Origin of the sequence: Clostridioides sp. ZZV15-6598 (assembly GCF_020657705.1) — a bacterium.
GTDB lineage: Bacteria > Bacillota > Clostridia > Peptostreptococcales > Peptostreptococcaceae > Clostridioides > Clostridioides difficile_F.
On sequence record NZ_JAGWCS010000024.1, the window covers coordinates 1 to 44,276 of the forward strand.

Annotated in this window: 43 protein-coding genes, 1 pseudogene and 1 riboswitch; of the genes and pseudogenes, 3 read left to right on the forward strand and 41 right to left on the reverse strand. The window is 28.7% G+C overall.

Translation table 11 applies throughout. The annotated features are described in order from the left end of the window. The 32 genes from KGF50_RS06870 to KGF50_RS07025 all read right to left on the reverse strand — a co-directional run. The coding region (locus KGF50_RS06870) for a glycosyltransferase family 2 protein (protein ID WP_227847386.1) at positions 1-1,381 on the reverse strand (1,381 nt) is incomplete at its 3' end. Positions 1,382-1,460: 79 nt separating this feature from the next. Continuing rightward, positions 1,461-2,309: a flagellin gene (locus KGF50_RS06875; protein WP_227827782.1), complete on the reverse strand. Its 849-nt coding sequence runs from the start codon at positions 2,307-2,309 to the stop codon at positions 1,461-1,463. Positions 2,310-2,396: 87 nt separating this feature from the next. Continuing rightward, positions 2,397-2,732, reverse strand: coding sequence for a flagellar protein FliT (locus KGF50_RS06880; RefSeq protein WP_227827783.1), 336 nt, complete (start codon positions 2,730-2,732; stop codon positions 2,397-2,399). 14 nt (positions 2,733-2,746) lie between these two features. Then, the gene (gene fliD, locus KGF50_RS06885; RefSeq protein ID WP_227847387.1) at positions 2,747-4,264 is read right to left on the reverse strand and encodes a flagellar filament capping protein FliD; all 1,518 of its coding nucleotides are present in this window, start codon (positions 4,262-4,264) and stop codon (positions 2,747-2,749) included. Between the two features lie 16 nt (positions 4,265-4,280). Next, positions 4,281-4,637 carry a flagellar export chaperone FliS gene (gene fliS / locus KGF50_RS06890; RefSeq protein WP_227847388.1) on the reverse strand — a complete coding sequence of 119 codons (357 nt, stop codon included), beginning with the start codon at positions 4,635-4,637 and terminating at the stop codon, positions 4,281-4,283. 4 nt (positions 4,638-4,641) lie between these two features. After that, on the reverse strand, positions 4,642-5,034 hold the full coding sequence (fliS, locus tag KGF50_RS06895; protein ID WP_227827786.1) for a flagellar export chaperone FliS: 393 nt from the start codon (positions 5,032-5,034) through the stop codon (positions 4,642-4,644). Positions 5,035-5,056: 22 nt separating this feature from the next. Further along, on the reverse strand, positions 5,057-5,269 hold the full coding sequence (gene csrA, locus KGF50_RS06900; RefSeq protein WP_227827787.1) for a carbon storage regulator CsrA: 213 nt from the start codon (positions 5,267-5,269) through the stop codon (positions 5,057-5,059). Continuing rightward, on the reverse strand, positions 5,263-5,655 hold the full coding sequence (locus tag KGF50_RS06905; protein ID WP_227847389.1) for a flagellar assembly protein FliW: 393 nt from the start codon (positions 5,653-5,655) through the stop codon (positions 5,263-5,265). The genes csrA and KGF50_RS06905 overlap by 7 nt, the downstream gene beginning before the upstream one ends. Before the next feature lie 15 nt (positions 5,656-5,670). After that, a complete protein-coding gene (gene flgL / locus KGF50_RS06910) occupies positions 5,671-6,603 on the reverse strand; it encodes a flagellar hook-associated protein FlgL (protein WP_227827789.1) in 933 nt (310 codons plus the stop codon). 18 nt (positions 6,604-6,621) lie between these two features. Beyond that, positions 6,622-7,932, reverse strand: coding sequence for a flagellar hook-associated protein FlgK (flgK, locus tag KGF50_RS06915; RefSeq protein WP_227847390.1), 1,311 nt, complete (start codon positions 7,930-7,932; stop codon positions 6,622-6,624). Between the two features lie 17 nt (positions 7,933-7,949). Continuing rightward, positions 7,950-8,366 (reverse strand): flagellar protein FlgN, encoded by a 417-nt coding sequence (locus KGF50_RS06920; protein ID WP_227827791.1) that lies wholly within the window; start codon positions 8,364-8,366, stop codon positions 7,950-7,952. A gap of 4 nt (positions 8,367-8,370) precedes the next feature. After that, complete coding sequence (gene flgM / locus KGF50_RS06925) at positions 8,371-8,646, reverse strand: flagellar biosynthesis anti-sigma factor FlgM (protein WP_227827792.1); 276 nt, start codon at positions 8,644-8,646, stop codon at positions 8,371-8,373. A 151-nt stretch (positions 8,647-8,797) separates the two neighbouring features. Then, positions 8,798-9,112 carry a FliM/FliN family flagellar motor switch protein gene (locus KGF50_RS06930; protein ID WP_227434646.1) on the reverse strand — a complete coding sequence of 105 codons (315 nt, stop codon included), beginning with the start codon at positions 9,110-9,112 and terminating at the stop codon, positions 8,798-8,800. Positions 9,113-9,135: 23 nt separating this feature from the next. Next, a complete protein-coding gene (locus tag KGF50_RS06935) occupies positions 9,136-9,564 on the reverse strand; it encodes a YaaR family protein (RefSeq protein WP_227827793.1) in 429 nt (142 codons plus the stop codon). An 8-nt stretch (positions 9,565-9,572) separates the two neighbouring features. Next, a complete protein-coding gene (locus tag KGF50_RS06940; protein ID WP_227847391.1) occupies positions 9,573-10,241 on the reverse strand; it encodes a lytic transglycosylase domain-containing protein in 669 nt (222 codons plus the stop codon). A gap of 38 nt (positions 10,242-10,279) precedes the next feature. Next, positions 10,280-11,263 (reverse strand): dTDP-glucose 4,6-dehydratase, encoded by a 984-nt coding sequence (gene rfbB / locus KGF50_RS06945; protein ID WP_227847392.1) that lies wholly within the window; start codon positions 11,261-11,263, stop codon positions 10,280-10,282. A gap of 37 nt (positions 11,264-11,300) precedes the next feature. Next, positions 11,301-11,858: a dTDP-4-dehydrorhamnose 3,5-epimerase gene (rfbC, locus tag KGF50_RS06950; protein ID WP_227847393.1), complete on the reverse strand. Its 558-nt coding sequence runs from the start codon at positions 11,856-11,858 to the stop codon at positions 11,301-11,303. 50 nt (positions 11,859-11,908) lie between these two features. After that, a complete protein-coding gene (gene rfbA, locus KGF50_RS06955) occupies positions 11,909-12,778 on the reverse strand; it encodes a glucose-1-phosphate thymidylyltransferase RfbA (RefSeq protein ID WP_227827797.1) in 870 nt (289 codons plus the stop codon). 110 nt (positions 12,779-12,888) lie between these two features. Next, on the reverse strand, positions 12,889-13,761 hold the full coding sequence (rfbD, locus tag KGF50_RS06960; RefSeq protein ID WP_227847394.1) for a dTDP-4-dehydrorhamnose reductase: 873 nt from the start codon (positions 13,759-13,761) through the stop codon (positions 12,889-12,891). Between the two features lie 204 nt (positions 13,762-13,965). After that, positions 13,966-17,772: a phosphoribosylformylglycinamidine synthase gene (locus tag KGF50_RS06965; protein WP_227847395.1), complete on the reverse strand. Its 3,807-nt coding sequence runs from the start codon at positions 17,770-17,772 to the stop codon at positions 13,966-13,968. Between the two features lie 24 nt (positions 17,773-17,796). Then, positions 17,797-19,047 (reverse strand): phosphoribosylamine--glycine ligase, encoded by a 1,251-nt coding sequence (purD, locus tag KGF50_RS06970; protein ID WP_227847396.1) that lies wholly within the window; start codon positions 19,045-19,047, stop codon positions 17,797-17,799. A gap of 10 nt (positions 19,048-19,057) precedes the next feature. Continuing rightward, positions 19,058-20,590, reverse strand: coding sequence for a bifunctional phosphoribosylaminoimidazolecarboxamide formyltransferase/IMP cyclohydrolase (purH, locus tag KGF50_RS06975; RefSeq protein WP_227847397.1), 1,533 nt, complete (start codon positions 20,588-20,590; stop codon positions 19,058-19,060). Beyond that, complete coding sequence (purN, locus tag KGF50_RS06980; protein ID WP_227847398.1) at positions 20,583-21,176, reverse strand: phosphoribosylglycinamide formyltransferase; 594 nt, start codon at positions 21,174-21,176, stop codon at positions 20,583-20,585. Before purN ends, purH begins: the two co-directional genes overlap by 8 nt. Beyond that, complete coding sequence (gene purM, locus KGF50_RS06985; RefSeq protein WP_227847399.1) at positions 21,170-22,246, reverse strand: phosphoribosylformylglycinamidine cyclo-ligase; 1,077 nt, start codon at positions 22,244-22,246, stop codon at positions 21,170-21,172. Before purM ends, purN begins: the two co-directional genes overlap by 7 nt. Next, a complete protein-coding gene (purF, locus tag KGF50_RS06990; protein WP_227847400.1) occupies positions 22,240-23,607 on the reverse strand; it encodes an amidophosphoribosyltransferase in 1,368 nt (455 codons plus the stop codon). Before purF ends, purM begins: the two co-directional genes overlap by 7 nt. Before the next feature lie 11 nt (positions 23,608-23,618). Continuing rightward, positions 23,619-24,317 carry a phosphoribosylaminoimidazolesuccinocarboxamide synthase gene (gene purC / locus KGF50_RS06995; RefSeq protein ID WP_227452069.1) on the reverse strand — a complete coding sequence of 233 codons (699 nt, stop codon included), beginning with the start codon at positions 24,315-24,317 and terminating at the stop codon, positions 23,619-23,621. 5 nt (positions 24,318-24,322) lie between these two features. Further along, positions 24,323-24,799, reverse strand: a complete 477-nt coding sequence (purE, locus tag KGF50_RS07000) for a 5-(carboxyamino)imidazole ribonucleotide mutase (RefSeq protein ID WP_227847401.1) — start codon at positions 24,797-24,799, stop codon at positions 24,323-24,325. A gap of 470 nt (positions 24,800-25,269) precedes the next feature. Continuing rightward, the gene (locus KGF50_RS07005) at positions 25,270-25,980 is read right to left on the reverse strand and encodes an HAD family hydrolase (RefSeq protein WP_227847402.1); all 711 of its coding nucleotides are present in this window, start codon (positions 25,978-25,980) and stop codon (positions 25,270-25,272) included. 214 nt (positions 25,981-26,194) lie between these two features. Then, positions 26,195-28,438: an EAL domain-containing protein gene (locus tag KGF50_RS07010; RefSeq protein WP_227847403.1), complete on the reverse strand. Its 2,244-nt coding sequence runs from the start codon at positions 28,436-28,438 to the stop codon at positions 26,195-26,197. A gap of 362 nt (positions 28,439-28,800) precedes the next feature. Beyond that, on the reverse strand, positions 28,801-29,382 hold the full coding sequence (locus KGF50_RS07015) for a sugar O-acetyltransferase (protein WP_227847404.1): 582 nt from the start codon (positions 29,380-29,382) through the stop codon (positions 28,801-28,803). 160 nt (positions 29,383-29,542) lie between these two features. Then, a complete protein-coding gene (locus KGF50_RS07020) occupies positions 29,543-29,794 on the reverse strand; it encodes a GNAT family N-acetyltransferase (protein WP_413926802.1) in 252 nt (83 codons plus the stop codon). Then, positions 29,791-30,012 carry a hypothetical protein gene (locus tag KGF50_RS07025; RefSeq protein WP_227847405.1) on the reverse strand — a complete coding sequence of 74 codons (222 nt, stop codon included), beginning with the start codon at positions 30,010-30,012 and terminating at the stop codon, positions 29,791-29,793. The genes KGF50_RS07020 and KGF50_RS07025 overlap by 4 nt, the downstream gene beginning before the upstream one ends. Positions 30,013-30,354: 342 nt before the next feature. Between KGF50_RS07025 and KGF50_RS07030 the strand changes: the two genes are divergently transcribed. Then, on the forward strand, positions 30,355-31,188 hold the full coding sequence (locus KGF50_RS07030; protein WP_227847406.1) for a serine aminopeptidase domain-containing protein: 834 nt from the start codon (positions 30,355-30,357) through the stop codon (positions 31,186-31,188). 162 nt (positions 31,189-31,350) lie between these two features. Here KGF50_RS07030 and KGF50_RS07035 read toward each other — a convergent pair whose 3' ends face one another. After that, positions 31,351-32,247 (reverse strand): hypothetical protein, encoded by an 897-nt coding sequence (locus tag KGF50_RS07035; RefSeq protein WP_227847407.1) that lies wholly within the window; start codon positions 32,245-32,247, stop codon positions 31,351-31,353. Between the two features lie 180 nt (positions 32,248-32,427). On the opposite strand from KGF50_RS07035, the gene KGF50_RS07040 reads away from it, so the two are divergent. Further along, positions 32,428-32,892, forward strand: coding sequence for a MarR family transcriptional regulator (locus KGF50_RS07040; protein WP_227847408.1), 465 nt, complete (start codon positions 32,428-32,430; stop codon positions 32,890-32,892). 198 nt (positions 32,893-33,090) lie between these two features. On the opposite strand, the gene guaA is transcribed toward KGF50_RS07040, so the two are convergent. The 8 genes and pseudogenes from guaA to KGF50_RS07080 all read right to left on the reverse strand — a co-directional run bounded on the left by guaA (position 33,091) and on the right by KGF50_RS07080 (position 43,140). Next, complete coding sequence (gene guaA, locus KGF50_RS07045) at positions 33,091-34,629, reverse strand: glutamine-hydrolyzing GMP synthase (RefSeq protein ID WP_227847409.1); 1,539 nt, start codon at positions 34,627-34,629, stop codon at positions 33,091-33,093. 223 nt (positions 34,630-34,852) lie between these two features. Beyond that, positions 34,853-34,954: riboswitch (purine riboswitch) on the reverse strand. 59 nt (positions 34,955-35,013) lie between these two features. Beyond that, a pseudogene (gene larC, locus KGF50_RS07050) lies at positions 35,014-36,239 on the reverse strand (nickel pincer cofactor biosynthesis protein LarC). Between the two features lie 47 nt (positions 36,240-36,286). Next, entirely contained in the window at positions 36,287-37,027 is a 741-nt protein-coding gene (larB, locus tag KGF50_RS07055; RefSeq protein ID WP_227847410.1) for a nickel pincer cofactor biosynthesis protein LarB, read from the reverse strand. Positions 37,028-37,291: 264 nt separating this feature from the next. Next, a complete protein-coding gene (groL, locus tag KGF50_RS07060; protein WP_227847411.1) occupies positions 37,292-38,920 on the reverse strand; it encodes a chaperonin GroEL in 1,629 nt (542 codons plus the stop codon). A gap of 32 nt (positions 38,921-38,952) precedes the next feature. Then, complete coding sequence (gene groES / locus KGF50_RS07065) at positions 38,953-39,237, reverse strand: co-chaperone GroES (RefSeq protein ID WP_003420907.1); 285 nt, start codon at positions 39,235-39,237, stop codon at positions 38,953-38,955. Positions 39,238-39,429: 192 nt separating this feature from the next. Next, a complete protein-coding gene (gene cls / locus KGF50_RS07070; protein WP_227827817.1) occupies positions 39,430-40,920 on the reverse strand; it encodes a cardiolipin synthase in 1,491 nt (496 codons plus the stop codon). Between the two features lie 19 nt (positions 40,921-40,939). Then, complete coding sequence (locus tag KGF50_RS07075) at positions 40,940-41,815, reverse strand: DNA glycosylase (RefSeq protein ID WP_227434616.1); 876 nt, start codon at positions 41,813-41,815, stop codon at positions 40,940-40,942. A gap of 293 nt (positions 41,816-42,108) precedes the next feature. Beyond that, positions 42,109-43,140 (reverse strand): putative sulfate exporter family transporter, encoded by a 1,032-nt coding sequence (locus KGF50_RS07080; RefSeq protein WP_227847412.1) that lies wholly within the window; start codon positions 43,138-43,140, stop codon positions 42,109-42,111. 190 nt (positions 43,141-43,330) lie between these two features. On the opposite strand from KGF50_RS07080, the gene KGF50_RS07085 reads away from it, so the two are divergent. Beyond that, entirely contained in the window at positions 43,331-44,221 is an 891-nt protein-coding gene (locus KGF50_RS07085) for a LysR family transcriptional regulator (protein ID WP_227847413.1), read from the forward strand. The last annotated feature ends 55 nt before the right edge of the window (positions 44,222-44,276 follow it).

Below are 44,276 nucleotides of genomic sequence, written 5' to 3' on the forward strand. Positions count from 1 at the left end.
CTATATTAATGAGTACTCCATAAATAGGATTTCTTTCATTTTTTAATATTTCTTTGCATTCATCTAATGAAATTTCATTTTTTAATCTTATACGATTTAGCTTTCCATAATTTCCATCTATAGCAGAAAGCATACTATAAAGTTTTAACTTTTTCTCTTTCTTTAAGCTTTTGATTAATTGTTCTAGAGCATAAAAAAAACTATCTCTTTCTACATTAGAATCTGGTAATCTATTATAATACTCCAATATTTCATCCAACTTATTAACTTTTTCTAAAGATGCAAATAAAAATTTGTTTACTTGTCTTTTATATATATACTTATTTATATTATTATACTTTTCTATAACTTTATGGTATTCTTCCATTGCATAATACATAAATATAATTTCGCAAATGATAGTATCTCTATTAGAGATACAATTTCCATCCGCAAATAAAGAGTTTGATTGTGTACTAATGTCATAATTATCTACAAGATAAATATATCTCTCAAATGATATAATACTGTTTTTTATTTTTCCAAGGGATTTTTGTACATTACCTAAATAGTAATATATATCAATATTATTTTTATCTTTTGTTATATATCTAGTACATAATTCTTCAGCCTCTTTATATTTTCCATTCACAATATATCTATTTGCCAAACTTGTATATACATATTCTGGTGCATCTCCATATTTTCTATATAGTTTATAGGCTTTTTCTATATATTCAAGTGACTCCACTTCTTCACCTTCAGATACTAGATTCTTACCCATTTGATAATTTATATATGGATTATCAGGATTTTCCTTTAACTCTGCACACAATAATATTCCATTTCTTTTAGTTTTATTAAGCTTAAACTCTTCATCCTCATAAAAATATCCATAATGATCAAATTCAGCTATGTTTTTATATATTGGTTCTTCATATATTGGTTGTTCATGAATTTTTCCCTCATATTTAAAATTGTCACTTCTAAATAATCTCATTAGTGTCACAGTTGTTGTCAATCTCTCATCAGACTCAAAATTTGCAAATATATTTTTAAGGTTTACTGAAGCAGAATTATATTTTTTATATATTCCAGTTTCAAAAAACATTAATAAATCTTCATGTTTAGTTAATATCTCATCTGCATCTACTATGAGTATCCATTCACCTTTTGAATAAGATATTGATTTATTTCTCATATCTGAAAAATCATCATTCCATTTTTGAAAATAAACATTACTTGTAAATTTTTTTGCTATTTCTACAGTTTTATCCTTAGAACCTGTATCTAGTATTATAAGCTCACTATCTAACCTTTCTATAATAGGTTTCAATGATTTCAGTGATTTCCCTAGAAATTTTTCTTCGTCTTTAACCATCATTACAATACTAAGTAACATAATCTTGTTCCTTTCTGTTATAAATTATTAAAAATAAAGAGTAAAGCAATGCTTTACTCTTTATCCCTTACTTTTTATATTATCCTAATAGTTGTAATACTCCTTGTGGTTGTTGATTTGCCTGAGCTAACATTGATTGTGATGCTTGTACTAATATATTCATCTTAGACAAATTAACCATTTCTGATGCTACATCAGTATCTCTTATTCTAGATTCAGCAGCAGTTACATTTTCTAATGTGTTATTTAAGTTATTTTGAGTTGATTCTAGTCTATTTTGTTGTGCTCCTAATTTAGCTCTTGCTGAGTTTATAGATGCAAGTGCTTTATCTAGATTAGATACCATTGTTTTAGCACTAGCAGTACCCACTGTTCCACTATCATTTAAGCTTGATATTGCACTAGCAGTTATTCCAGCTGTACTCATTACACTTGCAGTATTAATCAGATTAACTGTTATTTGGTTATCACTTGCATCATTTGCTCCAACTTGTAATTTTATTTCTGTAGCCTTACCATCTAACAATGTTTTTCCATTAAATGATGTTGATGTTGATATTCTTTCAACTTCACTATTTAATTGGCTTAATTCATCAGATATTTTTTCTCTTTCTTCTTTAGTATTAGTCTCATTTGAAGCCTGAACTGATAAAGTTCTCATTCTTTGTAGTATATTACCAGTTTCTTCTAACGCACCTTCTGCAGTTTGTACAACTGATATACCATCTTGAACATTTCTTCCAGCTTGATCTAAACCTTTAATCTGAGCTCTCATTTTTTCAGATATAGCAAGACCTGCTGCATCATCTGCTGCTCTTTTTATTCTGACCCCAGAAGATAATTTCTCCATAGATTTACTTTGCCCACTTACATTTCTTCCCATTTGATTATTTGCTATTAAAGCACTTACATTTGTATTAACTCTCATTATTTACCCTCCTTAGTGTTGTTGACATCCTTGTCATTTCTACTATTATTTTATCTAACTATATAATCGGACATATTATGCTTAACTTTATACTTTTTTATTGAAAATATTTATTTTTTCTCTGTTTGAATTAGAATACATCGTATTAACTTGTTTTGTTAGTCTATATTCATACAATTCTTTCTTCACTATTGCTAACTGTTCATTAAGAATTCCTTTAATCTTATTATCGATTTCAATCATTCCTAATTCATTGTATTTCTCTATAAAAGAATCTTTATCAATTTCATTTATACTATTTATAATATGTTGTCTCTCATCCAACTTGATATTTATATCCTTATATTTGTTGTTTGTAATCATACTTAAAATTTGCTCAGATATAATTTTGTATAAATTTATCTTTTCTTCTAATTCATTCATGATACCTCCTACTCTTATTTATTCTGTGAAAAATAGTTCATCTGAGAATTGTATTTGTTTAGTAAAGATTCAAGAGCTGAATATTTGCTATACAACTTAGCCTCCTTAGCATTCATTTTTTCTACAAGCCTATTTATATTTTTTTCTTTATCAGCAATATCTTTAGAATATATATTTTCACTAGCAGATGCAGTTTTTGCTATACCTGATTTCTCAGCCAATTTCGACCCAGAGCTACCAGCATATTCATACACAATACTTTTTAGTTTTTCAAACATACCTTTATCTTCAAAATTTGAAGAAAATCCAGCCAAATCTTTATAAACTTTATCACTATTTTCTACTAGAGCCTTTGAAAATTTTTCTTCATTAAATGATATCTGGCCTTTTTTATTGTAATCTGCGTGTTCACTTATACCCATACTTTTTAAAAGATTAATATTACTTGAAGAGCCAAAAAAAGATTTTTGGATATCTTCGACAAAGGATCTCAATTCACTGTCATTTCTAAGTATCCCTTCTTTTGCCTTCTTTTCCCACTTCTCTATTTCCTCAGTTGTCATATCCTCTTTTTGTTTTTCTGTAAGAGGTGGATAATCTGGAGATTTTTTTGTAGTTACTAAGCTATATACTTTATCCATTAATTTATTATAATCCTCAACAAAATCCTTCATATTCTTTACTGCTTTTTCAGTATCCGTCACAGAAGTAAGTTTTGCATTGCCTTTTCCATTAACTGTATAATCTACATTATCTATAGTAAATACATTTTCAGATTTACTTATATATGTATCTCTACCCTTAGAATCTGTAACTTTAGCTTCTAAATTCTTCCCTACCAATACAAACTCTTTGCTTCCACTTCCATCATCTGTAGAAGCAACACCATTTTCTATTGATATTTGATTGGCTAATGCATCATTTCCTGTTACTTTTAAATCAATCTTTGAATCTAAACCTGTTTGTTTTCTAGAAATAATTAGTTCACCTGTCATTTCGCTATATGATGCTTTTATATCTGTATCTGAACAAAGAGAATTTATTTTACTAACTATAGTACTTGTGGTATCTTGTTCTGTTATTGGTATATTTACATCACCTATAGTCAATGAACTAGCACCACTCGCATTTGGAGGAAACTGTGTAACAATTGGAGAAGTTGTATTTAGTTTTATTGTAACCTTAGCAGGCTCAGCCATTTGACTTACTGCAAATTGATAATTTATCTTATCAGCTCCTGCTGAACCACTAGCTGATATTATACTTTCATCAGAACTCTTTATGCTCAGTGATGAATAAGCTTTATTATTTAGTATACTATTTTCTGATGTTACACTAAGATATTTATCATATAGATTCTTGGAGTCTTGAATAACATCTCTATAAATTTCTTGCTTCCATTTAACTATCTGCTGTGCTTGTTTAGCTTTATCAACAGCTTCCTTATCTTTTATCATACTAGCCTCTATTACACCTTCCATATCAAAACTGCCTGAGAGACCTGTAACTCTAATTGGACTTATATTTGACATAATAACCCTCCTTATATTACTCTCTACTTTTGCTACTTGCCTCATACCATATATCTCTAATTTGCTCTATTATTGGGAAAACTTCATCTATTATTTGTATACCATTATTTAAATCTGCATTTGACAATTTATACTTTATAAAATCATACACTTTGTACATATCTTTTGCCCACTGACCTACATCTTGATTCAAAGTAGCCATAAGTTCTGCAAATATATCTTGTACCCTAATTAGCTCCTTATGGGCACTGTCCATATCATTATCAACAATAGCAGCCCTAGCTACTCTTGTATACTTTACTGCTCCATCTACAAGCATAAGTAATAGTTGTTCTTGCGAAGAATATTGTAATTTTTCTATGTTTAAACCCATTTAATTATCCTCTTTTTCTTTCATCTTTACTTTTTTTATCTGCTTCATACCAGGTATCCCTAATTTGTTCTATTATTGGTAATACTTCATCTATTACTTGTATATCTTTTCTTATATTCGCTCTTGATAACTCATATCTTACAAAATCATAAACTTTATACATATCTTTTGCCCATTTACCTGCACTTTGATCTAATGTAACCATTAGCTCTGTAAATATATCCTGAACTCTAACAAGTTCTTTATGTGCCCTTTGCATATTTTTATCTATAATAGATAGTCTAGCTATCTTTGTATACTTCACTGCACCATCTACAAGCATAAGTAATAATTGTTCCTTTGATGCCATAAATATTGAATTTTGCTTATAAGAATTATAAGGGTTTTCTCCATACATATACTACTTCCTCCAAATACTTTTATTTTAAGTTACTTAAAATCTCTATATTTATCTTTGTTGCTTTTATATTTTCATCTTTTATCTTTTCATAAATTTCTTTTCTTAGTATTCCTATATCATTTGGTGCTGATATAGCCAATTTAATATTCTTTCCATCAACACCTACTACCTTAACCTCAATATCTTCTCCTATAAGTATTGACTCTCCCTTTTTTCTAGAAATCACTAACATCCATCATCACCTCTCAATAATGGATGTCTTATACTGTAATTTTCTTCTTGTAAAATTATTTGCATACCATAATTATTTTTTATATTTATTATTATAGGAGCTTTCATATTCACAGTTGATTCTTTTAAAGTTGGTCCAAGAGTTAATATATTAAATATTATAATATCATTAGGCGATTCTACTTTGAGTTTTTCTATTATATCTTGATTTAAAGTTATCTCATATTCATCGATAATCTCAAATGGTGATATAACAATAAATCCTATACAATCTTCTTCAATAGAATTAAATTCTTTTAAAGTATTATTATTTTCTATATCTAAAAGCTCATATTCTTTTAGATTTTCAAACCCTAGTATACCTTTTTTTAATGTAATTTTCATCATATCTGCGTTATTTTACTATATGTAATCTAATATAGATACATTAAATAACTTTCCTCCTGTTTGTAGTGAAGCTTGATAAGTTAATTCTGCCGCCTTTAATTGGACAAGTTTTTCTCCATAATCTATCTCTTCATTTTGTGATAGAATATCCTTTAACTGAATCAAATTTTCATCATTCTTTTCCTTCATTGCATCTACAGTATTTGCTTTAGTTCCATATATAGATCTAGTATTAACTGTATTCTCAATCAACTTATCTACACCACTTAAACATGTCGTTGTCAAGTCTTTTATATCTGCATCACTAGGATTTATTAACTTTCTCGATATATTATTTAAATCTTCAAATGGATCTGTTTTTGTTGGGTCAAAACCAAGAGAACTTAACTTAACATTATATTCTACATTTATACCTTGAGCTATGTTCATACTTAAAGAATCTTGTAGTTTGTTTAAATTTATACCACTGTTAAATTTTAAGCTTACAGAACCATCTGCATTTTCAACATATTGAACAGGTGGTGTACCTGTATTTGATCCTGAAAATATATATTTACCTTCATGTGTTGCATTTAAAGCATTTGCAATTTCTTTCATTTTTTCATTAGTTGAATTACTAAGAGTCTTTAGTTCATCCTCTGAATATGCACCATCACCACTTGCCACCAAAGTTTTCTTTACATCCGATAATAATTTTCCAAGTTGATCTAATGCAGTATCAGTAGTTTCTAACCAATTTCCTGTATCATTACAGTTTTCAATATAAGTCTCCATAGTCTTTATTTCACTTTTTGAATTCAATATTTTTATTGCTTTATATGGATTATCAGATAGTTTGTTTATTTCCTTTGTTGTATTAACTTGTCTATTAACTTTATCTAACCTTTGTAGATTATCTTGTAACGAGTTTAGATAACTGCTAGACATCATACCTGTACTGACTCTCATTATAAATTCCTCCTTCTATTAAATTATTCCATTTATTACAACATCCAACAGTTGCACAGCTGTTGACATAACCTTTGCACTAGCTTGATAGGAACGTTGTACTTTTATAAGCTCTGTCATTTCTTCATCTAACGATACACCTGAAACACTCATTCGTGAACTATCAATATTATTTATAATTTTACGTTGATTCACCTCATCTTGATTTACTTTTTGAGAATCTAAACCCACTGATTCTGCAAAAGCTTTATAGTGGTCACTTATTGTACTTACTTTTCCACCAACTGCCCCAATATCTATTTTTTCGTCTTTTAGTTTAGCAATCTTTGAAGCCTCATCAGCAGTAAGTTTTAGTTCATTTGGGTTACTCTTTATAGCTGGATTTACCTTTATGATATCTTCACCAGCTACATTTGAAGTTATAAAAAAATCTCTTACTGTTATTCCAGCAGACGTATTATAAACATCATTTATCTGTTTAGCTAATCCATCAGATACGTCTTTTAAATCGCTTTTATATGTATCAATCTTACCATGCATTTCAAACAAACCTTGTAAAGTTCCTGATACACCTGTTTTCCAAGTTCCACCTGGATTTTTTAGTTCATTAAGTTCTAATTTACCATCTGCAAGCATATTTTTAACATCGCCATTTTCAAGGTCTAATTTAAAACTTAAGTCATCTAATATTCTATCTCTTTCATCAAGTAAGTCATTCGGAGTAGAGCCAGAACCAGATATAACATCAATAGATTTATTCAAATCTTCAAGGCTTTTTAACATGTCATTTATCTGTTTTATCTCAGAGTCTATATTGTCATCTATATCTCCTTTTAACTTATCAAGCTTTTTATAACTCTCACTTATTAAAGTTGCTAAATTTGATGCATTTTCTACCACTAAACTTTTTTTACTATCGCTATTTATATCCTTTGCTAATGATTCCCACCCTTTGAAAAAATCATCTATACCTGAAGATATTCCATAGTCTGATGGTTCATTTATTATAGTTTCTATAGTATTATAATAGTCATACTTTGAGACTGTCTTACCATATTTATGAGCTTCTGCTCTAAATTGATAATCATAAAAACTATTTCTAGCTCTTGTTACATCTGTTACATGTACACCTGTACCTAATTGACCTCTTCCAATTGCATTGTTCAAACTAGGCATATACATTGGGCTATTTGTGGCAAATTCTGTCCTTTGCCTAGAATAACCTTCTGTGTCTAGATTACTTATATTATGAGAAATTGTCTGTATTGCTTTTTGATGCGCATTCATTCCTGAATTAGCTGTATTTAAAATGGAAAATAATCCCGCCATATTTCTCCTCCCAATATCTATTTTCTAATATTTCCATAAGAATTATAAGTTGTAGTTTGTTTATCAGCTGGTTTTATGAAATTAATCATTTTTTTCGTAAAAATAAGTTCTTTCTTTATTAGAGAATCATTTGATTCCTGTTGATTTTTAGCTAAAGCAATAATGTGCTTTAAATCTGTATATATTTCTCTTAAATATTCATCATTACTATTTTCAACAACTTCACTCATTGGAATATCATCACTAAAAAATTGTCTTCTTTTTATCTCCATAGATGCAAGTTCTCTACTAATATCCTCTAATTTAGGATTTAATCTATTTAAATTTTCTATGTCTTTTTCAACTATATAATCAAATTGTTCTTTTAATAATTCCATCATATTATTAAGTATCTTTTTTTCTTCATACAATATAACTTTTAAGTCTGTAATCATGACTTTATCCTCGCATATCCTCTATCATTTTTTTCGCAATTTCTTCTGGTTTTATTTTGTAAGTTCCATTTTCCAATGCATTTTTTATTTCATCGATTTTTTTATTCCTAATAGTCTCATCACTCATATTTGATATACTTGCCATTTCCTTTGCAAATTTAGATAGCTCTATCTTGTCTGTTTTACTAGTTTTTTGAACTTCCTCAACTTTTTTTACACCTAATGTATTCTTTAAATAATTATTCACTACAATATTTGAACTTACATTTTTAACATCCATATTTTCACCTCCAAAATTACATACTTATAATTTAATTATCGCTCAGAAAATAAAAACATTTATATGATTCAAACATATTTTAAATTTTTTATAAAAATATCCCCTTAGCTAAATTCATACAGAATAGCCTAAAGGGATACTATTTAAAGTGCTAATTTATATCTGAATCTTCTATTTTAGATAATCTTACAGATAATTTTTCATTTGTAATAATGCTTTCTCCATAAGCAAACAATCTATCATTTGCATATATATCTAATTTTTCATCCACATTCTTATTTAGTTTTATTATAGAGCCTTCTTTTAATTCTAGTATATTTTTTATTGTTTCCGTTGTATTTCCTATAGAAACAGCTACATTTACTTTTGCATTAAAAACATTTTGATTTTCTTCTATAACGCCAGTCTTTTCTTCTATTAGTTGCCCAAAATTCAATTCATATATATCCTCTTTTTTGCTATTCATAAAACTTTTCTCCTTGTATAACCTTATCTATACATGTCTATCAACAAGCCTTGTATCATATCAACAGTAGAAACAATATCTATGTTTTCTTTTTCTTCACTAAGTAACTTACTAGTCATATCCTCAAGTTTATTATCAACAATCTTTACATTCTTATAGTATTGATGCTCCCAAAAACTACTATTTTTATCAAGTGAATACATATTATCTACAACTGATTTTAGGTATTCTTTTACTGCATTTTTATATATACTAATATCGCCATAGTTCTGAGTGAGTACAAGCCTTTCCCCTGCCCTTTTTACACTTTCCAGATTTCGTTTTATATCTTCCATTGAGGAAGATTGTTTTACAGAGTTTAAATTGTCATAAAATTTATTATTTTCTTTTAGTTTTTTAACCTCTATATTTCTACTTGGACTTATATTTAGCTTATCTATATTTATACCCATAATAAAGCCTACCCTCTATAATATTTCATAACTTTAGGAATATAATTTTGTGTTTCTTTTGGCATCTTATACAAGTCAGAAATTGATTCAACTCCTCTGCTTTTCATTCTGCCAGGTCCTCCGTTATATGCCATTAATCCCATTTCTATGCTACCTCCAAACATATCTATATACTCCTTAATATGTCTAGTTCCAGCATCTATATTCTGTTCTATATTAAATGGATCTGTTACACCCAAATCTCTGCAATTTTCTGGCATAAGCTGCATAAGCCCCTTTGCACCAGCAGAAGACACAGTATTTGGATTAAAATCTGACTCAACTTTAATTATTGCTTTTATAAGATTTGCATCTATATTATATTTTTTTGATGCTTGCTCCACAGCATTTTCAATTCTGGATTTTACGTTTTTATCCTTTGTATCAACTTCTATAAACTTTCCAACTGTATTATTTGCTATATTATCAAGCTCATTAAATAAATTTTCAGAATCAGATAATAAATTGTATCCACTAGAAGTTTGTTGATTATTCTGTGACAATGCTTTCAATAAGGACATCATAATCATATCAAATCCAGATGAGTTATTGTATCCACAGTTACACTGACTTGTAGAATTACTGCCCGATAATTGTGTCAATGCTAATATATTAATTAGTGAACTTATTTCATTCAATATAATACTCCCCTTTCACAATTTTATAAACTTTAAAGTTAGACTGATAAAACAGCTTTCCACCAAGATTCATTTTCTATATACCATCTAACAGTTTCTTTTATGCCCAAATCAAAATCATATTTTGCCTTCCAACCCAACTCGTGCTCTATCTTAGATGCATCAATGGCATATCTTAAATCATGACCAGGTCTATCATTTACATAAGATATTAAATCCTCGGATTTACCTAAAATATTCAATATAGTTTTTACCACTTCTATATTACTTCTTTCGTTGTGACCACCTATATTATAGACTTCACCAATATTACCCTTATGTATTATTAAGTCTATAGCAGTACAATGGTCATATACATGCAACCAATCTCTTATGTTCTCTCCGTTACCGTACACTGGCAATTGTTTGTCTTCCAAGGCATTTAAAATCATAAGTGGTATCAGTTTTTCAGGAAAGTGATATGACCCATAATTATTTGAACATCTAGATATAGTTGTTGGTAATCCATATGTCCTATAGTAAGAATTCACCAATAAATCTGCTGCTGTTTTAGACGCTGAATAAGGGGAACTTGGATTAATAGCTGATTTCTCTGTAAAGAATAAATCCTTTCTATCAATTGGTAAATCACCATAGACTTCATCTGTAGAAACCTGATGATATCTTTTTATCCCATATTTTCTACATGCATCTAAAAGTACTTGTGTTCCTATAATATTTGTTTGTATAAATAATTGTGGATTTTCAACTGACCTATCTACATGAGATTCAGCAGCAAAGTTAACAACTATATCAAACTTTTCATCTTCAAATAATTTATAGACATGCTCTCTATCTGAAATATCTCCTCTAACAAATTTATAATTTGGCTTATCTTGTACTTCTTTTAATGTTTCCAAATTGCCAGCATAAGTCAATAAGTCTAAATTAACAATAGAATAATCTACATATTTATTAAGCATATAATGTACAAAATTGCTTCCAATAAATCCTGCTCCTCCAGTTATCAGTATTTTTTTCATATTTTTTCTCCTAAATGTCAATTTTAATAAACTTTTATTAAAGTTCCTTATAAATATCTTTAAACTCTTTCTGTGTTTTGTCCTTTGTTGATAGGAATATCTCTTCAATTCCTTCTAAAGGCCAGTCAATAGCTATATTTTTATCATTCCACATAAAACCACTTTCAAATTCTGGATAATAATAATTTGTACACTTATAATTAAATACTGCTTTTTCTGATAAAACTAAAAAACCATGTGCAAAACCTTCTGGAATGTAAAATTGCTTTTTATTCTCATCAGACAGTATTACCCCTTCCCACTTTCCAAATGTTTTGGAATCTTTTCTTAAATCGACTGCAACATCAAATACTTCTCCCTCTGTAACTCTAACTAATTTTCCTTGAGGATATTTATTTTGAAAATGCATTCCCCTCAAGACACCTTTCCTTGAGCTAGATTCATTATCTTGAACAAAGCACATATCAAGTCCAAACTCCATAAAATTCTTTTTATTATAGCTCTCAAAAAAATATCCTCTATCATCATAAAATGCATTTGGTTCAACTATATATAATCCTTCTATTTTTGTCTTTACAAAATTAAATTTTTCCATTACAATAAACTCCTTTAGTAAATAAAATTTATAGTAAATTTTATATCATATTAAATGTATTCATTGGCTAGTTTTAATAGATACTGGCCATACTCAGTTTTTATCAGTGGCTTAGCTAGTTCAATTAACTTCTCTCTATTTATATATCCTTTTGTATATGCAATCTCTTCTAAACATGCTATGTACAAGCCCTGTCTTGTTTGAACTACTTCAACATAATTAGAAGCATCTAACAGCCCCTTGTGTGTACCAGTATCCAACCAAGCCATACCTCTTCCTAAAAGTTCCACTTTAAGTTTTCCTCTTTTTAGATATTCATTGTTTATAGAGGTTATTTCTAATTCACCTCTATCTGATGGTTCAACAAGCTTTGCTATCTCTACAACATCACTATCGTAAAAATATAATCCTGGTATAGCATAATTAGATTTAGGAATACTAGGTTTTTCTTCTATTGATAATACATTTAAGTCTTTATCAAATTCTACAACTCCAAACGCATTTGGATTACTAACATGATACCCAAATATAGTTGCTCCACTTCTTTTAACTGCCTTTTCTAATCTCTCACTAAATCCGTATCCATAGAATATATTATCACCTAATACAAGTGCTACACTATCATTACCTATAAATTCTTCTCCTATTATAAATGCTTCTGCAATCCCATTTGGTTTTTCCTGAATTGCATATGTTATTTTAAGTCCTAACGAACTTCCATCTCCAAATAATTCTTCAAATGCTATTATATCTCTTGGTGTAGATATTATAAGTATCTCTTGTATACCTGCTAACATAAGAACTGACATAGGATAATATATCATTGGTTTATCATATATTGGAAGTGTTTGTTTGGATATACATTTTGTTATTGGATATAGTCTTGTCCCAGACCCTCCTGCTAAAATAATTCCTTTCATTTTTATTCCATCCTTAAATTTGTTTTTTATCATATTATGATTATCGGATAAATAAAAGAAATATTTATATTTTATGTAATATCTTATTTTATTTTCTAAAAACAGTACGTTTAGTTTTCACTTATGTCATATCTTTTTAAATACTCTTCAATAGATTCTTCCCAATTCCTAAATGAATTTAATCCAATTAATCTCAACATAAAATTATCCAATACAGAATATGGCGGTCTTTTAGCCTTACATTTAAAATCTTTACTTTTAATTGGATTTACTTTTATATCTATATTTTTTAATTCAAATATCTTTTTAGCAAAATTATACCAACTACACTCACCTTTACATGTAGCATGATAAACTCCATAATGCTCTGTTTCCATAATATTTATTATAACCTTTGCTAAGTCTACTGTACTTGTCGGACTCCCAAACTGGTCATCAACAACATTAACTTCTTTATTTTCTTTAGAAAGTCTTATCATAGTATTCACAAAATTATTTCCATCACCATATAACCATGCTGTTCTCAAAATAAAATACTTGTGTGAGAATTGTTCTACAAATTTTTCTCCCATAAGTTTGCTATTCCCATAAACAGAATTAGGCTCAATTTTATTATCTTCTCTATATGGATTTTTAGAAAGACCATTGAATACATAGTCAGTTGATATGTGAACAAGTTTAGCATTCACTTTTTCTGATGCTATTGCTAAATTTCTAGCTCCTAAAGCATTTATTTTATATGCAGTTTCTATATTGTCTTCACATGCATCGACCTTTGTATATGCTGCACAGTTTATAATTACATCAGGTTTATTATATGCTATAAAACTATCTACATTAGTTTGATTAGATATATCTAAATCATCTCTTGTTGTAGGTAATACATCATATTTTGGTTGTTTTATACTTTGATTAATTGATTCTAATTGATTGACCAATTCTCTCCCTAATTGCCCATTGGACCCTGTTATTAATATTTTCATTGACTGTTTTACCCTCCAATAAATATTCAACTCTATTTAATAATTAATTATAACATAACTCATATTTTGACTTAGGTAGAATATATATTATTTTATATAAATAAAAAAAGAGATGTAACATTAAATGATTATCATCACATTATTACATCCCTTTAAATCTAAATATATAAAATATATTGTAATTACTAATTAATTATTAAAACCTTATCTAAAATATTTAACTCCAGATTCAAATATCTTTTGATCTTTCTCACCTATGATATTCTTAAATACTTCCTCGCCAATTCTCTCAGAATGCCCCATTTTACCAAACACTCTACCATCAGCACTAGTTATACCTTCAACAGCATAGAATGAACCATTTGGATTAAACTCAATATCATAAGTAGCTTCATTATTAAAGTCAACATACTGAGTTGCTACTTGTCCATTAGCAATTAATTCTCTCATAACATCTTCACTAGCAACAAATTTACCTTCTCCATGAGAAATTGCTATATTGTGAATATCTCCAACATTAGTTTGAGCTAACCAAGGAGATTTATTAGATGAAATTCTAGTTCTAGCAATCTTAGCTTGATGACGACCAATATTATTGTAAGTAAGTGTTGGTGCACTTTCACTTGGAACTCTTATTTCTCCATATGGAACTAAGCCTAACTTAATTAATACTTGGAATCCATTACAGATACCTAACATTAAACCATCTTTTTGAGTTAAAAACTCATTTATAGCTTCTTGCACTCTAGGGTTTCTAAATACAGTAGCTATAAATTTACCAGAACCATCTGGCTCATCACCAGCACTAAATCCTCCTGGTAACATTATTATTTGAGAAGATTTTATTTCATTCACTATTGTATCTATAGAATCTTCTATATCTTTATAAGTTAAATTCTTAAATACTCTTATATTTGCATTAGCTCCTGCTCTTTCAAATGCTCTTGCAGAGTCATATTCACAGTTTGTTCCAGGGAATGCTGGTATAAATACTCTTGGAGTAGCTATACTTAATGATGATTTTTTAGCCTCTCCTTGTGATATATAGTTTATAGTCTCTATCTTTGATTTTACTTCTTCTGTTTTAGTTGGGAATATAGGCTCTAAAGTACTACAATGCGTTTTATATAATTCGTCTAATGAAATCTCTTCACCTTTAATAACTATACTAGCATCTTTAACTGTACTTCCAAGCACTATGTAATTATATCCATCTAACATACTTAAATCATCATTTGCTAATTCAAGTACTATATTTCCATAACTAGCTTCAAATAATTTATCATCTGTACATACTTTTTCAGCTTCTTCATTAAACTTAAATCCTATTTTATTACCAAAAGCCATTTTACTTATTGCTTCACCCACACCTGCAAATCCTAATGCATATGTTGATAAAACTTTATTTCCATGTATAAGTTCTCTTACTTTATCTAAATTTTTCTTTAGTTCTTCAAAATCTATAACATCATTTTCTGCTTTATTTACACATAACATTACCACTTTTGAATCTGCTTTTTTAAATTCTGAAGACACTACTTTTCTAGCATCTACTGTATCAACAGCAAATGAAACTAATGTTGGTGGAACTTCAATATCTTTGAATGTACCAGACATACTGTCTTTTCCACCTATAGCAGGTATCTCGAACTTACTTTGTGCATAAAATGCTCCTAAAAGTGCTGAGAATGGTTTACCCCATTTTTCTGGATTGTTACCAAGTTTTTCAAAGTACTCTTGGAATGTAAGTCTTGTTGTACTGTAATTTCCTCCAATAGCAACCAATTTACATACAGATTCTACTACTGCATATAAAGCTCCATGGAATGGACTCCATTTTCCTACTTTTGGATTATATCCATAAGTCATTATTGTAGAAGTATTAGTTTCTCCACCAAGAACTGGTATCTTAGCAACCATACCTTGAGTTGGAGTAGCTTGATACTTTCCACCAAATGGCATAAGTACTGTATTTCCACCAATTGTATTATCAAACATCTCTACTAATCCTTTTTGAGAACAAACGTTAAGGTCTGATAATACTTTTGTAAACTTATCTTTCATACTTGCAGATTTAACGTCTTTTACTATTTCATTAGAAGCAAAGAATGTATTTTCTTCATCTACTTTAGAAACATGAACATCAGTAGTTTGTTTTACTCCATTTGTATCTAAAAATTCTCTATTTATATCAACAATTGCCTTTCCATTCCAGAACATTCTTAAATATCCTGTGTCAGTTACTGTAGCTACATGTGTAGCTTCTAAGTTTTCTTCTACAGCCAATTGTATAAATTTATCTTTATTCTCTTTTTTTATAGCTACTGCCATACGTTCTTGTGACTCTGATATTGAAAGCTCTGTTCCATCAAGTCCATCGTATTTTTTAGGCACTAAATCTAAGTTTATATCTAAACTATCAGCAATCTCACCTATAGCAACACAAACTCCACCTGCTCCAAAGTCATTACATCTTTTTATCATTTGAGCAACTTCTTTATTTCTAAAGAATCTTTGTATTTTTCTTTCGTTAGGAGCATCACCTTTTTGAACTTCTGCACTACAAGTTAATATTGATTCTTCACTATGTTCTTTAGACGAACCAGTTGCGCCTCCACAGCCATCTCTTCCTGTTTTTCCTCCAAGAAGAACTATTACATCTCCTGCTTCTGGTCTTTCTCTTACTACATTTTCTTTTGGTGCTGCTGCTATAACTGCACCTATTTCCATTCTCTTTGCAACAAAGTTTTCATCATACACTTCTGCAACTTGTCCAGTTGTAAGACCTATTTGGTTACCATATGAACTATATCCATGAGCTGCTTCTGTAGTTATTTTTCTTTGCATAAGCTTTCCAGGTAAAGTGTCCTCTAAAGTTGTTCTTGGGTCAGCACTTCCTGTAACACGCATTGCTTGATAAACATAACTTCTTCCTGATAATGGGTCTCTTATAGCTCCACCTAAACAAGTAGCAGCTCCACCAAATGGCTCTATTTCAGTTGGATGGTTATGAGTTTCATTTTTAAACATTACTAAATATTTTTCCATTTTGCCATCGACTTCAACATCCACATTTATACTACATGCATTTATTTCTTCACTTTCGTCTAGGTCATTTAGTTTTCCATTTTTCTTTAATTCTTTTACTGCAACTGTAGCTATATCCATTAAGCATATATCTTTATGTCTGTTAACATATACATTGTCTCTTGAGTTAAGATACATTTGATACGCTTCTTTTACTATATCATTAAACTTACCATCTTCTATTTTTACATTTTCTATTTCAGTCATAAAAGTAGTATGTCTACAATGATCAGACCAATAAGTATCTAGAACTTTTATTTCTGTTATAGTTGGGTTTCTCTTTTCTGTATCTTTAAAGTATTTTTGAACATGTTGTAAGTCTCCTAAAGTCATTGCTAATCCTTTGTCACTTACAAATGATTTTAATCCATCTTCATTTAAATCTATAAATCCATCTAATATTTCAACTGCTGTTGGTATCTCAGTTTCCATTTTTAATGTTTCTGGTTTTTCTAAAGATGCTTCTCTACTATCCACTGGATTTATGCAGTAATCTTTTATTTTGCTAAATTCTTCATCAGTTATTTTACCTGATAATATATAAACCTTTGCTGTATTGATAGCAGGTCTTATACCTTGATTTACTATTTGGACACATTGAGCTGCCCAGTCACCCCTTTGGTCATATTGACCAGGTAGGAATTCTATTGCAAATACTCTTTCTCCATTTAATTCTGGTATTTCCTCATAGTATACTACATCTAGATTTGGTTCAGAAAATATTGTCTTTGCTGCATTTTCATAAACATCTTCTGATATTCCTTCTACATCATATCTATTTAATATTCTTAAATCTTCTATACTACTTATGTGTAAACTTTCCACTAAATCCTTTTTTAAAGCTTTAGCCTCAAGGTCAAATCCGTCTCTTTTTTCAACTAGCACTCTTCTAACCATTGAGTCTTTATTTCCAGTATTCAACATACCTTATCCTCCATTTTAGAAAAATTATCTACCTATGTCTGTTCTATAGTGCATTCCTTCAAAATTTATTTTCTTTATATTTTCATAAACTTTTTCTGCTGCATCTTTAACTGTAGCTGATTTTGTAGTTATACCAATTACTCTTCCCCCATTAGTGACTAAATTACCATCAAGCATCTTAGTACCACTGTGGAATACTACTATATCATCATCTAAATTTTCAAGACCAGTTATAACTTTTCCTTTTTCATAACTGTCTGGATACCCTCCTGATGTAAGCATAACACATACAGCTTCATCATCACTATAATTTATTTCTATATCTTTTAACTTATTATCAAGTATAGCTTCCATTATTTCATGTAAATCTGTTTCTAATCTAAATAAAACAGACTGTGTTTCAGGGTCTCCAAATCTTACATTATATTCAAGTACTTTCTCTCCATCATCAGTTATCATAAGACCAACAAATAAAATGCCTTTAAAGTTAAGTCCATCTTTTTTGAATCCTTCTAATGTTTTTTCTAACACTGTTTCTTTTACTTTATTTGCTAATTCTTCTGTATAGATTTCACTAGGTGAAAAAGTTCCCATTCCACCTGTGTTTGGTCCTTGTTCATAATTGTTTACCTTTTTATGGTCTTTTGCACTTGCCATAGGAACTATTGTATCATTGTCTACAAATGCCAAGATAGAAGTTTCTATACCTTTTAAAAATTCTTCAATTACTATTTTATCTCCAGCAGTTCCAAATTTCTTATCTGACATCATTTCTTTTAAAGTTGCTATAGCATCTTCTCTATTTTCAGGTATTACAACACCTTTTCCAGCAGCTAATCCGTCCGCTTTTATTACCACTGGATACCCAAAGCTATCTATTTCTGATATAGCTTCTTCTAAGTTTGTATATTCTTTGTATTTTGCAGTAGGTATATTATGTTTTATCATAAAATCTTTTGAAAAAGCTTTACTTCCTTCAAGTTGAGCACATTTTTTATTAGGTCCAAATACTCTTAAACCTTCTTTTTCAAACTCATCTACTATTCCCATAACTAGTGGTACTTCTGGACCTACTATTGTTAAACCTATTTTGTTTTCTTTGGCAAACTTTAAAAGTCCTTCTATATCAGTATCACCTATATTTACACATTCTGCTACATTTGCAATTCCTGCATTACCTGGTGCACAATAAACTTTTTCTACATTTTTTTCATTGCTTAATTTCCAGCATATAGCATGTTCTCTTCCGCCACCGCCTACAACCAATATCTTCATAATATCCTCCTTAGTGTTTGAAGTGTCTTATTCCTGTAAATACCATAACCATATCATACTTATCACAAGCTTCTATTGAATCTTTATCTTTTATAGAGCCACCTGGCTGAACTACTGCTGATATTCCATATTCATGAGCTAATGTTACACAATCATCAAATGGGAAAAATGCATCTGATGCTAAAACAGCTCCTGTAAAATCTTTATCTTTATTATTTTCAAGAGCATTTTTTAATGCCCAAATTCTTGATGTTTGTCCACAACCTAGAGCTAGAGTTTGACCATTTTTTACTATTGCAATTGCATTTGATTTCATATTTTTTACTACTCTCATACCAAATTCCATATCTTTAAGTTGTTCATCTGTTGGTTTTGCTTTTGTTACATTTTCGCTTTTTTCTGCTAATGTATTATTTCTATCTTGTATCAATAATTTTCCATCTAAGTATTTCATTTCATATGGCTGTAAACTATTTTCTATCTTAGCTAATTTTAAGATTCTTAGGTTTTTCTTTTGTTTAAGTATCTCTAATGCTTCTGGTTCAAAATCATACGCTACTACTATTTCTAAGAATATTTCATTTAATTTCTCTGCTGTAGCTTTGTCTATAGTAGAAGTTATTCCTACTATTCCACCAAAGATTGATACTTTATCTGCTTCATAACATTTTGTATATGCTTCAAAAGCATCTCTTCCTAATCCTACACCACATGAATTAGCATGTTTTATAGCTACTGAAACTACTTCTTCACTGTCTTTAAATTCTCTCATAACTTCTAAGCAACCATGTAAATCATTTAAGTTGTTGAAAGAAAGTTCTTTACCACCTAGTTGTTCATAATTTAATATTGGATTTTTTGCATTTGATTGTGAATATAAGAAACCATTTTGATGTGGATTTTCTCCATATCTTAAAGTTTGCTCTTTTTGGAAAGTTAAATTTAATATGTCAGGATATGTATCTCCTACTTCTCCAGCAAAATAGCTAGATATTAAAGCATCATATCTTCCTGTAGTTGAGAAAGCTTTATATGATAATTTTTTTCTATCTTCTAATGTCATTGTGTCTGTTTTTAATTTTTCTATTATAGAATCATAATCTTTTATATCTACTACTACTATTACATCTTTATAGTTTTTAGCAGCAGAACGTATCATAGATGGTCCACCGATATCTATATTTTCTATCATTTCATCATGGCTTTTTCCAGCTTTTAAAGTTCCTTCAAAATCGTATAGATTTACAGCTACTAAATCTATTGAATGTATTTTATGTTCATTTACAGTTTCTACATGAGATTCTTTGTCTCTTTTGTAAAGTATTCCACCATGTATATATGGATTTAATGTTTTTACTCTTCCATCCAATATTTCTGGGAAGTTTGTAACATCTTCAACTTGCATTACATTAACTCCATTTTCTTTTAATGTCTTAAAAGTATTTCCTGTAGATATAATTTCATAATCTAATTTATTTAATTCTTTAGCAAATTCAACTACACCTGTTTTGTCAGTTACACTTATTAAAGCTCTCTTACTCATTTATAAACACTCTCCTACCTTGAAGTTTTAATTTATTTTCACAAAAAAGACTTAAACTCTCTTTCAAAATCCTATGTTCAACTTCTAACACTCTTTTTGCAAGTGTTTTTGCATCATCATCTTGATTTACCTTAACTACATCTTGCATTATTATTGGTCCAGTATCAGCACCTTCATCCACAAAATGAACTGTAGCACCAGTTACTTTAGCCCCATAATCTATTACTCCTTGATGGACTCTTTCTCCATAGAATCCAGCCCCGCAAAATGAAGGTATTAATGATGGATGTATGTTTATCATTTTGTTTCTAAACTCATTAACCAGCTTTGGGCTGATTATTTTTAAATAACCAGCCAAAACTACTAAATCTATTTTATTTTCTTTAAGAATTTCTATTATCCTGTCTTCATTAGTTTCACAAATTGCCTTTATGTTATGATTTTTAGCTCTCTCTAAACCATAAGCATCTTGCTTACTTGAGATAACTACCTTAACCTGACCTTTTATCTTTCCAGACTCAGTACCATCTATAACTGCTTGTAAATTTGTTCCTCCACCAGATATTAAAACTCCTATATTTAGCATAATTCTACACCTTCATGACTATCTACTACTTCACCAATTATATATGCTTTATCTTCTAATAATTCACTGTATTTTTTATCTACATAAGCAGCATTGTCATTTTCTCTATTATTTATAAAGTCTACAACATCGTTGGCATTTTCTTTATCTACTATTAAAACTAGTCCAATACCCATGTTAAAACTCTTATGAAGTTCTCTCTCATCTACAGCATTAAAACCTTCTATCATTTTGAATATAGGAGGTTTCTCCCAAGATTTTTTATTTATATCTAATCCTAATCCTTTAGGTATAACTCTTGTTATATTTTCTATAAGCCCTCCACCAGTTATGTGAGCTATAGCTTTTATATCATGTTTAGCTAATACATCTAAAGCTAACTTAACATATATTTTAGTTGGTGTTAAAAGTGCTTCCCCAACTGTCATTCCTAGTTCTTCTACATATTGTTCCATCTTATAATCATAAGTTTCTAAGAATATCTTTCTTATGAAAGAAAATCCATTACTGTGTACTCCACTTGAAGATATACCAACTAATACATCTCCTGATTTAACATCCTTTCCAGAAACAATCTTTTCTTTGTCTGCTATACCTACAGAGAATCCTGCTAAATCATAATCATCATCTCCATACATTCCAGGCATTTCAGCAGTTTCTCCACCAATTAGTGCACAACCAGACATCTTACAACCATCTGCTATTCCGCCAACTACTTTTTCTATATGCTCAGGAACTAATTTTCCAAGAGCTATATAATCAAGGAAAAATAATGGTTTAGCACCTTGACATATTAAATCATTTACACACATTGCAACTAAATCTATTCCAACAGTATCATGCTTGTCCATCATTTGAGCTATTTTTAACTTAGTCCCAACACCATCTGTAGATGCAAGCAAAACTGGTTCTTTCATCCCTACAAAATCTTTTAAACTGTATAATCCACTGAAATTACCTAAATCTCCAACTACATTTCCATCATAAGTTCCTTTTATTTTACCTTTTATAAGGTCTACTGCTCTATTTCCTTCATCTATATCTACACCTGATTCTTTATATGTTAACATGAAAGTAGTTCCTCCTTATCAATTTTCTTAACTGGGTATTCTCCATCAAAACAAGCTTTACAGAAAGTAGACTTATGTTCTGCTGCATCTAACATTCCTTCTATATCTAGGAATTTTAAACTATCACATCCAATATATTCTCTCATTTCTTCTACGTTGTTACTTGATGCAATTAACTTAGAGCGATTTGGAGTATCTATTCCATAATAACAAGAGTAAGCTACTGGAGGAGATGTTATTCTAAGATGAATTTCTTTTGCTCCTGCTTCTCTTAAAGATTTTACTAACTGTTTAGATGTAGTTCCTCTTACTATTGAATCATCTACTAAAATTATAGATTTTCCTTTTATTACTGTTGAAAGAGGATTTAATTTTATTTTTACAGCTATTTCTCTTTCTTCTTGTGTAGGTTTTATAAATGTTCTTCCTACATATCTATTTTTAACTAGACCTTCACTTATTTTTAATCCACTGGCATTTGCATAACCAATAGCCCCTGGCCAACCTGAATCTGGAACTGGAACTACTACATCTGCTTTTACATTTTCATCTTGAGCTAATCTTTCACCACATTTAATTCTGAATTCATATGCATTTACATTATCTATAGTTGCATCATTTCTTGCAAAGTATATGTGCTCAAATATACAACTTTTCTTAACTGGTTTATAATTTTCTGAATGAAAATATGATTTTAATTCGCCATCTTTAACTACTATTATTTCTCCTGGCTCTACATCTCTTACAACTTCTCCGCCAAGTATGTCTATTGCACAATTTTCTGATGCAAATATATATTCATCACCCTTTTTACCAAGTACAAGAGGTCTGAATCCATGTGGGTCTCTAACTGCAACCAATTCATCTTGACTCATTATTACAAGAGCATATGCACCTTTGATATAGTCCATTGTTACCTTTAAACTTTCTACTATATCACCTTTGTAATATCTTGCAAGTATATATAAAATTACTTCTGTATCTGAATTAGTTTGGAACATATACCCGTCTTCTTCTAGCATGTCTTTTAAATAATTTGCATTTACTAGATTTCCATTATGAGCTATAGCTAATTGTCTTTTTCTGCAACTTCCAACTAAAGGTTGACAGTTGGAAACATGACTTCCTCCAGCTGTTGAATATCTAACATGTCCAATACCTATATTTCCTTTTAACTTAGATAATTCACTTTCCTTAAAAACATCTCCAACTAATCCCATATCTTTTTTGTACTTAATTTCTCCATCATCTAAAAGAGCTAAACCACAGCTTTCCTGCCCTCTGTGTTGCATAGAATATAAAGAATAATATAGTTCTTTAGTTACATCTTTATTAGAGTAAATCCCTAAAACTCCACACATACATTTGCCTCCTATTTATTATTCATTCTCGAAAGTACTTCCGTATAACCTTCTACAAGGTCTCCAAGGTCTCTTCTAAATCTGTCTTTGTCTAATTTTTCATTTGTGTTTACATCCCAAAGTCTACAAGTGTCTGGTGATACTTCATCAGCTAATATTATATTTCCTTCAGAATCTTTACCAAACTCTATTTTAAAGTCAACTAACTTTAGGTTTAATTTTAAGAAGAATGCTTTTAGCAATTCATTTATTTTTAGAGTTTCTTCTCTTAAGAATTTCAATTCTTCTCTAGTTGCCAATTTCATTGCCACTGCATAATCATCATTTAACATTGGGTCACCATAATCATCATTTTTGTAGCTTATTTCAAAGATTGGCTCATCGAAAACTACACCTTCTTCAAGGCCAACTCTTTTGCAAATAGAACCAGCAGCAATATTTCTTACTATTACTTCTAATGGTAAAATCTCTACTTTTTTAACTAACATTTCTCTATCTGATAAACTTTTTATAAAGTGTGTATTTATATTATTTTCTTTTAACATTTCAAAGATTATTGTTGATATCTTATTATTTAGTATACCTTTTGAAGATATTTCTGCTTTTTTTTCTCCATTAAATGCTGTTGCATCATCTTTATAATAAACAACATATTCATTTTCATTATCTGTAGAATATACTTGTTTTGCTTTTCCTTCATATAATAACATTTCTGTTACCCCCTTAAATTCTTGTCGTCTTCTAGCACTTTTTGTGCCATTTCTTCTCTATATGATTTTAAATCTTCTTTTAATTTTGGGTATTTTAGAGTCATTATTTGTAATGCCAATAAAGCTGCGTTTAAACCTAAATCTATTGTAACTGTTGCAACTGGTATTCCTTTTGGCATTTGAACTATTGATAAAAGTGAGTCTAGTCCATCCATAGTTGATGATTTAATAGGCAATCCTATTACTGGGATTAGTGTTTGTGAAGCTATTACTCCTGGTAAATGTGCTGCTTTTCCTGCTGCTGCTATTATTACATCTGTATCATCTTCTATTTCTTCTAGGAATATTGAAAGTTGTTCTGGTGTTCTATGAGCAGATAATGCTCTTGCTACAACTTCTATTCCATACTTTTCAAGCAGTTTTATCCCTTCTTCTAATTTTGGATAATCTGATTTTGAACCCATAACTACTGCTACTTTCATTAGACTTCCCCTCTCCGTTTATAAGTTATTTTACACTTTAAATCATTCGCATCATTATACGAATTATACATCTTAAATTTTATATTAATATACATATATTATCAACTCTTTTTTGAAATTTTTTAAAAAAAATATTCCTTGTGTTTTTTTCATTCGCCCCCTTACGAACTTTATTTGCTTTTTTTGATGTCTAACAAAATTACTTTTCATTTATTTATTATTTTTTGATAAATAAATATATTTTATATAATTTAAAGTAAACTTACATAGTAATTTTTAAATTATAATATTCATAATTCAGTAAGACACTTACTTCTATAAGATATTTACATCAAAATCTATACTAAAAAAGGAAGTTGATTATCATAAATCATCTTCCTTTTCATAGATATACAATTTTATAGCTGTTGACTTACAAAATATCTAGTTTTTAATTTTATTTTATCAATCAATTTATATCTTACTAATAGTTAAATATCTTTAAATAATTTTTTGTACAATAATGGTATTTCTTGATAATTCAAAATTATAAAGTCAGGTTTATAAACCAACTCCTTTACCCTATGTTCCCTATGATTCATCCATATACTCTTCCAACCAGCTTTTTTAGCACCTATTACATCATTTTTGTAAGAGTCACCTACATAATATGTATTTTCCCTATCTAAACTCATAAATTGCTCAACCAATCTAAAAATATTAATGTCTGGCTTAGAAAAACCAACTTCACTAGAAATAAAAATATTCTCTTCATCAACCCACTTCTCAATATTTAATTGATTTAATTTCATTCTTTGATGCGAAGATGGTCCATTAGTTATAATTCCAATATTAATATTTTTTTCTTTAGCAAAATTTAAAACTTGCTCCATTTCTGGGATTAAAGTGATTTGTGATTGTTGATATATATACTCATTTTGAAAATTTTGAGCATCTTTTTCTGTAATGGGATTTCCCAACTCTTCAAAAGCTTTTATTATTCTATAGACATGCATTTCTTCAATTGACATTTTTCCACTCTCAGTCAAATGAAATACCTCATCACTATGCTTTCTGCTACTGATATATAAATCCTTAACAGAAATATTCTTTATTGAAGAAAATACTTTGTCATATGCAATATAAAAAGGCGTTAACTGATTGTATAAAGTATCATCTACATCAAAAATTAAATTAATCAAAATATTAGTCCTCCCAAATTTAATAGTGATAAATATAATTATACTATAAATACCTAGTATAATAACATATATCTGTAACTATATTGGCAATAGTAAAATAGTTAAAAGTTTTACTTAAAAGTAAAACTATATCTGTAGATTTAAGCATACAAATAAAAAAGGCAAGCTATATATTTAAATTATATAACTTGCCTAAATATTTAATTTTAGAAACTTAATCATTAGATATTTTCAATTTTTTTATTTTATTATCATTATATGTGAATTCTTCAAATTTATGTATTGATAATGGTTTAGAAAAAACATAACCTTGAATATAATCACATCCAATACTTCTTAGGAAATGTACTTGTTCAACCTCTTCAATACCTTCAGCAATTACTTTCATCCCAAGTCTTCTGCTAAGTTCAATAATAGATTCCACAACAACTTTACCACGTTCTATATTATTTTTACTAACAAAAAATGAACGATCTAATTTAATTATCTCGACTTTAAACTCCTTTAATATCCCTAATGATGAATATCCAAATCCAAAATCATCTATAGAACATTTAAAGCCTTTACTATGAATATCATCTATTACATCAATAGCTTCTGGATTTTCTAAAAAAATAGATTCTGTAAGTTCTAATTCTATTAAAGATGTAGGTACATTATATTTATTGCATATCATCTCATATTTTTCTAAAAATGATTTATCTTTTAAATGTTGCCTTGATACATTAACAGAAATTCTTAATAACTCTTTACATTCTTTTATCCATTTAGAAATCAATTTACATGTTTCTTCAAGAACATATAGGTCTAATTCACATATAAATCCACTTTTTTCAAAAAGAGGAACAAAATCACTAGGATAAATCATCCCCTTTTCTGAACTATTCCAACGAACAAGAGACTCTGCACCACTAATCTTTCCAGTTTTTATATCAATCTTTGGTTGCAAACATATAAAAAATTCTTTATCCTCAAGAGCTTTTTCCGTTAAATTTGACAATTCCTTTTCAAATATCAATCTATTCTTTTCTATATCACTATAAAAATTAAAATCACTTTTATGAGCTTTATTAAAACTTTTTCTTGCTGTATTTACATGGTCTTGTATTGTAATTAAATCTTCATCATGATTTTCAATCGTGTAAATACCTACTGATATTCTTAAAAAGTATGGGTTTTCTTTGCCTTTGTTAAAATAATTAATCTCATCTTCTATTTTATACAATAGTTCTAAAACTTCTAGTACTGGTCTATTCTTCATAAATAGATAAAATAAGTCTGCATCATGACGACATACAAACTCTTCATCATTAGCAATATTTTTTTCTAAAACATTATAAATATATTTAAGTGTATCATTTCCTTTTTCACTACCAAAACAGTCATTAATTAACTTAAAATCCTTTATGTTTATTGCTATCATCATATAAGTGTTATCAGGAGATTTTGAAATTAAAGGTTTTATTAACATACTAAATTTTGTTGAATTAATACCATTTGTTATATTATCTAAATAAGCAATATCTTCAATTTGTTTTATGTATTTTCTTCTAATAGTATATAAAAGCCATGTTATAATTCCAATAATACAAATGATTATAAAAGTCATTATTATTGTAAAGGTATTTAATTTATTCAATTCACCTAATACAGCTTCTTCAGGCACTATAAGAACAAAATACCAATCATTTAAATCTTTTGTTACTGGATGATACGTTAGCAAACACTTTACATTTTTTGATGAAGTTATTGTAATTTCTCCTGATTCTTCATTCTTAAAATCATCCATCATTTTGGGAACCCAAGGCTCATTTATAGCACCTCTATATTTATGACTAATGTCCTTTATCAACTCACTATTTCTACCTATAAAAAGAGGTTTTCCTTTCTTATCGACAATTTCTATGGTTCCTTTTCCACCAAAATTGTTAATATTAAGAATATCATTCATACGTTCTCTATGAGAAAAACCTACTAAAATACTAGATACCTCATGTTTATCATCAAATATAGGTACACTGTAAAGTACAACATCTAGTGAATCTATTAGTTCTGTGTATTCTTTACCTTCTATACCCTTTTTATATGAAACAGTATTCTTTAAATCCAATTTTTTTCCACTTAAAAACTCTGCTTTACCCTTTAAATCAATTATCCCAATATCAGAATATTCATAACTAGTTTTTCTTTTTGATAAATAATCATATCGACTATCACCTTCATACTGTTTAATAAAATCTGCCATTAGTTTTAAATCGGATAAAATAAACTTAATTTGATTATCAACATTTGCTACAATTTGTGTAGACACATCGTTTAAATAGTTTTTAGTTTGCTTATTAGATATGTTATACAGTTTTACAGTAGTAAAAACAGTAATTACAAGAATTGAAATAATAAGTGCACATAAAATTGCAGACAAAACCATATTGTTTTTTTCGTACCTTGATAATTTCATTTTTTGTCCTCCAAACTGTAAGTCCATTTTTAGCATAAATACTAGCTCTACAAATTTTATTACTAAAAAGCTATCCACACTATATTATAATATTCTACTTCTCAATATTCAACAAAACTACTTTATATTTCAATAATAATTCATGAATAATCGTTTTTATTGATTTTATTTATGTAATATTCTTTCTTATATTGCTGTAGAATATTGTTTAAAAACAAATTTTATAATCTAATGTTATATTTCTATTTACTCAAGACTAACAAATTTTATATCATTATAGCTAAAAAAGCTATCTCATATTTTGAGATAACTCTTTATTTTAATGAGACACTTAATATCTCATAAATATATTATTATAACTATTACTTATTTTCTTTAATAACACGACATGGATTACCATAAGCTATAGTATTAGATGAAATTGACTTTGTTACTACACTACCTGCACCAATAGTTACATTGTCTCCTATTGTTACTCCTGGTAAAATAATACTACCTCCACCAATCCAAACATCATTACCAATTTTTACTGGGGCAGTTATAGTTTTGCAAAAGTTAAATCCACCATCAGTTCTTTCCTCAAATCTATCTTTAGCATTAGTTGGATGAAATGCTGTATATATTTGTACATTTGGAGCAATCAATGCATTGTCACCTATTATGATTTCATTATCATCTAAAAATGTACAATTCATATTTACTTCGCAATTATTACCAAAATAAATGTTGTTTCCATAATCAGCATAAAAAGGTGCAGTAATCCATATATTTTTTCCTTTTCCGCCTAAAAGTTCTGTTAAAATACGTTCTTTGTTAATATTATCATCGGACTTCAAATTATTATACTCTTTTGTCAAATCTTTGGCCTTGTGCCATTGACACAATAATTCTGTATCTCCACAGTCATATAATTCTCCTGCCAACATCTTTTCACGTTCTGTCATACAAACCTCCTAAAATATATTAACTAAAAATAACATTTGATATTAGTATTAGTACATAGTTTTAATATAAAAAATTAGCTCTTCGCTGAAAATATTTTATTGAATATTTAATCTACTTATGACTCATAAATGCAGAGTTAGGAGATAATTATGGCTCTACTTAAATTAAATCCATACTATATATATTTTCACTATTCACTGAATCAAAATAACTAAATTTAAAGCCTATTTTTTTCAATAAATTATTTGAGGCCAAGTTATCTGGTAAAACACTTGCTAATACTTGTATACAGTTTTGTTCTGTTTTTAGCCAATGCAATAGCCCCTTTATTGCCTCTTGTGAATATCCTTGCCTTGCATACTTTGGGCAAATTGTACAACCAATCCAATACATTTGATTATCTTGCTTCACATATAAATCGCCAATAAGTTTTTCTGATGTTTTTCTAATATGGCAAGCTGTATACCTTCTTCAAAAGAATTTTTACTAATCAGAACTTTACTATATTCATTTTTAGTCAATCCTTTGAATTCTTGATATTTCATCCATTGTTCGTCATTTCGGTAAGACATAAAGATATCAATATCACTTTCTTGGAATCTTCTAATTTTACACCTTTTAGTTAGCATATCTACATTACTTTCATAAAGATTTTTACTTTAGTAAGAAAAGATATCATTACTACACTCAGCATAACAAATATAACATAAATTACCTTTGTGTTACAATTCATAATTATGTTATTTATTTAATTATTTTTAAATATTTGATATTAGAATTAAAAATTATTTATTGTACCACTAAAAATTTAATGCTATAATGAATCCATAAAAAACGAGAATAGTATCAGCTTTGTTAGAATGGAATAAAAAAATATTATGAATACCAAATTAAAAATACAAAAACAAACAAATCAATTAATTTTAGAAAATAGATATCTTATATTTTCTATGTGAAAGAGAGGTAAGCAAGTGATTTGGCAACATATAAAAATACCAAACGGAAATACAGTGATTTTTTGTAATACATTCATTACTGGAAAATCATCTATGAATATTATTGTTACACATACTCCTATTGTAACTACGCTTGATTTACAGTTAGCATACGAACCTCTTTCCCAATATGATGTAAATGTCTTTGCCTTTGATTTTTCAGGAACAGGTAAAAGTGGTGGTAATGAGAAAGACTTTTCACGTAATTCAATTGTAGAAGACTTAGACTCTGTCATCGCATATATAGAAAAGAATTATTCTTCCAACATACATCTATACGGAAATGCAGGTATTGGTGGCATGTTTGCACAGTATTATGCATGTACAAGCAATAAGTTAAAAAGTTTTGCCCAGTTTGCCTGTGTTGATTATAAAAATACGTCAGGGGTAGGTTATCCTTATCCCACTGTTAAATTATTAAACTTTTTCCTCAAACTTCTTCCTAATTTTCACATAATAGTAAAACCACCTAAATATAAAGGTTATAATGAAGTTCATGATAATGAGTTTTACAAAATGATTGAGCAAAATAACCCTAATATTTGGAAAAATAGCACAAAGGTAATGAATACAATGTTAGAATGTTTTGTAGCACAAGATAGTACAATAAAGAATGGAGTTAACATTCCAACACTTGTTTTTAAAACACTTCATGACAGATATTTCGAACCAGAGTATTTTGATAGCTATTATAATTCGTTGAACTGTAAAAAGAAGCTTGTTGAGATTGATGATGTTCATAATAGCTACTATTTAAATAGTGAAAAATTTTGTCAGACGGTGTATGAGTGGTTTATAGAAAATCAATAGAATACAACAAAAATACTAGACATAAAATTCAAGTTTAATGATTAATATATAATAAAATAAGTAAGAGGTATATGTCATCACAACATATACCTTTTAAAATTCATATGATAAAGACAATTTACCATGGTATATCCTACTACCCTGAATTTACATCATGTAAAACTAAAAATCATTATTCGATAAAATTGCTGTAATTCTTCTTTTGTTTAATTTATCAAAATAAATAGAGATTATAGCAAGTGTCACAAAAATAGCAACTTTCGTAACCAATTCAGGAATTGGAATATAAATTCCTGCTCGTAGCTGTACAAGAGTTTGTATTGGAAGCATTACCCCAATAACTTTTAATGTTACTAATATCATCCTATATAAAACTAATGAAATATAGCTTTTCTTTTTTATTAATAGATAGATAATAATAAAAACCAAAGGGCTAATAATTCCCATATCAAGTACATAAGTAATTTCTGTAGTATACATTTCTATTCTCTCAAGTGTACTACCTGTAAATAATGAATGTAATACATCTGGTAACCATGCAATAATATTTGAAGCACCTGCCAATATCAAAAACACAAATTCTACCTTTCTTAAATGGAAAGAACAGTTATAACAAAGTGATATTCCATAAATCTCCAATAGTAAAGTAAAAAGAGTGAAAAATGAAATTGAAGTTAACAAAATATACACTAGTTGTAATTGATTATGTGCAACTCCAAATGAAATACTAAAGGCATAATACAAAATGATACCTAGAATTGTGAGAAAATTTGTTTTTTGTTCTACTGTATCTATATCACGAAATATGTATGAACCAATAACTGGAACAACAATTAAAAACATTGCTAAGTCTGAACCTATCAATATAGGTGCTTTGAAATATGAGTCATATTGATAGATACCTGTACCATACATCTCAATAACCTGCCCATACAGGTTTATTGCCTCATATTTATTATCTATGGAAAATGAAAATATTCCACAAACTGTAATTATTAGTAATAATATAAATATAATGGTTGCTGAAATATTTAGCCAGGTCATTTGTTTTTTCTTCATCATTTGATTTCCTCCCTAAAGTAAAGTGTCTAAAGATTATAAGTGTTGTTAGCTAGGCTAACTGAAAAACACCTTGTGTGAAATTATAGTAATAAGTTACTATTTACACTATAGCAACTTATTACTATAATGTAAATAATATATTTAACATGAAGGGAGTATCTTATGCAAATTAAAAATATGATTAGAAATTTTAGTGGTGAAAGAAATAATGAAGTTCGTGGTATTTTTGCAAGCATATTTATTTTACAAAACCGATTACAAACTATTTTTGATAAAGCAGATGAACATCTTACTTTAAAACAATTTATGCTTCTTACAATGGTAAAATATGCTGATGAAAAAACTACTTTTACTTATCTTGGGAAACTCTTAGGGTCTTCACGTCAAAACATAAAAAAACTAGCTGTTTCTCTTGAAAACAAAGGGTTTATAACTATTGAACAGGAGCCTAATAACAAAAGAAATACTTCTATTGTACTAACAAAAAAAGCAGATGAATATTCACAAAAAGTACAGGAGCTCCATACTGAGAAACTAAACAATATATTTCAAGATTATTCAAACGAAGAAATCAGTCTGTTTTATCAAATGATTACAAAACTATATACAGGAGTTGAAAGAGAAGAAAAATATTACGAGTAAAATAATTATTTATAGTTCAAAATATAACTCAACTAAGATGTACTATGACTTTGAATTTTACGCATTCCATTGAAAACGCAAATATGACATAAAAAATAATTACATAACTCAATATATATGAAAACACATAAAAAATGGGCGATACAATAAAAAAGAGCTAGAAATGCCTATTTAAAGGCTTTCTAGCTCACTATTAACTTATTCCCACTCGATAGTTCCAGGTGGTTTAGAAGTTATATCATAAACTACTCTATTTACTCCATCAACTTCATTGATTATTCTATTAGAAATTTTTTCTAACACATCATAAGGCATCTTGTACCAGTCAGAAGTCATTCCATCAGAAGAAGTAACTGCTCTTAAACCAACTAAATAAGCATATGTTCTTTCATCTCCCATAACTCCAACAGTCTTAACATCTGGTAATGTTGCAAAAGCTTGCCATATTTCTCTATATAAACCAGCTTTTCTAAGCTCGTCCATATAAACAGCATCTGCTTCTCTTAATATATCACATTTTTCTTTAGTTACATCACCTATAACTCTTATTCCAAGACCTGGTCCTGGGAAAGGATGTCTAAATATTAATCCTTCTTCTATGCCAAGTTCTAATCCTATTTTTCTAACCTCATCCTTAAATAGTTCTCTTAATGGCTCAACTATTTCTTGAAAATCTACGTCTTCAGGAATTCCACCAACATTATGGTGAGATTTTATAGTAGCAGCACCATTTCCATGTCCACTTTCTATAACATCTGGATAAATTGTTCCTTGAACTAAGAAATCCATTTTTCCTAACTTATTTGATTCTTCTTCAAATACTCTTATAAATTCTTCACCAATTATCTTTCTCTTAGCTTCTGGCTCAGAAATTCCTTTTAATTTAGATAAGAATCTATCTTCTGCATTAACTCTTATTAAATTTATATCAAATTTCTCTCTGAATATTCTTTCTACATCGTCACCTTCATTTTTTCTAAGTAAACCATGGTCAACAAATATACAAGTCAAGTTATCCCCAATTGCCCTATGAATAAGAACTGCAGCAACAGAAGAGTCAACGCCTCCACTTAAAGCACATAAAGCTTTTTTGTCACCTATTTTTTCTTTTAATTCTTTTATTTTATCTTCTATAAATGAATCTGTAGTCCAGTCACCTTTTACTTCACATACATTGTATAAGAAATTTTTAAGTATCTTGTCACCTTCTAAACAATGTTCTACTTCTGGATGGAATTGAACTCCATATAGTTTTTGTTCTACATTTTCCATAGCTGCTACTGGACAATCTTTAGTGTTTGCAACTATAGTAAATCCTTCTGGAGCCTTTTCTATTAAATCAGTATGACTCATCCAAACACTACTTGTAGTAATCCCTTCAAATAATGATGATTTTCCATAAGTTATAGATGTTTTTCCATATTCTTTTTCTTGTTTATTACCTTTTCTTACAACTCCACCTAATACATGAGACATTATTTGAACTCCATAACATATACCAAGTATTGGTACTCCTAGTTCAAATATTTCTTTTGATATTGTTGGAGAATCTTCTAGGTATGCACTATTTGGCCCACCTGTAAATATTATCCCTTTAGGATTTTTTGCTTTTATTCTTTCTATGCTTGCAGTACATGGAAGTATTTCACAATATACGTTGTTTTCTCTAACTCTTCTAGCTATTAACTGATTATATTGACCTCCAAAATCTATTACAAGTACTAATTCATGTTTCATAAATTTACATCTCTCCTTGTATAATATAGTTTATATATATATTTATTTTAACACAATACAGTCTAAATTATATTAAATCTTTTTACACAAAAAACCTGTATAGTAACTTCCATAATTTCTAACAAAAGTGAAATTACTATACAGGCTTCCAAAATGCCCCTTATCTTATAGCCAACACATAGGGAGTATAACTCAGCCTACACATTTACTTAACTAGGTCTTTTGGTATAATAATTTCACTCATAGTCAAGATATTTACGGTATCTTGGTAGAGACTCTCAGACCATATCTCTGAGCATATACGAGTGAGTTTATATTTTATATATTTTTTTCTGTTTGCTTTTATTTATTAAAGCTGAGTATTAATTTATCAAAATTTATTACTTATGTCAATAAGTTTTCACTAAATTCTTCTTTTATTCTAAAATTTATATCAGCAAACACTTTTTTTATAGGAATATCTTCATTTTTTGCTATAGTTTTACATTCATTATATTCTGGAGTAGCCTTAACTAATTTATCTTTATAATACCCTAGTTTTATTGTAACTAATCCATATTCTGTATCTAATTTTACAAACTTTCTATCTAAAATTTCTCTGTTGTATGCATTATATCGTACTCCAAACGTGCTAGTTTCTAAAAGCAATATTTCAATAAATTTTTCTAAATCTACTTTATTACATAAAATCGATATTTTCGTTGCAGGTCTATTCTTTTTCATATAAATGCTTTCTGTATAAATATCTAACGCTTTCTCGTCTAATACTTTTTCATACAAATAAGAATATACTTCCGAAGACATATCATCGATATTTGCACTAATTTCATAAATTAATTCTTCTTTTTTTTTTCGCCTAATACTGTTCTTAGCATATTAGGTACTTCAAATTTCTTATGACCTATTCCATATCCAATTTGTATTGGAGAAAACTCAAAATCCTCTACAAACTCATCACACAGAACTTTTATTATTGCAGCTCCTGTTGGAGTCGTACATTCTCCTTTTACATTATTTAATTTGATTGGTACACCTCTTAATATTTCCATAGTTGCAGGTGCAGGTACAGGCATGACTCCATGGTCACATTTTACAAATCCTGAACCAACAGATACTGTACTAGAATAAATCTTATCTATACAAAGTAAATCAACTAATATAGATGCTCCTACGATATCTACAATTGAATCTATGGCCCCTACCTCATGGAAGTGTATCTTATCTATTGTAGTTCCATGAACCTTTGCTTCTGCTTCTCCAATTACCATAAATATTTTTTTAGCATTAGATTTTACATTTTCATTTAAATCACTTTCATCTATAATTTCAAATATATCCACTAAATTCCTGTGAATATGTGTTTCTTTCGTAATTACTTTTACTGTTGTACCTGATATTCCACTTTCATTTTTTGAGCTTATATTTATATTAAATTCATCGCTCATTTTTAGTTTATGAATTTCCTCCAAAAAAATTTCCTTAGGTACACCTAAATTTAATAAGCTTGCAAGGGTCATATCCCCTGATATACCACTTACTACATCAAAATAAAGTATTTTTTCACTCATATATTTCTCCTCAGTTTTAATAATTAAAAATCTAATAAACATTAGATTAATATCATATAATTTATGTCTAATTTATATCAATATATTTATTATAATTTGTTTATCATAGCTGCCAAATATCCTGCCCCAAAACCATTATCAATATTTACAACAGATATTCCAGATGCACAACTATTTAACATAGCCAATAATGCTGCTAATCCTCCAAAATTGGCTCCATATCCAACAGATGTTGGGACAGCTATTACTGGAACATCAACCAGACCTCCAATTACGCTTGCAAGTGCACCTTCCATTCCTGCGACAGCTACTACTACCCTAGCACTATCTATTTTGTGTCTCTTATTTAAAAGTCTATGTATACCAGCCACTCCAACATCATATATTCTATCAACATCATTACCTAAAAATTTAGCTGTATAATATGCTTCATCTGCTACTGGTATATCAGAAGTTCCTCCTGTCGCAATTACAATTTTGCCTTTTCCAATATTGTCTATAGCATGATTTTGAATTTTAAGAATTTTAGATAATTCTTCATATTCAGCATGACTATAAATTTCTTTAACTTTTAAAAATGTTTCTTTTCTGCATCTTGTCCCCAATATATTAGAATCTTTTTGATTCATTTTATCAATAATTCCTAAAATATGTTCATCACTTTTACCTTCACAATAAATTACTTCTGGATATCCATTTCTTAATTCTCTATGATGGTCTATATTTGCATATCCAAGGTCTTCATAGGGTAAATCTTTTAATTGTTCTAATGCAACATCTATATCAATGTTCTCATTTTTAACCTGCTCAAGCAATTTTCTTAAATCCATATTATCGCATCCTTTTAAACTTTGATTTATTCTCTACCAACAATTATACCTTAATTAATATATATCTAACATCATAACCTAAAAAATAACAATACAACTTCAAAGATATTATTATAGTCTAGATGCTAATTATCTGAATATATATTAAAATTGTAAATACATAAAAAATTAGATATATACAAAAGAACTATTTCAACTTAGATATTAAAATCTAAGTCAAAATAGTTCTCTATATTAACATTTATATTTTTAAATATTTTAAGGTTACATCATTCCTGGCATTCCGCCACCCATTCCTGGCATTCCTGCATCTTCTTTTTCAGGAAGGTCAGCAACAGCAGCTTCAGTAGTTAAGAAAGTACCTGCTATTGATGCAGCATTTTGTAAAGCACTTCTACTAACTTTAGTTGGGTCAACTATACCAGCTTCTATCATATTTACATATTTTTCATTTAAAGCATCAAATCCAGTTTCTGCTTCAGCGTTAACAACATTTTGTACAATTACAGCACCTTCAAGACCAGCATTTATAGCTATTTGTCTTAATGGTTCTTCTAATGCTTTTTTAACTATTTGAGCTCCTAGTTTAACTTCTCCCTCTAAACTATCAACTAGTGTTCCTATTGCTGGTATAACACTAACAAAAGCAGTTCCTCCACCAGCTACTATTCCTTCTTCTACAGCAGCTCTAGTTGCATTAAGAGCATCTTCTATTCTTAATTTTCTTTCTTTTAACTCAACCTCTGTAGCAGCTCCAACTTTTACAACAGCTACTCCACCAGCAAGCTTAGCTAATCTTTCCATTAGTTTTTCTCTATCAAAATCTGAAGTAGTTTGCTCTACCTGATGTTTGATTTGATTTACTCTATCTTCTATAGCTTTTTTATCTCCAGAACCATCTACTATTGTAGTGTTTTCTTTAGTTACTTTAACAGATGAAGCTCTACCTAACATAGATAAATCAGCTTCTTTTAAATCATATCCTAATTCTTCTGATATTACTTGACCACCTGTAAGTATAGCTATATCTTGAAGCATTTCTTTTCTTCTATCTCCAAATCCTGGAGCTTTAACTGCTACTACATCAAATGTTCCTCTTAATTTATTAACAACTAATGTAGATAATGCTTCACCTTCTACATCTTCAGCGATTATTAATAACTTTTTACCTTGTTGAACTATTTGTTCAAGAACTGGTAATAGTTCTTGTATGTTAGATATCTTTTTATCAGTAATTAATATATATGGGTCATTTAAAACTGCTTCCATCTTATCTACATCTGTAACCATATATGCAGAAACGAATCCTCTGTCAAATTGCATACCTTCAACAGCATCTAATTCAGTATTCATAGTTTGAGATTCTTCAACAGTTATAACTCCATCTTTACCTACTATTTCCATAGCTTCTGCTATTAATTTTCCAACTTCTTCATCACCAGCAGATATAGAAGCAACTTGAGATATAGCTTCTTGTGTTTCTACTATTCTTGATTGATTTTTTAATTCTTCTACTGCTACTACTACTGCTTTTTGTATTCCTTTTCTTAAAAGTATTGGGTTAGCCCCTGCTGTTACATTTTTTAAACCTTCTCTGATTATAGCTTGTGCTAAAACTGTAGCAGTTGTAGTACCATCTCCAGCTACATCGTTAGTTTTAGTTGCTACTTCTTTAACTAACTGAGCTCCCATATTTTCAAATCTATCTTCTAATTCTATTTCTTTTGCTATAGTTACACCATCATTAGTTATAAGTGGAGAACCAAATTTTTTATCTAATATAACATTTCTTCCTTTAGGTCCTAATGTTACTTTTACTGTATCTGCTAATTTATTTACACCAGCTTCTAAAGCTCTTCTTGTTTCCTCTGAAAATTTAATTTCTTTAGCCATCTTAAACCCCTCCTAATAAATTTATTCTATATTTATTCAATAACAGCTAATACATCACTTTGTCTTAGTATTGTATATTCTTGCCCTTCTATTTTAACTTCTGTTCCAGAATATTTTTGGAATATAACTTTATCTCCAACTGTCAATTCCATCTTTATTTCTTTTCCTTCAACTATTCCACCTGGTCCAACTTCTACAACTTCAGCTATTTGAGGTTGCTCTTTAGCTGCTCCTGGTAAAACTATTCCACTTGCAGTCTTTTCTTCTGCTTCTACTTTTTTAATTACTACTCTGTCAGCTAATGGTCTTATTTTCATTATTCACGCCTCCTAAAATATTAAGTATAGACTAGTTTGCCTATGTTTTTAGTTATTTTTAAATTAATACTACTTTTATATGTAGATTTATATATATACTTTTTATTTATTATCACTCTATCTACTAGAGTGCTAACAATTATTATAATATACCAATCACACATAATTTTCAATACCTTTTTTAATAATTTTTTATAATATTGGTGAAAATAATCTGGCTACAGATTCTTTAATTTTTTGTACAATATTTCTGTTCATGAATACCTCTAGATTAAGCTCTTCACAATGACTTAAATCTTCAAAGAAATCATCTGTCATTACCTTAATAACATCTTCATCATAAATAAAAGCATTTACTTCAAAGTTAAGCATAAAACTTCTTAAGTCCATATTTGCTGTACCCGCAGAAGCAATTTTATCATCTATTATTACTACTTTGGAATGTATAAATCCTTTTTTATACAAATAAACTTTACCACCTGCTCTTAATATTTCTTCAAAATATGAATAAGATGCTATATTAACTATTTTGTGGTCTGCAATTTTAGGAAATATTATTCTTACATCTACACCACTAAGTGCAGCACTTTTTATAGCTTTCAGCAGACTCTCATCTGGAATAAAGTATGGAGTTTCTATATAAACATTTTGTTTAGCCTGACATATAGCAGAAAAATAAGCATAATGAATGTCTTCCCAATCACTGTCTGGTCCACTAGCTACCACTTGTATCATACTTTCACCTACATTTCCGACACTTGGAAAGTAATTTTTAGTAACTAAAACCTCTTTTGTTGTATAATACCAATCAATCAAAAATGTCATTTGAAGCATATATACAGAAATTCCTTTAATTCTAATATGAGTATCTCTCCAATACCCAAACTTCTCATTTTTTCCTAAATATTCATCTCCTATATTTATTCCACCTGTATATCCAATTATTCCATCAATAACAACAATTTTTCTATGATTCCTATAGTTTAACTTTCCTCCTATTATAGGGAATTTTGTAGGTAAAAAAGCTGCTATTTCTATACCTACTTCTCTCATTTCTCGAAAAAATTTTCTATTAAACCAAAATCTCCAACACCCTACATCATCATATAAAATTCTTATTTTAATACCTTCCTTAGCTTTTTTTATAAGCTCTTCTTTTAACACCCTACCTATTTCACTGTCTTTGATTATAAAGTACTCTAAATGAATATGGTCTTTAGCTTCTCTTATATCCTCTATAAGTCTCTTAAATTTTTCATTTCCATCTACAAAAACATCTACTTTATTGTTTTTAGTAAATGGAAACATCCCAGTCTTTAGTAGCATACTTATGACTCTTTTTCTATAGCTACCATCTTCCTCATCTCTTAAAAGCTTATTTTGCCTTATAGATTCTTTTTCTAGTTCAACAATTTCTGTTATCTTTTCTAATGTATCAAAAAGTTTCTTTTCTTTTATATTGTTAGCTAGTTTTTGAGTTTTAAATAATTTTCGTTTTCTAATATTTCTACCCGAAATAGCATATATAATTAACCCTATCCCTGGAAATATGATAAACATCAACAACCAAGACATAGTTTTTGCAGGATCTCTATTTTCAAGTAATATAATTACAGAAATTATGGCTCCAGCTAGATATGATATAATTAAATAGAACAGAAATATTGTGCCTATCACTCCCATAATTCCTTCCCCCTTAAGTCTATTTTCCTATACCAAGCTCTCTTGCATAGTAAAATAGATATTGTTGTGCAAATCCAGACATTTCTCCAAATTTATCAATCCCATAAGTTCTCATTTTAGGTAAACTCATATCTTCATTTATGTAGAACTCTTGCATAACTCTCTTAACCCATACATCAACTGGAAAAGAATCATATTTTTGCATACCAAATAACGCAATACAATCACATACTTTTGGACCTACTCCGTTAAATTTTAAAAGCTCTTTTCTACAATCATCTGTACTTAGATTTACATATTCAGATACCTTATCATTATTTTCTATAACTGCCTGTGTAGTACTCTTTATGTACTTGTCTCTAAAACCTGTTTGACATGCTCTTATTTCCTCTTGTGAGGCTTTATTTAACTCTTCTGGTGTTGGAAATGCATAGTATTCTTTACCTTCATACTCACCTATGTATTTACCAAAACTTTTTGATAAGTTTTCTATAGCTCTTTGTATCATAGGAATTCTATTATTAGAAGAAATTATGAATGATATAAGCATTTCCCATCCATCTTGTCTCAATATTCTTATTCCCCATCCAAATTCAGTAGCTTTATTTAAATATTCATCCATACTTTTTAGATTGTTTTTTATTTCTGTATAATCAGTCCCTAAATCAAAGTAATTATACCAAATACTATTAAACTCCTCTAAATTTGTATTATTTAAATATACTTTATCATCTTCTTTTTTTACATTTAATATTCTACCTTTTGCAACTCCTGTGTATGAGCCATCTTCTTGCTTATGCCATCTAAAACATTGACCACACTCAAATATATGTTTTGGATCAAAATCTGTTACTCCTTCTAGTATAACTACATTATTCTTTTCATAAACATTCATATAAAAAATCTCCTTAATATTTATATTTTTATTTTATTTATCTGCTTAAATACTTAACTGTGATATTTGCATTTTTCTTATTTTAACACAAAGATAAGTAATTTCAAAATTTATAATGTTATTATTATGTAAAATAATATTTTACTTTAAATTTTCAATATAAATAAAAAATGAACTCCAATAAGCTTATACCCATCTACACTTATTAGAATTCATTTTTTATTTATATTATCAGTTATTAATAACATATTATTTTGGTCAAGTAAATTGATATTATAATCAATACTTTTATTCTATATAAATATCTTTATCAAAACTATCGCTGATATAACTTGTATTGTTCCTACAAATAGACCATATAAAGAAACTGCTTTACCTTGTCTTACTAAGTCTTTTACATTAACTTTCAATCCAATTGCTGCTAGTGCTATTATTTCAAATTTATTACTTATTTCTTTGCACAATACAGATAATTCTTTTGGTATGATATTAATTGAAAAAAGTGCACAAGTTATGAAAAAACCAATTACATACCATGGTATATTTATTTTTTTCTTTTTTATTTCATCTTTTTCTTCTTCAATAATTTCACTGTTAGACTTATTTTTCAAATGTCCAAATACTAAAACAACTACAACTAAGAATATTACTCTCACTATTTTGAAAATAGTTGCTAAATCCTTTACATTTTCCCCAACTATAGCTCCACTTGCTACAACTTGCCCAATTGATTGTAATGTTCCACCTATCATTGCTGATGTTTTTACAAGTTCATGACTATATAAAAATTGAGATATTATTGGAAGTAAAAACATAAGAAATATACCAGTAACATTTACGATAGTTATTGCTATTCCTTTTTCTTTGTCTGTAGCATTAACTACTGGAACTGTTGCTGCTATAGCAGAAGAACCACATACTGCATTTCCACTTGCCATGAGAAACCTAAAATTTTCGCCAAAGCCTAGCTTTTTACCTATATAAAGTGCTGATACTATTGTTATTGTCATTTGTAATATTATAAACAATATACCTGAAATCTTTAAATCTATTAGAGTAGATATACTAAGTGTTGCTCCTAATAATACTATTGAATATGATAGCAAATCTGTTTCTGAAAATTTATAACCTTTTTGAAATACGGTCTGATTTAAAAATAAATTTCCTACAAACATACCTAAAAATATAGAGATTGATGCTGCTCCTACCTTAGGTATTAATGTCGAAATAAATATACTAATATAACCTACTAATACTGATACAAACAATCCAGGTAATATTTCTTTTATATTCTTTAATGTAAAACTGCTTTTATTCTTTAACATAATATACCTACCTTCCAATTGATATAGTTTTCTTTACAATAATAGTATATAATTGTAATAACCATAAGTAAAATAAATATATAATATCGTAATGATTAATATTTTTAATGGTTAATGTATATATTACAATTATCTGTAAGTAACTGATAAAAAATACAAAAATTTTGTTATGCAAAGGAGATATAAAAAATTGTTTGAAGAATTAAAAACGTTTGTGGCTGTTGTTGAATATAAAAACTTCACCAAAGCTGGTGAATACCTAAATTTATCACAACCAAGTGTAAGTAAACATATTAAAAACTTAGAAAATTACTTTAAGGTTGTACTCATAAATAGGTCTATTAAACAAAAAACTATTTTTATCACAGAAAGTGGACAAATATTATATAAAAGAGCCAAGGAAATACTAAATCTTTTAAATGTTACATATCATGATGTAAATCAGGTTTCAGATGCTATAACTGGACGTTTAAAGATTGGTGCAAGTTTAACTATTGGAGAATATATTCTCCCTAATTTTCTTGCACTATTTTCTCAAAAATATCCTGACATAGATGTAGAAATTTTCATAGAAAATACATCCATTGTATCTTCTCATGTTAAGGATTATATTTTAGATATTGGACTTATTGAAGGGACTTGTTCTTCACCCTCATTTATGCAAGAATATTTTTTTGAAGATAAGATGGTTTTAGCACTTCCATATAATAGTCCTTTATTAAAAGATTTTAGTTTTGATAAGCTTCAAAATCAGAAATGGATAGTCAGAGAAGATGGTTCTGGAACTAGAGATTATTTAGATATGTTTTTAAGTGTTAAGGAAATTATTCCAAAAAGTATGATGGTCTTTGGAAGCAACTATGCTGTCAAAGAATCGGTTAGAAATAATTTAGGGATTACAATAGTATCTAATCTAGTAACAAGCCTACCTGTTTTAAATAATGAACTGTCTGTCATAGAGCTTGGAAGCAACTACAACAGACATTTTTCATATATCTTTCCAAAAGATATAACTTTATCAAAAGCAGCAAGTATTTTCATTGAAGAGTTGAAAATATTTAGTAATTTAAATAACATATAAGTTTAAATAATATATAAATTTAATATAATTTAAAACTAACAATAATTATAAGTTT

Bases quoted from the DNA above. Each gene is read 5' to 3' on its own strand.
- KGF50_RS06875 (WP_227827782.1), bottom strand. From the start codon at position 2,309: ATGAGAGTTAATACAAATGTAAGTGCTTTAATAGCAAATAATCAAATG.
- KGF50_RS06880 (WP_227827783.1), bottom strand. From the start codon at position 2,732: ATGAATGAATTAGAAGAAAAGATAAATTTATACAAAATTATATCTGAG.
- fliD (WP_227847387.1), bottom strand. From the start codon at position 4,264: ATGTCAAATATAAGTCCAATTAGAGTTACAGGTCTCTCAGGCAGTTTT.
- fliS (WP_227847388.1), bottom strand. From the start codon at position 4,637: ATGGGTTTAAACATAGAAAAATTACAATATTCTTCGCAAGAACAACTA.
- fliS (WP_227827786.1), bottom strand. From the start codon at position 5,034: ATGTATGGAGAAAACCCTTATAATTCTTATAAGCAAAATTCAATATTT.
- csrA (WP_227827787.1), bottom strand. From the start codon at position 5,269: ATGTTAGTGATTTCTAGAAAAAAGGGAGAGTCAATACTTATAGGAGAA.
- KGF50_RS06905 (WP_227847389.1), bottom strand. From the start codon at position 5,655: ATGATGAAAATTACATTAAAAAAAGGTATACTAGGGTTTGAAAATCTA.
- flgL (WP_227827789.1), bottom strand. From the start codon at position 6,603: ATGAGAGTCAGTACAGGTATGATGTCTAGCAGTTATCTAAACTCGTTA.
- flgK (WP_227847390.1), bottom strand. From the start codon at position 7,932: ATGGCGGGATTATTTTCCATTTTAAATACAGCTAATTCAGGAATGAAT.
- KGF50_RS06920 (WP_227827791.1), bottom strand. From the start codon at position 8,366: ATGATTACAGACTTAAAAGTTATATTGTATGAAGAAAAAAAGATACTT.
- flgM (WP_227827792.1), bottom strand. From the start codon at position 8,646: ATGGATGTTAAAAATGTAAGTTCAAATATTGTAGTGAATAATTATTTA.
- KGF50_RS06930 (WP_227434646.1), bottom strand. From the start codon at position 9,112: ATGAATAGCAAAAAAGAGGATATATATGAATTGAATTTTGGGCAACTA.
- KGF50_RS06935 (WP_227827793.1), bottom strand. From the start codon at position 9,564: ATGGGTATAAATATAGATAAGCTAAATATAAGTCCAAGTAGAAATATA.
- rfbB (WP_227847392.1), bottom strand. From the start codon at position 11,263: ATGAAAAAAATACTGATAACTGGAGGAGCAGGATTTATTGGAAGCAAT.
- rfbC (WP_227847393.1), bottom strand. From the start codon at position 11,858: ATGGAAAAATTTAATTTTGTAAAGACAAAAATAGAAGGATTATATATA.
- rfbA (WP_227827797.1), bottom strand. From the start codon at position 12,778: ATGAAAGGAATTATTTTAGCAGGAGGGTCTGGGACAAGACTATATCCA.
- rfbD (WP_227847394.1), bottom strand. From the start codon at position 13,761: ATGAAAATATTAATAACAGGGTCCAATGGGCAATTAGGGAGAGAATTG.
- KGF50_RS06965 (WP_227847395.1), bottom strand. From the start codon at position 17,772: ATGTTGAATACTGGAAATAAAGACTCAATGGTTAGAAGAGTGCTAGTT.
- purD (WP_227847396.1), bottom strand. From the start codon at position 19,047: ATGAAGATATTGGTTGTAGGCGGTGGCGGAAGAGAACATGCTATATGC.
- purH (WP_227847397.1), bottom strand. From the start codon at position 20,590: ATGAGTAAGAGAGCTTTAATAAGTGTAACTGACAAAACAGGTGTAGTT.
- purN (WP_227847398.1), bottom strand. From the start codon at position 21,176: ATGCTAAATATAGGAGTTTTAATATCTGGTGGAGGAACAAATTTACAA.
- purM (WP_227847399.1), bottom strand. From the start codon at position 22,246: ATGTTAACATATAAAGAATCAGGTGTAGATATAGATGAAGGAAATAGA.
- purF (WP_227847400.1), bottom strand. From the start codon at position 23,607: ATGTGTGGAGTTTTAGGGATTTACTCTAATAAAGATGTAACTAAAGAA.
- purC (WP_227452069.1), bottom strand. From the start codon at position 24,317: ATGTTATTATATGAAGGAAAAGCAAAACAAGTATATTCTACAGATAAT.
- purE (WP_227847401.1), bottom strand. From the start codon at position 24,799: ATGAAAGTAGCAGTAGTTATGGGTTCAAAATCAGATTATCCAAAATTA.
- KGF50_RS07010 (WP_227847403.1), bottom strand. From the start codon at position 28,438: ATGAAATTATCAAGGTACGAAAAAAACAATATGGTTTTGTCTGCAATT.
- KGF50_RS07015 (WP_227847404.1), bottom strand. From the start codon at position 29,382: ATGACAGAACGTGAAAAGATGTTGGCAGGAGAATTATATGACTGTGGA.
- KGF50_RS07025 (WP_227847405.1), bottom strand. From the start codon at position 30,012: ATGCTAACTAAAAGGTGTAAAATTAGAAGATTCCAAGAAAGTGATATT.
- KGF50_RS07035 (WP_227847407.1), bottom strand. From the start codon at position 32,247: ATGAAGAAAAAACAAATGACCTGGCTAAATATTTCAGCAACCATTATA.
- KGF50_RS07040 (WP_227847408.1), top strand. From the start codon at position 32,428: ATGATTAGAAATTTTAGTGGTGAAAGAAATAATGAAGTTCGTGGTATT.
- guaA (WP_227847409.1), bottom strand. From the start codon at position 34,629: ATGAAACATGAATTAGTACTTGTAATAGATTTTGGAGGTCAATATAAT.
- larB (WP_227847410.1), bottom strand. From the start codon at position 37,027: ATGGATTTAAGAAAATTGCTTGAGCAGGTTAAAAATGAGAACATTGAT.
- groL (WP_227847411.1), bottom strand. From the start codon at position 38,920: ATGGCTAAAGAAATTAAATTTTCAGAGGAAACAAGAAGAGCTTTAGAA.
- groES (WP_003420907.1), bottom strand. From the start codon at position 39,237: ATGAAAATAAGACCATTAGCTGACAGAGTAGTAATTAAAAAAGTAGAA.
- cls (WP_227827817.1), bottom strand. From the start codon at position 40,920: ATGGGAGTGATAGGCACAATATTTCTGTTCTATTTAATTATATCATAT.
- KGF50_RS07075 (WP_227434616.1), bottom strand. From the start codon at position 41,815: ATGAATGTTTATGAAAAGAATAATGTAGTTATACTAGAAGGAGTAACA.
- KGF50_RS07080 (WP_227847412.1), bottom strand. From the start codon at position 43,140: ATGTTAAAGAATAAAAGCAGTTTTACATTAAAGAATATAAAAGAAATA.